The sequence below is a fragment of the Pseudomonas sp. SK3(2021) genome, from assembly GCF_016772375.1.
GTDB classification, from domain to species: domain Bacteria; phylum Pseudomonadota; class Gammaproteobacteria; order Pseudomonadales; family Pseudomonadaceae; genus Aquipseudomonas; species Aquipseudomonas chlororaphis_I.
Genome location: NZ_CP061943.1, coordinates 4,669,504 through 4,726,603, shown reverse-complemented (window position 1 = coordinate 4,726,603; position 57,100 = coordinate 4,669,504). Strand labels below are relative to the sequence as shown.

Below are 57,100 nucleotides of genomic sequence, written 5' to 3'. Positions count from 1 at the left end.
CTGGCCATTGTCGAAGAACTGCCCGGCGGTCAGGCAGTACTGGTTGCTGGTGGCGTCGCGGTAGGTGTTGGACAGGGTCAGCCGCCGCTCGTCCCAGCCTTCGGCCAGCAGGTGGTAGAAGTACGGGCGCCACGACCAGTTGTGGCCGACGTAGCGGTGATCGGCCTGCCAGCGCTCGTGGCGCCATTCCAGGTTCGGCGTCAGCTGGGTGCCGTGGCGATCGCATTGATAGAAGCGCAGCAACCAGGGAAAGGCATCCACCTGCGGCAGTCGCTCGATCGGGGCCCGGGCCTGGGCCCAATCCTGCAACAGGGTCATCAGCTCCGTGAGTTGCTGGCGCATCTGCATCAGGCGTCCGCGCTCGGCCAGTTTCTGCTGCACATAGCGCTGGCGCGCCCGGGCAAAGGGCGCGACGAAAGCATCGCTGGCGAAGAACGCCTGCTCGGCCCGGGCAAACAGGAAGCCCTGGACATACCGCGAGCCGCATTCCAGGGCGAAATTGAGTTCGGTTTCGCTCTCGACCCCTTCGGCGATGATCCAGCAGCCGGTTTTCTCGGCCATCTGCGCCAGGGCCTTGACCACATCGCTGCTGGGCCCGCCACGGGCGGCAGCCTGGAACAGGCGCATGTCGAGCTTGAGAATGTCCGGTTGCAGGGCCAGCACCCGGTCGAGCTGGGAGTAGCCGGCGCCGAAGTCGTCGATGGCGATCCGCGCGCCGGCTTCGCGGTAGCGCGCCACCACTTCGCTCAGGCGCTGGCTGTTGCCGCTCAACTCGGTGATTTCGAAGACCACGCGCCGCGGATCGACGCCCTGTTGCTGCAATTGCCTGAGGCTCGGCAAGGGCTGGCCGGCGCGCAGGCGGCTGATCCAGCGGGGCGAGATATTGAGGCTCAGGAACCAGTCCGCGGGCGCTTCATGCAGGCGGCTCAGGGCGTCGGCACGAATCAGCCGGTCGAGCCGCCGCAGGGCGGTGGAGGAGGTCCGGGGATCGTTGAACAAGGGGCCGACCGACAGCAGCTGGCCGTTCGGTTGGCGCAGGCGGCCCAGGGCTTCGACACCGGCAATACGACCGGTGGCGGTGTCGATGAAGGGTTGAAAGCAGGCAAGCGGTTGCCCGTCGATCACGGGACCTCCTTGGTTGATCTTGTTGATCTTGGGACTGCGCCGAGGCAACAGGCAGGCAAGGCCCGGCCTCTCGTGAGAGAGGTCGGGGGCGCAGCTATTGCGGGAGTGATTGCAAGAATGCAGCCAGATGGCGGCTGCTCAATGCTTGCTCGAAGAACCTTGCATGACCAGCTTGATCAGCGGCAACAGGCCGGCGCTGAGCCGTACCAGCCGGGCGAAGTTCCTGACGCTGCCGCTCTTGGCGCCTTTGCCGGTGAGGAAGCCCAACAGGGTCACGGCGGCCACGCCCCACAACGGCGCGTGCTTGATGCCGAAGCCCTGTTGCCAGCTTTGGCCAAGGCCACGGACCCGCTGCAAGGGTTGCAGCAATTGATGGGATTCGTGGCGGATTTCCTGGCGATGCATTTCCATGCGCAGGCGGATCAGCGCCTTGCGCATTTCGCGCCGGGAATTGGTTTGCGGGATGTCCGGCAGGCTCATGGCAGCAGGCGCTCCCTGTCGTTGGCCAGCTCTTCAAGGGTGGCATGGAAGGGCGAGGACTCATCGAAAATCGCCGCCTTCAGGCGCAGGGCGCAGAACAGCGCAGCCAGCGTATAGAAGATGCACAGCCCGGTGATGGCGGTCAGGCGATAGGTGTCCCAGAACAGGATCAGCACCAGCGTCGACAGGCCGACCAACAGCAACAGGGCGAATACCAGGGTCAACCCGGCGAACAACAGCAGGCTGACGGTTCTGGCCTTCTGTTCCTGCAACTCGATGCCGAACAGTTCGACGTGGCTGTGCAACAAACCCAGGAAAGCAGCGCCCAGGCGCCGCGTTGAGGAGCCTTGGCCCGCGGTGGAGCCGGATTCATCGATAGCCATATCAGCGCCGGGTTGCCAGCAGGCCGATCAGGAAGCCCACGCCCGCCGCGATGCCCACTGCTTGCCAGGGGTTGCTCTGCACATAGTCTTCGGTGGCGGTGACCGCCGCCTGGCCGCGTTCGCGCAGCGATTGTTCGGTCAGTTGCAGGGTCTCGCGGGCGCGCAGCAGGCGGTCGTGAATCTGTGTGCGCAATTCGTCCGCCTGCTCGCCAGCCAGGGTGGCGGTGTGTTCCAGCAGACGTTCCGTGTCACTGACCAGTGCCTGAAAGTCCGCCATCAGTGTTTCTTGAGCTGTCTTGGTGGTTTTGCTGGCCATGGTTATCTCCGTAGTGGCGTTCTGAAGGGTTCGAGTATGAGCCTTGCGCGAAGGTTCAGTGCAATTGTCTGGTACAGCTTTTGCTTTGTCCTGGTGCGTAAACATGGGTGGTTGCGCCGAAAGCGCGCAGGATGCGGTGCCTGGCAGCTAAAACCTTACCCTAAAAAATCAACACTTATGGAAACACCCCCGAGCGATACACCCTTCTCGAAAAAGCGTCGCGCCAAAATGGGTCGTACTGCGTGGGTCGACAAGACCTTCGGTGCCAAGTTGGTGCAAAACGCTCGAGTGGCTCGCGGATAATTCCTGCTATCAGGTCTGCCCATTCCATGGAAAATCTGCAAAGCGCTGTGGACACTCTGGTCCATGGTTCCAACACCCTGTTCATCCTCATCGGTGCGGTCATGGTCCTGGCCATGCATGCCGGCTTCGCCTTTCTCGAGGTGGGCACGGTGCGCCAGAAAAACCAAGTCAACGCCTTGTCGAAGATCCTCAGCGACTTCGCGGTCTCGACCCTAGCCTATTTCTTTATAGGCTATTGGATCTCCTACGGCGTCAGCTTCCTGCAACCGGCGGCGGTGATCAGTGCCGATCACGGCTACGGGCTGGTGAAGTTCTTCTTCCTGCTGACGTTCGCCGCGGCCATTCCGGCGATCATTTCCGGCGGCATCGCCGAGCGTGCGCGGTTCGTCCCGCAGCTCTGCGCCACGGCGTTGATCGTGGCCTTTATCTATCCCTTCTTCGAAGGCCTGGTGTGGAGCGGCAACTACGGCCTGCAAGCCTGGCTGCAGGAGAACTTTGGCGCGGGCTTCCATGATTTTGCCGGCTCGGTGGTGGTGCATGCCATGGGCGGTTGGCTGGCGCTGGCCGCGGTGCTGCTGCTCGGGCCGCGCAACGGGCGCTACCGCGACGGCAAGCTGGTGGCGTTCGCGCCGTCGAGCATTCCGTTCCTGGCGTTGGGGTCGTGGATCCTGATTGTCGGCTGGTTCGGTTTCAACGTGATGAGCGCGCAGACCCTGCAGGCGGTCAGCGGGCTGGTGGCGGTGAATTCGCTGATGGCCATGGTGGGCGGCACGGTGGCGGCGCTGATCGTCGGGCGCAATGACCCGGGCTTTTTGCACAACGGCCCGCTGGCCGGGCTGGTGGCGATCTGCGCCGGCTCCGACCTGATGCATCCGGTGGGGGCGCTGATCACCGGGGCGATTGCTGGCGCGCTGTTCGTCTGGTGCTTTATCGCCACCCAGACGCGCTGGAAAATCGACGATGTGCTGGGTGTCTGGCCATTGCACGGTTTGTGCGGCGTGTGGGGCGGTATCGCCTGCGGCATCTTCGGCCAGAGCGCCCTGGGTGGCCTGGGCGGTGTCAGCCTGATCAGCCAGTTGATCGGTACCGGCCTGGGCGTGCTGGTGGCGCTGGTCGGCGGCTTCCTGGTGTATGGCACGATCAAGGCGCTCTGCGGCCTGCGCCTGACGCAGGAACAGGAGTACTACGGCGCCGACCTGTCGCTGCACAAGATCGGCGCGGTCAGCCAGGACTGAAGCCTGGCGGCCCAGGCTGGAGCTTCCAGCCTGGGCTGCTTGCCGCTGGTCATTGGCCGCCGAGCAGGCGCGCCTCCGACGCCTCGATGGCCGCCAGCGGGCCGGACATCAACACCGTATCGCCGGCTTGCAGCAGGGTGCTGGCGGCCAGCTCCAGGTCGTGGCCATCGCGCTGCACGCCTTGCACATCCACGCCCAACTGCTCCAGCGCCAGCTCGCCCAGGGCCAGGTCGCAGGCGTGGGCCGCGCTGCTTAGATTGACCGCATGCATCAGCACCCGCGGCTGGCCGCGATTGTCCAGCAGGTCGGTCTGCGCGCCATGGTAGAAGCCATGCAGCAGGCGATAGCGGTTGTGGCGGACCTCGTCGACCTTGACCTGTACCTGGTGTTCCGGCAGCCCGAGCATCACCAGCGCATGGGATGCCAGCATCAGGCTCGACTCCAGCAACTCCGGCACCACTTCGCTGGCGCCGGCGGCTTTCAGTTCGGCCAGTTGGCTGTCGTCCCGGGTGCGTATCAGGATCGGCACTTCGCTGTTGATCCGGCGCGCGCTTTTCAGCACGTTGAGGGCGATGTCGGTCTTGTCCACCGCAATCACCAGCAGCCGCGCACGCTCGAGGCCGACCGCCGCCAACAGCTCGGCGCGGCGCGAGTCGCCGTAATGCACGCAGCTTTCGCCGGCCGCGGCTTCCTGGACCCGCACCGGGTCGTCGTCCAGGGCAATGAAATGCTGCTGTTCGCGACGCAGGAAACGGCCGATCGACTGGCCCACTCGACCATATCCACAGATCACCACGTGTTCCTGCAAGCCGGCGTTGAGGGCGCTGATTTCTTCCAGGTGGGCCTCCTGGTTCGGCTTGCGGTGCAGGCGCGCGGCGATGCCCGGGGCGGCGCGCAGCAGCAAGGGGGTCAGCAGCATCGAACAGAAGGTCGTGGCCAGCAGCAGGCCGCTCAGCTCGGTCGGCATCAACTGGCTCTGCTGCATCTGTGCCATCAGGGCGAAACAGAACTCGCCCCCCTGGGCCAGGGCCAGGCCACTGCGCCAGGCGGTCTCGCCGTCGCTGCCGCGCAGCTTGAGCAACAACGCCACCACGGCGCCCTTGATCAGCATCAGGGCCAGGGTCAGGCCGAGGATCAACAGGGCATGGCTGGCGAACAGTTGCAGGTCGATCAGCATGCCGATGCTGACGAAAAACAGCCCCAGCAGAATGTCGCGGAACGGCCGGATATCGGCCTCGATCTGGTGCCGGTAACGGCTTTCCCCCAGCAGCATGCCGGCGAGGAACGCACCAAGGGCAGGGGACAGGCCGAGCAGGTGGGTCAGCCAGGCGGTCAGCAGGACGATGACCAGGGCCAGCAGCACGAACAGCTCGGCGGAACGGGAGGCGGCCACCTCGTGGAACAGCCGTGGCAGCAACCAGCGGCTGGCCAGCGCCAGGCCAATGAACAGCAGGGCGGTCTTGCCCAGCGTCAGGGGCAGGGCCCAGTACCAGGCCTGTTCGGTGTTGCCGGCGAATACCGGCACCAGGGTCAGCAACAGCACGGCGACCACGTCCTGGAACAGCAACACGCCGATTGCATTCTGCCCGTGGCTGCTGAAGATTTCCCCGAGGCTGCCCAGTTCCTTGCTGACGATGGCGGTGGAGGACAGCGCCAGGCCCGCGCCGAGCAGCAGCGCCGGGATTGGCGGGATGCCGGCGAGGATCAGCAGGCCGCCGAGGACGGCGCCGCTGCACAACACTTGCAGGCTGCCCAGGCCGAATACCACCTGGCGCAGGGCCAGCATCTTCGATACGGAAAACTCCAGCCCCAGGGAAAACAGCAGGAACACCACCCCCAGTTCCGCGAGGTCAGGCAGGTTTTCGTTGTCCTTGACCCAGCCGAAGGCGGTCGGCCCCACTAGCAGGCCCACGCACAGGTAGCCCAGCACAGGCGGCAGGCGCAGGCGGCGGAACAGGGCGATCACCACCAGGGATGAAGCGAGGATGATCAACAGATTGGCGAACACAGACATCTCCGGGCGGCGGGTTGTAATGACAGAGCGTAGAGGCAAAAAAAGCCGCGAGGGTCGCTCAGCCGGAAGTTGGCGGCGCTGACCTGCATCAGCTGTTTGGCAGAATGCTCGACGATGACCGCTGCTGGCCGCAGGGTGCTGCGTTCATCGGTCGACGGCTTTTTCCCGCGGGCCTAGAATAAGCGCCTGTCTCTTTTCGGTCTGTATGTCATGCCTCCTGAATGTCAGCTGTTCGGCACCCTGGGCTGCCACCTGTGCGAACTCGCCGAGGCGGAGTTGATGCCGCTGGTGGAGCACGGGCTGATGGTCGAGCTGGTGGATATCGCGGAAGACGAAACCCTGTTCGAGGCGTATGGCTTGCGGATCCCGGTCCTGCGCCGGGTGGACAACGGCGCCGAGCTGGGCTGGCCGTTCGATGCCGAGCAGGTGGTGGCCTTCCTGCGCTGAACCGTCTGTCGCTGGCACGCTCCTTTCCGTTTGTCGCCTTCGCTGCAATCCCTTGGCGGGATCCCGATTATTCGGTTACTGTATATGCGTACAGTTATCGGGATGGTTCGTCATGTCTCTCACAATTCTCGCCCGCGCCGAGCGTTTGCAACACCTGTCGCCCGAGCATGCGGAGCACGGCGGGTTTGCTGCCGGGCTCAAGTTCGAAGGCGGTTTTTCGCTGGATCGCACCGTGGGGCTGGGGGCGCCGCAGATCCGCGCGGTGCTGGTGAATGACGACAGCCTGCTGGGTTTTGGTATCTATCCCGGCGACCGGCTGATCGTCGATCGTTCGGCGGCCCCAGCGGTGGATCAGTACGTGGTAGCCCATCTCGATGGCGAAGACGCCTATGGCGTGCGCCTGCTGGCTCCCGACCCGAAGGGAGGGCTGCTGCTCAAGGCGGCGCGCCCTTCGATAGCATCGATCCCCCTGGACGATCGGGATTCGGCGCAGATCTGGGGCGTGGTGTTGTGGGTGGTCAGTTATGTCGGCCGTGGCTGATACCGATGTGCGGGGCGTGTGCTCAGTGGATGAAATGAGAGGGTAGAAGGACTGATGATGGTCAATGTCGAACAATTGAAGAGCAGTGTGAACCGCATGTCCGCCGATGTGGTGCGCGAAGCGGTACTCGAGTTGCGCCTGGACGGGCTGGTCACGGAAGGCAAGACGCCGTTCAACAAGCTGCATTTCAATACCTGCTTTGCCGAAATCGAAGCCCTGTTCCAGCGTGCGGGTTATCACCGGCAACTGGACGTGGTGGGGTATCAGGGGTTGTTGTATGCGTTGTATGACCCGGCCCGCTGGGAGGCGGTCGATGTGCTGCGCTGGCTGAAGGAGTTCACCGATGCCGCCGCGCAGGCCGGCGTGGCCCGCGCTTAGTCGCAGGCCCCGGATGGGGAAACTCTCCTAGGTTCCCCGGGACCCATGTTGGATAATGCCGCTCTGCATTGTCCGTTCGAGCTTTTGTATGTCCTGCATACCTTTTTCCGCCGCACAGCATCAGGCCAGCACCCTGTACCTGCCCCCGGGTTCATGGCCAACCGTACTGGACTGCCTGTGTGATCATTTCAGCACCATCAGCCGCGAACAGTGGCTGAGCCGGATCGCCCGTGGCCGGGTGCTCGATGGACAGGGTTTGCCGATCAGCATCGACCTGGCGTACCGCGAAGGCCTGCGCATTCATTATTTTCGCGAAGTGCCCGACGAAAAGGTCATCCCGGTGCAGGAGTCGATCCTGTACGTCGATGAGCATCTGGTGGTGGCGGACAAGCCGCATTTCCTGCCGGTCACCCCGGCGGGGGAATATGTCGAGCAAACCTTGCTGCGCCGCCTGATCCGCAGCCTGGACAATCCCCACCTGGTGCCTCTGCATCGCATCGACCGGCATACGGCGGGCCTGGTGTTGTTTTCGGCCAATCCACAAAGCCGCTCGGCCTATCAGTCGCTGTTTCCGACACGCAGGATCGACAAGCGCTACGAGGCTATCGCACCGGCCTTGCCCGATCTTGAGTTCCCGCGGGTGCATAAAAGCCGCCTGGTCGATGGCGAGCCCTTTTTCCGCATGCAGGAAGGGCCTGGTACGCCGAATACGGAAACGGCACTGGAGGTCCGGGAAAAGAACGGCGACCTCTGGCGTTATGGGCTGTATCCGGTGACTGGCAAAAAGCACCAGTTGCGGGTGCACATGAGTGCGCTGGGGGCGGCGATCTGCAACGACCCGTTCTATCCCGATGTGCTCAAGGATGTGGAGGACGATTACGCCAAGCCGCTCAAGCTGCTGGCCCAGGGGCTGCGTTTTACCGACCCGCTGACAGGGGTGGAGCACGAGTTCGAGAGTCGGATCACCTTGCAGTGGTAATCCAGGCAACTGCTTGCGGCTGCCAGAAACGATAAAGCCCGCGAAAGCGGGCTTTATCGTTCAAGGCTGTAACGCTATGGATTACAGCTCTTTTACCGTACGGACCTGATCTTTGTTGATACGGGTTTGTTTGCCGTCCAGTTGTTCGAACTCGTAGAAGCCGGAATCCTCATCGTATTTCGGCGTATCGACGGCCTGGATTTCGCGACCGTCATTCAGGGTGATCACAGTAGGCGATGCGCAACCGGCGAGAGTGGCAAGGCCCAGTGCGAGCATGAGAGTGGCGAGGGTCCGCTGAATCATTATGTGTCTCCGAGATGAATACTTTTAGTTGCTGTGCTTGAGACGTATGCAACGCCTGCAAGTTCCTTGAGTTAAGGGCATTCTGACACGCCGTGCTGCTGGCTTAACAGCGCTGGTGTATTCAGATTAGCCAATCGGGGATCGTTTGCCGGACATTGCAGGGCCTGAGCATCCAGCCTGCGCATGATACGTCCGGGGCTGCGTTCACCGTTCTGCCAGGCACCGTCGAAGGTGCCGAGCAGCGCGCGCGGGATGATACACAGCAAGGGTTCCCAGTGCTCGTCATGGCGTAGCATCAGTGGTTTGTCCGGATGCAGGGCGGCGCTTTGTCGCATGGCGTCGATCAGTTGCGCGTCGATGCGCGGTACGTCGCAGGGCAACACCAGCAATCGGGCATGCCGGGCGACCGCCAGTCCGGCACGAATACCTGCCAGCGGCCCCGGGAAGTCGTTGTTTTCGTCCTGCACCAGTTGATCGGCATAAGGCGCGTACTGCTGCCGATTGCGGTTGCAGGAAATGATCAGGTCATCGCTCAGGCTGCGGGTCAGTCGATGCAGGTGGGCGATCAATGGCCGGCCCTGCCATTCGATCAACCCCTTGTCCCTTCCGCCCATGCGTTGGCCGCGTCCACCGGCCAGGAGCAGAATGGAGCAGGGTGGCAAATCTGCGCGCTGGGTCATGGCACGTCTCCACAGGGGCGGTCAAAGAGAGCGCTGTGATATAACACCGGGCTGTTTCTCCTACAACTGGATCGAGCCTATGAAAGCCAAGGCTGATGTACCTTTTGCCCCTCTGAACATTGCGGTGCTGACTGTCAGTGATACCCGGACCCTGGAGACCGATACATCCGGCCAGGTCTTCGTCGATCGTCTGAGCGCTGCTGGCCATAACCTGGCCGCGCGCGTCCTGCTCAAGGACGACCTCTACAAGATTCGCGCACAAGTGGCGACCTGGATCGCCGACGATCTGGTCCAGGTGGTGCTGATCACCGGCGGTACCGGTTTTACCGGCCGCGACAGCACCCCTGAAGCGGTGTCTTGCCTGCTCGACAAACAGGTCGACGGATTTGGCGAGTTGTTCCGTCAGATCTCGGTGGCCGACATCGGCACTTCCACCGTGCAGTCCCGAGCCTTGGCAGGCCTGGCCAACGGCACGCTGGTGTGCTGCCTGCCGGGTTCGACCAATGCGGTGCGTACCGGTTGGGACGGCATCCTCGCCGAGCAGCTGGATTCGCGGCACCGGCCGTGTAATTTCGTCACCCACCTGAAACAGGCAGCACCTTGTGAATCCCGTGGGTAAGCCGGGCAAGACCGGTGCCTTGATGCCGGTCGAGGTCGCACTGGCCCGCTTGCTGGAGATGGCCGAGGCTACCCCCATTCTCGAACGCGAACGGCTGCCATTGGCGGCCGCTCAAGGCCGGGTATTGGCCGACGACTTGATTTCCACCCTGGATCTTCCGCCCTGGCCCAACAGCGCCATGGACGGTTACGCCTTGCGTGCCTCGGATTGGAATGGCGAGCCCTTGGTGGTCAGCCAACGGATCTTCGCCGGCCAGGCCCCCGAGCCTTTGGCTCCTGGCACCTGCGCCCGCATCTTCACCGGGGCACCGGTCCCGGCGGGAGCCGACTGCGTGGAAATGCAGGAGAACGCTCAGGTTCAGGCCGATGGGCGGGTGTCTTTTACCGAGCCTCTCGGTGCGGGGCAGAACATTCGTCCACAAGGCCAGGAAACCACGGTCGGCGAGTGCGTGCTGGTGGCCGGAACACAGTTGGGGCCGATCGAGTTGGGACTGGCCGCCTCCCTGGGGTGCGCGGAGCTGGATGTGGTGCGTCGAGCGCGGGTCGCCGTGCTCTCTACCGGTGACGAGCTGGTAGAGCCCGGGCAGCCGCTCGGTCCCGGGCAGATCTACAACAGCAATCGGGTCTTGCTTTGCGGTTGGTTGCAGCGTCTGGGCTGTGAGGTGGTCGATGGCGGAATCCTGCCGGACGACCTGCCCACGACCCGGCGGCGTCTTGCCGAGCTGGCCGATGTGGATCTGATACTGTCCACCGGCGGTGTATCGGTGGGCGAGGCGGACTTCCTGGGGATCGCATTGAGAGAAGAGGGCGAACTGGCCCTCTGGAAACTGGCGATCAAGCCGGGCAAGCCGTTGACCTTCGGGCATTTTCGCGGTGTGCCGGTGATCGGCCTGCCCGGTAACCCGGCCTCGACGCTGGTGACCTTCGCCTTGCTGGCCCGCCCCTATATTTTGCGGCGCCAGGGAGTGAAGGCGCTGCAGCCCTTGCAGTTCCAGGTTCCAGCCGGGTTTGCCTGGCCGAAACCGGGGAACCGACGAGAGTACCTGCGTGGGCGCATGGAGCAGGGCAGGGCAATCATCTACCGCAACCAGAGTTCCGGGGTCTTGCGCAGTGCCGCCTGGGCCGAGGGGCTGGTCGAGGTACTGGAAGAGCGAACGCTGGCTGAAGGCGACTTCGTCAACTTCATTCCATTGAGTGAAGTCCTGGGCTGACTCCAGGGGAGGAGGACCTGGTCGGCAGGGCCGGGTCCACCCTCCAGAGCCCTGCCTATCAACGCAGCAGTAAAAGGATCAGCAAGCCAAAACGGCTGTTCAGTCCCCAGGACAGCAGTGCCGACAGAAAGCCGGCATAGGCCAATACCCACCCGAGTTTCTTGAGCAAGACGTGAAGCTTGCTGTCGGGCTTATGCTCGAGGTCACGGGTATGTACTTGATGGACACTCAGTTTCGGGTGTTTACCTGTGCCGAGCAGGATGCTCCCTTCCAGCCGATTGAGCGTGGAGTTCGAGCGGTCAAAACATTTCTTGTCATCCATGTGTTTCGCTTCCCTGTGTGAGGCGTCGTTTGCCTGCCATGAACATTCTCCGATTGTCCGTTTCGGGTCAATTCAGGTGATTCTCAATCTGCGGTCAGAAAAGTTACCGGTCAGCCAGCTGACGGCCTGATGAGGACAAATTGATTACATCCGGTCGGACTTTTTCTCCTGGGCCGAGGGTCAACATCCTTCAATGGCCCTTGAATGACAGGAGTGATGAGCGATGAGCGAACGCAAGGCGATGCTGATATTGCACGGCAAGCAGGCCCTCAACGAAGAGGTCCGCGAGGCTGTCGCGCGCAAGCGCGAAGAGGGCTGGGAGCTGGCGGTCCGCCTGACCTGGGAAGCGGGCGATGCCCAGCGCCTGGTGGGTGAAGCCCTTGCGCTCGGTTATACGCGCCTGATCGCGGGAGGCGGTGATGGCACCTTGCGTGATATCGCCGAGGCCATGGCGGCGCAGGCCAACGATGCCAGTCTGGTGTTGCTGCCGCTGGGGACGGCCAATGATTTCGCGCGGGCGGCCGGCGTGTCGTTGCTGCCCCATGAGGCACTGAACCTGCTCGACGTGCCGGCACGGACGATCGACCTCGGCGAAGTCGGAGGGCAGGTATTTCTCAACATGGCCACGGGTGGTTTCGGCAGCCAGGTGACGGCCAATACCTCCGAGGATCTGAAAAAGATCCTGGGGGGCGCCGCCTATCTGTTCACTGGTTTGTCTCGTTTCAATGAACTGCATGCGGCCTACGGTGAACTGCAGGGGCCGGATTTCCATTGGTGCGGCGAGCTGCTGGCCCTGGGGATCGGCAACGGGCGCCAGGCCGGTGGTGGTCATCTGCTGTGCCCCGAGGCGCTGGCCGATGACGGGTTGCTGGATCTCAGTATCCTGCCGGCCCCCCAGGAGCTGGTGGGCACCTTGAAGGATCTGCTGGCCGGCGGTTGGGGGATCGACAATCTGTTTGTGCGTACGCGCCTGCCCTGGGTGGAAATCAAGGTGTCCGAGGGGCTGGATATCAATCTCGACGGTGAGCCCCTGCAAGGCGAAAACCTGCGTTTTCGCGCGCTTCCAGGGGCATTGCGGGTGCATTTGCCGGAAGACTCCCCACTGTTGGGGGCTTCGGCGCCTTAATCGTCGAGGCTGATGATCTGTTCGCGGACGGCAAACAGGACCAGGCCGGCCACGTCATAGATCTGCAGGCGTTTCATGATCTGCGAGCGGTGGGTTTCCACGGTCTTGATGCTCAGGCCCAGCCCGTGAGCGATTTCGCGGGTCGATTTGCCGCGAACGATCAGGCGCAGGATCTCCAGCTGGCGTGCGGTCAGGTTATGGGTTTCAACGGGTTCCGGGTGGGGCTTTTGCACGCGGATCAGCGCCTGGTTGATCACGGTGTGGGCAATGGCCGGGCTGAGATAACGCTCGTTGTTGCGCAAGGCGTCGAGCGCGTGCTCGAGTTCGTTGGCGGTGGTGTCCTTGAGCAGATAGCCATGAGCCCCGGATTCCAGGGCCTGCATGATCAGCGCCGGATCGGTATGCATCGAGAGAATCAGTACCTTGCTCTGCGGATGTGCCACCTTGAGTTTCTTCAAGGCCTCAAGGCCGCCGATATCCTTCATGGAAATATCCAGCAGGATAATGTCTGGCGACAGCCTTTCGACCATTTCCAGTACTTGTGCGCCATCGTTGGCTTCGCCGATCACGGCATAGCCAGGAATGTCCATGACCAGGGCACGCACGCCAGCCCTGATGAGCGAGTGGTCATCCACCAGAAGTAAATTGCAGGTCAATGTAAAACCTTATTCGTACTGGCCCGTTCGAGTGCGCGAGGCGCCCAGGGGAAGAGTGCTTCGATTTGTGTGCCTTGGTCGGGTTGGCTGGAAACCTTCAGGGTGCCACCCAGTTGCGCGATTCTTTCCGCCATGCCCGCCATGCCGCGTTGTCCTTGTGCGCCAGGATTGGCCGCCGGGGAAAAGCCACGGCCATCGTCGCTGATAAACAGCGAAAGCCCCTCGGGCAGGCGTTGCAGGCGTACCAGCAGGTTATCCGCCTGGGCGTGACGCAGCATGTTGGTGACGGCTTCCTGGGTGATGCGAAAGGCGGCCACCGCCATCTCCTCGGGGATGCCTGCCAGGCGTTGCTTGCATTCCAGGCTCCAGTGCACGGAGGTGTTTTCCAGGGTCTTCAGCAAGTGGGCCCGCAGGCTGGCTTCCAGGCCCAGGCTGGCCAATTGCCGGGGATTAAGAATGGCCGACACATCGCGCACCTTGGCCAGGGTTTCTTCCAATGTGCTTTGAAGCGTCGTGCAATGCTGTTGCAGGTCTTCGGGCAGGCGGCGCTTGAGCCATTCGCTTTGCAGCTTGGCGGCAGTCAGCAACTGACCAATATCATCATGTAGTTCACGACTGAGACGATGGCGTTCGTTTTCCTGGACTTCCAGCAAGCGATCCGCCAGTTCCTGAGGCTGGAACTTGATCGAGTTGCGCGAATCACCGTAATAGGCCCAGACACTGGCCAGGGCTGCGAGATTCAGGATCAGCAGGCTGAGGGGAAAGGTAGTCGACAGGCAATACACGGCCAGACTTCCAAGTGCCGAGCATGAGCACAGCAACAGGTTGAGCCAGCGCAGGTTTATTCGAGAAAGAAGTCTGGTGGCGGTTGACTTGAGGCTGGCGTACATAGCGGATGGAGCCAATGAATGTTCGCTGCGGGGAGACCGGTCAAGTCGGCTGACGGGCCCCGGTTTGGAAAACGGTATTGTTTGAGTATGCGGCTTCAATTAACGCGGTCTATTCGTTGGGAGCAAGCCTTGCACTGATCAGGTGTGTAACAAGATCAATCTGAAATCATAGTGCCATTAAGGATATCGTTTAGTGGTTGGCATAGTACCAGCTTAGCTACCGTTGGTCGCGTCTCCATATATGTCCAGCAGGTCAGGAATATTGTCTCTTGGGACGTATGTTCCGATTCGCTTGTTTTAACTGGCTGCCCTGAAACAGTGACTGTATCTGGCCTTGCACGAACGGACAGGCGAAATTCAGGTCGCTTGAAGTCTTGGGATTGGTTTTATTTAGTTGGGCTAGTTGGTTCTGTCGTTAACAGGCATGAAATATTGAATAACGACATGATGCTGGTCAATATCACAACATATCTAACGCCTGAAGTTAGGGACTAACGACAGGTTTATGCGTTTCTCTTGGCGATCGAAAAAACTTTAAACGAATTTTGGTGGCGGGACAGGGGCGCGGGCAGCGGGTCGATTTGCACGGCGAGGGATTCGATGAGCGTGGCCTGTTCGTTGCCATCGAGGTTCAACTGCCCAGTGACCGGATCGACGAGTTCAAGCTGCCAGGCCATCAGGCTGAAGCACTCCCCGAGGGTATCGAGGATCTGCTCGTTCATGTCCGGATAAGGATGGGAGTGATCCAGCAACGCATGAACCTGGCGCGAGAAATCGGCGGTGCTGCGCAGCGCCAGCGCGTCGGTCTTCTCGGCAAGTTTGAGCAGAGTGGACAACATGCAATCGATGGCGTCCTGGTCGTTCTTGATCAGGTTGAGATGGTTCAGGCATTCAACAGACTTGGCCAATAGTGCTTCTGCCTCAAGCAGAAAGTCGGTTGACTGGTGCCACTCTTTATCGTCGATCAGCATGCTTGTCTCCACGACGCCACGTCAGATGATGGAATGGTCCGTTTTGTGAGCGACTGTAAGGTATTACGTCGGTTATGCCGTGGGATATAAGACGAATCTGATTGGTTCTCAATGGACGAAGACGCGGTGCTGGGGTTTAGTCGGCAGGCGACAGGCTGCCGAGCACGGTGTGCTGGCCACGCTTGGACAGCGGAGGCGGGGGGGCTCGAAGGGGCACCAGCCCATCTTCCTGCGATCACAAACAAAAGCCTGACTCCATTCATGCAATGAGAATGGCGTCACATTAATGGCTATTGGATATCGCGAATATCAGGTTGGTCCTGATTGCCGATAGGGGATTCCCTTACAGAGGGGAACCAAGTGCTGAAATCGAGGTCGCGGCGGGAGCTTGTGCGGATGAAATCGCGAAGCCAGTAAAGCATGATGTTAATGTGACATCAATGCCTTTGCATGGCATTTTGTATGCGGGTCAAGATTCGGTGAATTGCGCCGATAACCCGCGTTAGTGAATTCATCAGAACAAGCCCAGGAGTCATTACATGGCCGGCATTCTCGACACGGTAGATCAACGCACGCAACTGGTGGGTGAGAATCGCCTGGAAATCCTCATGTTCCGTCTGGCCGGGCGACAGTTGTTCGCGATCAATGTGTTCAAGGTGCAGGAAGTCCTGCAATTGCCGAAGCTGACGCTGATGCCCCAGCGCCATCCGTTCGTCTGTGGCGTGGTCAACCTGCGGGGGCAGACGCTGCCGGTCATCGACCTGTCCCAGGCGATCGGCATGCGGCCGCTGGTGCCGGGTCCCAACAGCACCATCATCGTCACCGAGTACAACCGCTCGGTGCAGGCCTTCCTGGTGGGAGGCGTCGACCGCATCGTCAACATGAACTGGGAAGCCATCCTGCCACCGCCAACCAGTGCCGGCCGCCAGCATTACCTGACGGCGATCAGCAAGGTCGACGATCAACTGGTCGAGATCATCGACGTGGAAAAGGTCCTGGCCGAAATCGTCCCGTACAACGCCAAGGTGTCGCGCGACAAGCTCGACGACCCGGTGCTCGAGCGTGCCCGCGGCCGTGAAGTGCTGCTGGTGGACGACTCCAACGTGGCGCTGTCGCAATTGCGCGACACCCTGGGCCAGTTGGGGGTGAAGATGCACATTGCCAGCGACGGCCTGAAGGCCCTGAAGATGCTCAAGGCCTGGGCCGATACCGGGGTCGACATGACCGACAAGCTGCTGATGGTGTTCACCGACGCCGAAATGCCGGAAATGGACGGCTATCGCCTGACCACCGAAATCCGCAACGATCCGCGTCTGCGCGGTCTTTATGTGGTGCTGCATACCTCGCTGTCCGGCAGCTTCAACGAGTCGATGGTGAAGAAGGTCGGTTGCGACAACTTCCTGTCCAAGTTCCAGCCGGACAAACTGGTCGACGTGGTGCGCCAGCGCCTGATGCTGGACGAAGTTCCCGCCTGACGGGAGCAGTGGCCGGAGCGATGCCTGCGCCGCAGGTGCTTCTTTGATTCGCCGGCCGGCTCGTATAAGGTTGCTTTTTTTGCCACCCGGGAGTTGGCCATGCGTCTCAGCGCGCTTTATCGATACCCCTTGAAGTCCGGCAAGGGCGAGTCCCTGCAACAGGTCGCGCTGGACAGGCTGGGGCTGGAGGGAGATCGACGCTGGATGCTGGTCGATGAACCCAGCGGACGCTTCCTGACCCAGCGCGCGGTCCCGCACATGAGCCAGCTTTCGGCACTCTGGAACGCCGAGGGGGGGCTGACCCTCAGTGCTCCCGGCTATCCCTCCATCGATGTGCCACTGCCTGGTGCGGATGCCCCGTTGCGTGGCGTGACCATCTGGCGCGACACCCTGCGCGTGCCGGATGCCGGCGACGAGGCCCATGCCTGGCTGAGCGAGTTCATCGGCAAGCCGACCCGCCTGGTACAGGTGCCCCTGGACCGCGCGCGCACCACTCAGGCCGGTTACGGCAAGGATGACGATCAGGTGGCCTTTGCCGACGGTTTTCCGCTGTTGCTGATCGGCGAGTCTTCCCGGGAAGACCTGTCCAGTCGTGTCGGCCGTCCCCTGGAGATGCTGCGCTTTCGTCCCAACCTGGTGATTGAAGGCTTCCCGGCATTCGCCGAAGATGGCTGGAAGCGCATCCGCATTGGCGATATCGAGTTTCGGGTGGTCAAGCCTTGTGCGCGCTGCATCCTCACCACCATCGATCCGCAGACTGGCGAGCGCAGTGCCGACCGTGAGCCGCTGGCCACGCTGCAGCAGTACCGGGCGCAAGAAGGTGGGGCGATGTTCGGGCAGAACCTGGTGAACGATGGCATCGGCCGGCTGGAAGTGGGCATGCCGGTCACCGTGCTGGAATAAAGGGGCGGCAGCGCTGAAATGAAAAATGCCCGTATCGCCAGATACGGGCATTTTTATCGCCGAGGATCAGCTCCCGGAGGGATCAGCCGCGGTATTCGCACAGGTAGGCGGTGTCGACGGCGACCTTCAGCTGGAACTTGCTGTTGGCCGGTACGTTGAACTGGCTGCCGGCGGCAAAGGTTTCCCAGTCGTTGCTGTCAGGCAGCTTGACGGTCAGGGCGCCGGAAACCACGTGCATGATTTCCCGTTGAGCGGTGCCGAACTCGTATTCGCCCGGAGCCATGACGCCGATGGTGGCGGGACCTTCGGCCGTGCCGAAGGCAATCGACTTGACGGTGCCGTCGAAGTACTCGTTGACTTTAAACATGGGCGATTCCTCAAAAAAGGGGTGAAAAAGGCCGGCCAGTATGCACAAGGCCTTCAGATGCGTCACCTGTTGCGCAGACGGATCAGCCGGGAAGAATCAGAGGCAATAAACGCGCCGTATTGCGCGCATCTTCCAGGGCGCGATGCTGCTGGCCGGCGAACTGCAGCCCGGCGAGCTGCAGCGCGCCGTTCAGGCCCAGCGGTCGTTCGAGGCGCCGGGCCTTGGCGAAGCGTTGCTTGAGGTTCATGTGCGGCAGTTGGGCGAGGGCGCTGTGCAGTTGCGAGCGTTGCCACTCCTGCAGCAGCTGCTTGCGATCGTAGTCGCCCCAGCTGGCCCAGCCTTCCAGGCGCGCATGGTGCTGGCCCAGCCAGCGTTCGAACAGCGGCCAGACCTCGCTCAACGGCTGGGCGCCGTCGATCTGGGCCTGGGTGATGCGGGTCAGTTTACGGCAGAACGGCGTCAGCATCGGCCGCCGCAGCGGGCGTACGAAGCGCTGGAAATGGTCCAGTTCACGCCCTTCGCGATTCACCAGGGTGGCGCCGATCTCGATGATTTCCATATCGGTCACCGGCCAGCCTCCCTCGTCCGTGGTGGCTTCCAGATCAATTACCAACCAGTGGGGCATCACAGGCTCCAGCTTCAACATCCCGATGAGGCTTGAGCGTAGCCAAACCCGACGTCTGCGCCTAGCGGCTTATTCCACCTCCAGCAGAACCTGGCGGTTTTTCACCTGATCGCCAAGGTTGACTTGCAGCCGCTTGATCACGCCATCAATCCCAGCCTTCAGCGGGTGCTCCATCTTCATGGCCTCCAGCACCAGCAGCAGCTGGCCCTTGCTGACGGTCGTCCCCTCGCTGACCAGTACGTCGACGATGGCGCCGTCCATGGGCGCCTTGAGCATGCCGCTGTGGACGCCGGCCTGGCTGGCGACCGGCGCGTGGCTCAGGTCTTGAAGATGCAGGCTGCCGGGGCGGGTAAACAGCCAGAGCTGCCCGGCTTCCAGGGTGTAGGCGTAGCGGCGGCGGATACCGTCGATGGTCGCGCAGGCCCAGCGGCCATCCGCTTCCAGCAACTGCACCTCGAAGCTTTCGTCGGCGTGTTGAATCTGCAGCGTCCCGGCTTGCTGGTCATTCAGTTCAAGGCTCCACACGGCTTCACCCGAGCCCAGGCGATAGTGCAGCGGCACACTGGCGTTGTTGCGCCAGCCGGTCAGCGCCGCGCCATGGCGTTGGGCCGCGTGCTGATACAGCAGCGCCACGGCCAGGGCCAGTTCGGCGTCGCTTGGCGGCTGGGGATGCAGGCTTGGATCGTCGGCGAAGTGTTCGGCGATAAAGGCAGTGCTGAATTCGCCGCTGGCAAAGCCAGGGTGGCGAAGCAGGTTCGCCAAGAGTTTCTGGTTGCTTGCCACGCCCGTCAGCACCGTGTCCTCGACCGCGCGCAGCAGTTTGCGGCGCGCCTCTTCGCGGGTGGCGCCATGGGCGATGAGCTTGCCCAGCATCGGGTCATAGAACGGGCTGACGCTCTGGCCCTCCAGCAAACCGTGGTCGGTACGCACATCGGCGCCCAGCGCCGGTTCCCAGCGCCGTACCTGCCCGGTTTGCGGCAGGAAGTCCTGCGCCGGGTCCTCGGCATACAGCCGCACTTCGATGGCATGGCCCTTGAGTTCGACCTGTTCCTGACGCAGCGGCAGCGGTTGTCCGGCCGCCACCTGCAGCTGCAGGGCCACCAGGTCCAGGCCGGTGATCATTTCGGTGACCGGGTGTTCGACCTGCAGGCGGGTGTTCATTTCCAGAAAGTAGAACCGGCCCCGCGCATCGAGGAGAAACTCCACGGTGCCGGCGCCGACATAATTCACCGCCCGGCCCGCCTTGAGGGCTGCCTCGCCCATGGCCTGGCGCAGTTCGGCGGTCATCACCGGGCAGGGCGCTTCCTCGACGACTTTCTGATGACGGCGCTGGATCGAGCAGTCGCGTTCGCCAAGGTAGATCAACTGGCCGTGGCGGTCGCCGAACACCTGGATCTCCACATGCCGCGGTTCGATCAGCGCCTGTTCCAGAATCAACTCGTCGCTGGCGAAGGCGTGCAGCGCCTCCGAACGAGCGGTGCGTACCTGCGCCAGCAGTTCATCGGCCCGCTGCACCAGGCGCATGCCGCGTCCGCCGCCACCGGCGCTGGCCTTGATCATCAGCGGATAGCCGATGCGTTCGGCTTCCCGCTGCAGGGTCGTATCGTCCTGTTCCGCGCCCTGGTAACCGGTGATGCAGGGCACGCCCGCCGCGAGCATCGCCTGCTTGGACAGGCGCTTGCTGCCCATCAGTTCGATGGCTTCGGCGCTGGGGCCGATAAAGGTGATGCCGGCCACCTCGCAGGCGCGGGCGAATTCGGCGTTCTCCGACAGAAAGCCGTAGCCGGGATGCAACGCATCGGCGCCCGTGCGCCGGGCCGCGTCGAGGATTGCCTGGCTGTTCAGGTAGGACTGCTGCACCGCCGCCGGGCCGATGCGCACCGCCTCGTCGGCCATCCGCACATGCAGCGCATCGGCGTCGGCGTCGCTGAACACCGCCACGGTGCGATAACCCAGGGCTTGCGCGGTGCGCTGGATGCGGCAGGCGATTTCACCGCGGTTGGCGATCAGGATTTTGCTGAAGGCGGGCATGGGGCGGGTTCCTGAGGTCGGTGGTGTCTGATGGTTTTTTCGCGAGCACGCTCGCTCCTACAGGGAAGTGAGTGGCTTCATGACGCCCACGCCGGCTTGCGTTTCTGCACAAAGGCCAGGGTCCCCTCGATGCCTTCGGCGCCAGTGACGGCGGTGCTGAACTGCTCCGCCGCGCGATCGAGCAGGGGCGCCAGCGGTTCTTCATCGCTGGCCAGCAACAGGGCCTTGGTCGCTGCGTTGGCCCCGGGCGCGCAGCACAGCACATGGGCCAGCACTTCATCGAGGCGCTCGGCCAGGGCCTGCGGGCTGTCTTCGACAAAATGCACCAGGCCCAACCGCGCGGCTTCGTTGCCATCAAAGCGCGCGGCGGTCAGCGCCAGGCGGCGGGCCTGGGTCAGGCCGATGCGCTTGACCACAAACGGAGCGATTTGCGCCGGCAGCAGGCCGAGGCTGGTTTCCGGCATGCCGAACTGCGCCTGATGATCGGCGATGGCGATATCGCTGACACAGGCCAGGCCGAAGCCGCCGCCCAGCACCGCGCCTTGCAGCAGCACGATCAGCACCTGCGGGCTGTGCTGGGCTTCTTCGAGCAGCGTGCCGAATGCCCGGTTCAGTTCCTGATAGGCGCTGGCGCCCTGGGCGCGGGCAGCGGCCATGTCTTTCAGGTCGCCGCCGGCGCAGAAGTGCCCGCCGGCGCCTCTCAGCACCAGGGCGCGAATGTCGCGGTCATCGCGTACCGCCGCCAGCACCGCGCGCAGTTCGGCGACCATTTGCAGGCTCATGGCGTTGCGGCTGTCCGGGCGATCGAGGGTGATGTGCAGGACGCCGCCGCGGGGCGCCAGCAGCAGGGTTTCGCAGGCGGGCAGGCGGCTCATTTTCTTTTCCCCGGCAGGATGCCCATGAGTTTGCAGATGATGCCCAGCATGATTTCGTCGGCGCCGCCGCCGATCGAGACCAGGCGCACGTCGCGGTAGGCGCGGGCTACCGGGTTGTCCCACATGAAGCCCATGCCGCCCCAGTATTGCAGGCAGCTGTCGCTGACTTCGCGGCCCAGGCGCCCGGCCTTGAGCTTGGCCATGGACGCCAGGCGGGTGACATCCTGGCCCCGCACGTACTGCTCGGTGGCCTGGTACACCAGGGCCCGCAGGCATTCGATTTCGGTGGACAGCTCGGCCATGCGGAAGTGGATCACCTGGTTGTCGATCAGCGCGCTGCCGAAGGTCTGGCGTTCCTTGCAGTACTCGATGGTGCTGTCGACGCAGTACTCCAGGCCCTTGATCATGTTGGCCGCGCCGAACAGCCGCTCTTCCTGGAATTGCAGCATCTGCATCATGAAGCCGGCGCCTTCGTGGCCGATGCGATAACGCTGGGGCACGCGCACATTGTCGAAAAACACCTGGGCGGTTTCCGAACTGCGCATGCCGAGCTTGTCCAGGTGCGGGCTGAGGCTGATGCCGGGGCTGTTCATCGGCACCATGATCAGCGACTTGTTGACGTGGGGCTTGTCGTCCGAGGTGTTGGCCAGCAGGCAGATGAAGTCGGCGCTGGGGGAGTTGGTGATCCACATCTTGCTGCCGTTGATCACATAGTCGTCGCCGTCCTTGCGCGCGGTGGTCTTGAGCCCGGCCACGTCGGAGCCGGCACCGACTTCGGAGACACCGATGCAGCCGACCATTTCCCCGCTGATGGCCGGGCGCAGGAACTCCTCGCGCAGCTCGTCGGAGCCGAAGCGCGCCAGGGCCGGGGTGCACATGTCGGTCTGCACGCCGATGGCCATCGGGATGCCGCCGCAATGGATGGTGCCGAACTCTTCGGCGGCGACTATCGAATAGCTGTAGTCCAGGCCCATGCCGCCGAACTGCTCCGGCTTGGAGATGCCCAGCAGGCCCAGCTCGCCGGCCTTGCGGAAAATCTCGTGGATCGGAAAGCGCCCGGCCTTTTCCCATTTATCGACGTACGGGTTGATCTCGCGCTCGACAAAGTTGCGCACCGTGCGCCGCAGTTCTTCATGTTCCTGGGTGAAGATCATTTTTATTGTTCTCCTCAAGTTGAGTGACGCAATCCCTGAACCTTGTGACTCCTGTAACCGCTGCCGTTGCGGAACTGCTCGCTGTCCCTGTAGCCGCTGCCGCAGGCTGCGATAAGGGCCGAAGGGCCTTCGAGGGCTTCAAGAGCACGTCCCCTTCGGGGCCGATCGCAGCCTGCGGCAGCGGCTACATCAGAACCTCGCGACGCCGAAGCTATTGGGTTGTAGCTGACGCACTTCGGCCTCGTGGCAGATATCCAGCAGATAACCCAGCAGGGTGCGGGTATCCCGTGGGTCGATCAGTCCGTCGTCCCACAGGTTGGCGCTGCCATACAAGGCGGTGGACTGGCTGTCGAGTTTCTGCGCGGTGACTTGTTCCAGCGTATCGAGCATCTGCGGATCGGCCGCCTGGCCCTGCTTGGCGTGCTTGGCCTCGGTGACGATGCGCAGCACCTTGCCGGCCTGGGCGCCGCCCATCACCGCGGTGCGGCTGTTGGGCCAGGCGAAGATGAAACGCGGGTCCAGGCCGCGGCCGCACATGGCGTAGTTGCCGGCGCCGTAGGAGCCGCCGACCACCATCGTCAGCTTCGGCACCCGGGCGTTGGCCACGGCCTGGATCAGCTTGGAACCGTGCTTGATCACGCCTTGCTGTTCCGACTCGGTGCCGACCATGAAGCCGGTGGTGTTGTGGAAAAACAGCAACGGGGTGCCGCTCTGGTCGCACAACTGAATGAACTGTGCGGCCTTGCTCGCGCCTTTCGGAGTGATCGGCCCGTTATTGCCGATAAAACCGCAAGGGCGCCCCTGGATCTGCAAATGGCCGCAAAGGGTCTGCTGGTCGAACTCGCCCTTGAATTCGAGGAAGTTCGAACCGTCGGCGATACGCGCGACGATTTCCCGGGCGTCGTAAGGTTTTTTCGGGTCGTCGGGAATCAGCCCCAGCAGTTCGTCGATCGGGTACAGCGGTTCCGCATAGGCGCGCGGCGGCTGCAGCGGCAACCGGGCATTCCACGGCAGGGCGCCGAGAATCTCTCGCACGATGCGCACGCCGTCGCCGTCGTTTTCCGCCAGGTATTCGGCGGTGCCGGCCACCTGCGCATGCATCTCGGCGCCGCCCAGTTCTTCATCGGTGGCCACCTCGCCAGTGGCGGCCTTGAGCAGCGGCGGGCCAGCGAGAAACAGCTTGGCCTTGCCGCGCACTACCACCACGTAATCCGACAGCCCCGGCTGGTAGGCACCGCCGGCGGTGGCCGAGCCGTGCACCACGGTGACCTGTGGCAGGCCCATGGCCGACATGCGCGCCTGGTTGGCGAAACTGCGCGCACCTTCGACGAAGATCTCCGCCGCGTAATTGAGGTTGGCGCCGCCGCTCTCGGCCAGGGTCACCACCGGCAGTTTGTTCTCCATGGCGATCTGTTGCAGGCGCAGGGATTTTTTCAGGCCGCTGGGGGAGATGGTGCCGCCCTTGATCGCACTGTTGTTGGCCACCACCAGCACCCGCACGCCGCTGACGTAGCCGATGCCGGCGATCAGCCCGCCACCGGCCTGGCTGCCGTCCTTGTCGTCGTGCAGCTTGTAGCCGGCCAGGCTCGCCAGTTCGAGAAAGGGCGCGCCGGGGTCCAGCAGCAGGTTGAGGCGTTCGCGGGGCAGCAGTTGCCCGCGCTTTTCGAATTTCGCCTTGGCCTCGGCGGCCTTGGCCAGCAGGTTCTGTTCCAGTTGGCGAATCTGCGCCAGGCCGGCCAGCATCGCTTCGCGGTTCCGCAGGAACGGCGGGCTGTGAGGATCGAGTTGGGACTGGATGACCGGCATGGCTTACTCCCCGTCCTTGAGTGGCTTGTCCTTGAGCACGTCGGGCAGATAAGCGCGGTGGAAGCCGTTGTAGGACTCGCTATGGGACGCCTTGTGCAGCGGCCAGGCACGGCTGCCGAGGCTGGCGGCGCCGTCGATGCGCAAGGTGCTGCCGCTGATGAAGGCCGCCGCCGGGCTGAGCAGGAAGACGATGGCGGCGCTGACTTCCGACTCGGTACCGATACGTTTGAGCGGCACATGTTCACGCAGGGTCGGGATCACCGCCTTGAATGCGCCTTCGTAGGTGTCCATGCCGCTGGAAGCGATCCAGCCCGGCGCAACGGCATTGACCCGCACTCCGGCATGGCCCCATTCGAACGCGGCGGTCTTGGTGAAGTTGTCCATCCCCGAACGCGCGGCGCCGGAATGGCCCATGCCGGGCATGCCGCCCCACATGTCGGCGAGCATGTTGACGATGCTGCCGCCGTGCTTGCCCATGGACTGGTTGAAGACTTCCCGGGCCATGAGAAAACCGCCTACCAGGTTGGTGCGCAGCACGGTTTCAAAACCTTTCTGGTTGATCGAGGCCAGGGGCGAGGGGTACTGCCCGCCGGCATTGTTGACCAGGCCATGCAGCGGCCCGTGGTCACGGATCAGTTCACTGACCAGGGCCTTGACTGCTGCCTCGTCGCGGATATCGCAGGCATGCCCGCTGGCCTGGCCGCCGTCTTCGGCAATCTCCGCGGCCACCTGGTGCAGCTTGTCCGCCTTGCGCCCCACCAGCAGCACGCGGGCGCCAAGGGCCGCCAGTTCGTGGGCGGTGCAGCGCCCGATGCCACTGCCACCGCCGGTGACGACTATGGTCTGGCCGGCGAACAGGTCGGGTTTGAAAATCGAGTCGTAAGTCACGACAGTCATCCTCCAAGTCCTATACGAAAGCTGCCTGCGCAGCGATCATGCTGCGTTAAAAACAGGTTCGGAATGCTCATTTAGGCCCCTAAAGTCGCCCGCGACCCCGGCCGTTACTCACCTGTTTTGGCCTTGCCTGATCGCTGCTCGGCGAGCGCTCGTACAGGGCCGAGTCGACGGCGTCAGCGATGCTCTGCGGCACCGGGATCTGGATTTCCAGCAGTTGCTGGGCGAAGGCCTTGCCTTGCGGGTCGATGCGCAGGCTGGCGACACCGCCGCCACCGAGGGCGTTCTCCAGCAGGAAATTCAGGCTGTGGCTGCCCGGCAGGTACCAGCGCTGGACCCGGCCATGGATCGGGTCCAGCACATGGCTCATCCAATCCACCACGACGGCGGGGGTCAAGGCTTCGGCGATCCACGGCAGGTATTCGGGCGCGCGGGCCATGACCCCGATATTGCTGTGGTTGCCCTTGTCTCCGGAACGCGCCACGGCCAGCTTGACCAGCGCCACGCTGGCATCGGCGCGGCCCACGGGGCTGGCCACGGCATGGGGGGAGGGCAGGGCGCTGGAGTCGAGGCTGTCGAGCTCGGGCAACTCGACCCGGTGGCGCTGGCCGGCCATCTCGACCTCCAGGGTGCAGGCGTGCTTGTCGATCAGGAACGAGAACAGGCGGATCAGCGGATAGACCGTGGGCCGGCCGCCGACGATGCCGGTCAGGCCCGGGGCCATGCCCGTGGCGGCCTGGGCGATCTCCCGGGAAAACAGCAGCAGCGCACGTTTGTCCGGGTGGCGCACGGCGAGCTTGATCACCACTTCGCGGCTGTCCTGGCGCTGGCCGTGGGGGCCATAGGTGGCTTCGCTGCCGAGCAGTTCGATATTGACTTCGCTGTAGGGGCCCCAGCCGCGCTGGTCGAACATTTCCGTGGTCTTGTCGATGATCGCCTGGCTGACCCGGCGTGCCTTGGCCACCGCGTCGATGCCGGCGATCAGGCAACTGGCGGTGCAGCGGAAACCGTCCGGGTAGGTGGCGCTGACCTTGTATTGGCCGGTCGGCGGCAGGCCCTTGGCGCCGTGCACGCTGACCGCATTCTTGCCTTGTTGGCGCAGCTTGACCCGGGTGAAGTCGCAGACCACGTCCGGCAGCAGGTAGGCCCGCGGGTCGCCGATCTCATATAGCAGTTGTTCGCCGACGGTCAGCGGCGTGACCAGCCCGCCGGAGCCTTCGGGCTTGCTGACCACGAACTGGCCGTCGGCGCCGACCTCGACGATGGGAAAACCGATGTGTTCGTAGTCCGGCACGTCGCGCCAGTCGGTGAAGTTGCCGCCGGTGCATTGCGCGCCGCATTCGATGATGTGCCCGGCGAGGGCGGCCTGGGCCAGTTTGTCGTAGTCGTGCCAGGACCAGCCGAACTCATGCACCAGCGCGGCGCTGACCACCGCGCTGTCGACCACGCGGCCGGTGATGACGATGTCGGCGCCGAGCTTCAGGGCTTCGACTATCCCGGGCGCGCCGAGGTAAGCGTTGGTGGACACGCACATGGGCGGCAGCGGCGCGCCGCTGAACATTTCATGAATGCCGCTGCCGCTCAGTTGCTTGAAGCGGGGTTGCAGGTCGTCGCCCAGCAGCACGGCGATTTTCAGGGCGACGCCAGCCTGGTCGCAGGCCGCTTGCAGGGCCGCGGCGCAGGCCTGTGGGTTGATTCCGCCGGCGTTGCTGATGACCCGGATCTGCTGCCGGGCGATTTCGCCCAGCAGCGGGCTCAAGACCTCGACAAAGTCCGTGGCGTATCCGGCAGTGGGATCCTTCATCCGGGCTGCGGCCATGATCGACAGAGTGATCTCGGCCAGGTAGTCGAACACCAGGTAATCCAGGCGGCCGCCCTGCACCAGTTGCGCGGCGGCGCTCGAGGTGTCGCCCCAGAAGGCACTGGCGCAACCGATGCGGAGGGTCTTGGTCATGGCAGGGGGCTCTCGGTAAAAGGCGCGATGACAGAACTGGATCGAGACTACCAAGCAAGCGCTTGGTTTGTAAACGTCGGAAATATCTTATTCCCAAGCGCTTGCTTGGTCGTCCCCGCAGGCTTAAATTGCGCGCGCAAGCTCCCTGTTTCAGCGGGCTGCGCCGCATAACGATCGAGCAAATGTAGGAGAGAGGCCGTGGACGAGCAAAAAGCCTTGCTGGTGATGCGCCAGCTGGTCGCCAACGGGCAACTGACCGATCCGGACAGCGCCCGCGGCAAGCTGCTGCAAACCGCGGCTCACCTGTTTCGCAACAAAGGCTACGAACGCACCACGGTGCGCGACCTGGCCAGCGCGGTGGGCATCCAGTCCGGCAGCATCTTTCATCACTTCAAGAGCAAGGACGACATCCTGCGCGCGGTGATGGAGGAAACCATCCACTACAACACCGCCCTGATGCGCGCCGAACTGGCCGAAGCCGGCAGTGTGCGCGAGCGGGTGCTGGCACTGATCCGCTGCGAGCTGCAATCGATCATGGGCGGCAGCGGCGAGGCCATGGCGGTGCTGGTCTACGAATGGCGCTCGTTGTCGGCCCAGGGCCAGGCCGATGTCCTGGCGTTGCGCGACATTTATGAACAGATCTGGCTGCAGGTGCTGGGCGAGGCCAAGGAGGCCGGCTTTATCAAGGGCGATGTGTTCATTACCCGGCGTTTTCTCACCGGGGCGCTGTCCTGGACCACCACCTGGTTTCGCGCCGAGGGCAGCCTGACCCTCGAACAACTGGCCGAGGAAGCGCTGACCCTGGTGCTCAGGGAGCCCTGAGCGCAAGTCATTAACGACCCGGTGGAAAGTTGTCGAAGCAAGGGAAACCGCCTAGCTTTAATGGCAATGTCCTGTCTCTTTTCTTGAGGTGAGTTGCCTTGATGTCTTCGCCAATGCGGACGGCTTTACGAGTGCTGGTGTGGGTTCTGGCCACCCTGACGGTTTTTCCGGCCTGCGCTGCGCAGTTGGTGCGAGTGGGCGCGGCGCATTTTCCTCCTTATACGGTGCGTCCCGAGCAGGGCGCCGACACCGGGTTGCTGCCGCAACTGGTGGACGCCTTGAACGCGCTGCAGAGCGATTACCAATTCGTACTGGTGCCGACCTCGATTCCCCGGCGTTTTCGCGATTTCGAGCAAGGCCGCGTCGACATGGCGATTTTCGAGAACCCGGCCTGGGGGTGGCAGAACATTCCCCACACCAGCGTCGACATGGGCCTGGAAGATGCCGAGATCTTCACTGCCCAGCGCGAGCCCGGCCGCGGCCAGGAATATTTCGCCGACCTCAAGGGCAAGCGCCTGGCCCTGTTCAGTGGTTACCACTATGCATTTGCCAACTTCAATGCCGACCCCAAGTACCTGGCCGACACCTACAACGCGACCCTGACCTACTCCCACGACAGCAACCTGCTGATGGTGCTGCGCGGTCGTGCCGACATTGCGCTGGTGACCCGTTCCTACCTCAGTGATTTTCTTTTGCACAATGCCGACACGGCGCAGCAGTTGTTCGCCTCCGAGCGGATCGATCAGGTCTACCACCACTACGCGCTGATTCGCCCCATGGCGCCGATCAGCGGCGAAGACTTCGCCAAGTTGCTGGGGCGCCTGCGCGACAGCGGTGAATTGCTGAAGATCTTCGATCCCTACCGCATCGTGGTCATGCCCCCGGCCAAGTGAAGCCGGCCTGCCTAAATTTCTCCGTGCGGCTCACGTCACTTGGTTGAACACCGATGACGCTGAGCCCGTGCCATGTCCTGTCTCGATACGCCGCCTGCTGTGGCCGTTGCCGATTGCCGTTGCGCCGCCGATGCCGCTGGCCCGCAACCGCTGCGGCTCGCCGGCATTGAAACGAGCGGTGCCTGCCGCAAGCCTGGCGCGCCACGGCCAGCGGCGGGCAGCGAGGTGCTGCAAGCCTTGCGTGGGCAAGAAGGATGGCGTGACGAGTGGATGGCCGGCTGGTTGTCGACCCTGGTGCATTCGTTATGCCTCGACCACGAGCCGGGCGAGCGGCTGGCCGAGGACGCTGGCCAAAGGCCCGGGCAGCAGGAGCGCTGCCTGCATTGTGGAAGGGCTTTCGATTTTTCGCACAAGCGCGCCGCCCTGCTGATCCTGGCGCAGGGGCGTGGTGTCGAACGGCATCGGGTGGTCGAGAAGGTCGGGCGGGAGCGTTCCTGTTCGCGGTAGCGCCGTGGCTGACGGTGGCTATCGCGATCAGGTGCGGGAGTCGCGGGCAGCGCGGATCAGTGACGGGCGTAGGTGTCGGCGCGGCTGCCCGAGACTTTGCGGCAATGCACCAGCGCATCGCGAATCATGAAGTTCACCAGCGTCGGCGAGACCCCGAGTTCCTTGGCGATGTCCTTTTGCGGCACGCCATGCAGGCGATACATCTCGAACGCATAGCGGGTGCGGCTCGGCAGTTGCGTCAGCGCATCGGCAATGTGTTCCAGGGTCGAGAAATTGATGTGTGAGGTTTCCGGCGATGCGCCCTGCACGACCACATTCAAGCCCTCTTCTTCAGTGCCCGAATACTTCTGCTCCAGCGCCTGCTTGCGATAGTGGTCGATCGCCAGGTTGCGCACGATCTGGAACAGGTAGCTCAACTGCGCCTTGAACGACGAGGTGATCTGCGGCGCCGATTGCAGTCGGAAAAAAGCGTCCTGCACCACGTCTTCGGCGCGGGAGCGGCAGCCGGTAATGCGCGCCGCGATTTTGACCAGGATCAGGCGGTTGTCGACAAAGGCCTGGAGTAGCGGTGAATCGCACCTGCTTGTGGATACTTGTTCCGTCATGGAAATCACCTTGCTGCAAAAGGGTTAGTAGGACGACAGAAATTTCAGACTCGTCTTACACATAGAGCGACAAATTATGTTGAATGATAATGATTGTCAATTGAGAAAGAGAATTAATGAACCTCTTTGGTGCGCAGTGAGAACTGCGGCTCGTTGTCGCACTTCGTGAAGGCGTTCGAGGGGAACGGGGGCTAATTATTTCAGGACGTCATCCGTTCTCATTGGAGAAAGGTTGCGGGTGGAACATCCCGCCACAGCAGTCTCCAGATGCCCTGCCCCGAGGGCAGGGGCCTTTATTTTCAAAGGTTTATGTAACGGTCGCGGCCTCGGCCCGCGGCTCTACGTGCAAGCACAATCCGCGCAGGAAACCCCATGATGGACGCGTTCGAACTCCCCAGCACTCTGGCTCAAGCCCTTCAACGCCGGGCGGCTCAGACCCCCGATCAAGTGGCCTTGCGCTTTCTTGCCGAAGAGCAGGATCAGAGCGTGGTCCTCAGTTATCGCGACCTGGATCTGCGTGCCCGGACCATCGCCGCGGCGCTGCAGGCCAATGCCGCTCTGGGCGATCGCGCGGTGCTGCTGTTCCCCAGCGGCCCCGATTATGTCGCGGCGTTTTTCGCCTGCCTGTATGCCGGGGTCATCGCGGTGCCGGCCTATCCGCCGGAGTCGAGCCGACGCCATCACCAGGAGCGGCTGATCTCGATCATCGCCGACGCCGAGCCGCGGCTGCTGCTGACCAGCAGCGGGCTGCGCGATGGCCTGGCGCAGATGGACGAGCTGCAAGGCGCCGACGCGCCGCAGCTGCTCTGCGTGGATACCCTGGCGGCGAACCTGGCCGAAGGCTGGACGGCCACTGAACTGCGCGGCGAAGACATTGCCTTCCTGCAATACACCTCGGGTTCCACCGCCTTGCCCAAGGGCGTGCAAGTCAGCCACGGCAACCTGGTGGCCAACGAGTTGCTGATCCGCCGCGGCTTCGGCATCGACCTCAACCCCGACGACGTGATCGTCAGCTGGCTGCCGCTGTACCACGACATGGGCCTGATTGGCGGCCTGTTGCAACCGATCTTCAGCGGCGTGCCCTGTGTATTGATGTCGCCGGCCTACTTCCTCGGCCGGCCGTTGCGCTGGCTGGAGGCGATCAGCGAATACGGCGGCACCATCAGCGGCGGCCCGGACTTCGCCTACCGCCTGTGCAGCGAGCGGGTCAGTGAGTCGGCCCTGGAGCGCCTGGACCTCAGTCGCTGGCGCGTGGCCTATTCCGGGTCCGAGCCGATCCGCCTGGACACCCTGGAGCGCTTCGCCGAGAAGTTCGCCGCCTGCGGTTTCACCCCGAACAACTTCTTTGCTTCTTATGGCCTGGCCGAAGCCACCCTGTTTGTCGCCGGCGGCACCCGTGGCCAGGGCATCCCGGCCCTGCGCCTGGACGAGCAGGCCCTGGCGCAGAACCGCGCCGAGCCGGGCACCGGCAACGCCATGATGAGCTGCGGCACCAGCCAGCCCGAGCACGGGGTATTGATCGTCGAGCCGAACACCCTGGCCGAGCTGGAAGACAACCAGGTCGGCGAGGTCTGGGCCGCCGGCCCGAGCATTGCCCATGGTTACTGGCGCAACCCCGAGGCCTCGGCCAAGACCTTCGTTCGGCACGCCGGCCAGACCTGGCTGCGCACCGGCGATTTGGGGTTCATGCGCGGTGGCGAGCTGTTCATTACCGGCCGCTTGAAAGACATGCTGATCGTGCGTGGGCACAACCTTTATCCACAGGACATCGAGCAGGCCATCGAGCGTGAGGTCGAGGTGGTGCGCAAGGGCCGGGTCGCGGCGTTCGCCGTCACCGGGCAGGGCGAGGAAGGCATCGGCATCGCCGCGGAAATCAGCCGTAGCGTGCAGAAGATCCTCACGCCGGATGCGCTGATCAAGCTGATTCGCCAGGCCGTGGCCGAGGCCTATCAGCAAGCGCCGAGCGTGGTGGTCCTGCTCAACCCCGGCGCCTTGCCCAAGACCTCCAGCGGCAAGCTGCAACGTTCGGCCTGCCGCAACCGCCTGGCCGATGGCAGCCTCGACAGCTATGCCGTCTTCCCCGATCGCCAGGCCGCGACCAGCGAGGCCAGCGGCGAAGCGACCAGCGAACTGCAAGAACTGATCGGCCGTATCTGGCGCGAGCAGCTGCACGTCGAGCAAGTGGCGAGCGACGACCACTTCTTCCTGCTGGGCGGCAACTCCATCGTCGCGACCCAGGTCGTCGCGCGGCTGCGTGAAGAGCTCGGCCTGGAGCTGAACCTGCGCCTGCTGTTCGAGGCGCCGACCCTTGGCGCCTTCGCCGCGCAGGTCGCGCAGCGGCAACAGGACGGCGGCCTGGCCCAGGGCGCGATCAGTGCCTTGTCGCGTGCCGAGGCGCTGCCCCAGTCCCTGGCGCAGAACCGCCTGTGGATCACCTGGCAGCTCGACCCGCAGAGCAGCGCCTACAACATTCCCGGCGGCCTGCGCCTGCGCGGCGAGCTGGACGAAGATGCCCTGCGCGCCAGCTTCCAGCAACTGATCGAACGCCACGAATCCCTGCGCACGCGCTTTTTCGAACGCGACGGCCAGGCGCTGCAACAGGTCGAAGCCGCCGGCGAATTCAACCTGCAAGTGATCGACCTCGGCGACCTGCCGCTGGCCGAGCGCGAGGCGCGGGCGCAGCAGATCCGTGAGCAGGAGGCCCGTACCCAGTTCGACCTGGAACAAGGCCCGTTGCTCTGGGTGACCCTGGTGCGCCTCGACGACGAGGAACACCAGTTGCTGGTGACCCTGCACCACATCATCGCCGACGGCTGGTCGCTGAATGTGCTGATCGACGAGTTCTCGCGCCTGTATGCTGCCGCCGTACAAGGCCAGGCGGCGAGCCTGGCGCCGTTGCCGCTGCAATACGCCGACTACGGCAGCTGGCAGCGCCAATGGCTGGCCCAGGGTGAAGGCGAGCGGCAACTGGCCTACTGGAAACAACAGTTGGGCGACGAGCACCCGAGCCTGGGCCTGGCCACCGATCACCCGCGTTCGGCGCAGCGGCAACACAGCGCCGCGCGTCACAGCCTGCGCCTGGGGGCGAGCCTGAGCGAAGCCATTCGCCAGACCGCCCAGGCCCATGAATCGACGCCGTTCATGCTGTTGCTCACGGCCTTCCAGAGCCTGCTGCATCGCTACAGCGGCCAGCGCGACATTCGCATCGGCGTGCCCAACGCCAACCGTCCGCGCCTGGAAACCCAGGGCCTGATCGGCTTCTTCATCAACACCCTGGTGCTGCGCGCCGAGGTGGATGGCCGCCTGCCATTTAGCGCGCTGCTGGCGCAGACCCGCCAGGCCGCGCTGCAAGCCCAGGCCCATCAGGACCTGCCGTTCGAGCAACTGCTCGAAGCCTTCCCCCAGGCCCGCGAACAGGGGCTGTTCCAGGTCATGTTCAACCACCAGCAGCGTGACCTCGGTGCCCTGCGCCGGCTGCCCGGGCTGCTGGCCGAAGAGCTGCCGTGGCACAGCCGCGAGGCCAAGTTCGACCTGCAACTGCACAGTGAAGAAGACCGTAACGGCCGCCTGAGCCTGTCCTTCGACTACGCCGCCGAGCTGTTCGAGGCCGCGACCGTCGAGCGCCTGGCCGAGCATTTCGTCAGCCTGCTGCGCGCAGCCTGCGAGCGTCCGCAGACCGCCATCGCCGACCTGCCATTGCTCAACCCCTGCGAACAGGCACAGCAGCAACAGTGGAGCGAAGCCCCTTGCGCGGCGGCCAGCCAATGGCTGCCCGAGCTGCTCGACGCACAACTGCAACAGACTCCGGAACGCACCGCGCTGGTGTGGCAGGGCGGCGAGCTGAGCTTCGCCGAGCTGCATGCCCAGGCCAACCGCCTGGCCCATTACCTGCGCGACAAAGGGGTCGGCCCGGATGTCTGCGTGGCCATCGCCGCCGAGCGTTCGCCGCAGCTGTTGATCGGCCTGCTGGCGATCGTCAAGGCCGGCGGCGCCTATGTGCCGCTGGACCCGGACTACCCGGCCGAACGCCTGGCCTACATGCTGGCCGACAGTGGCGTCGAGCTGCTGCTGACCCAGACCCGGTTGCTCGAACGCCTGCCCCAGGCCACAGGCGTCAGCGCCATCGCCATGGACAGCCTCAAGCTCGACAGCTGGCCGAGCCATGCGCCGGGCCTGCACCTGCACGGCGACAACCTGGCCTATGTGATCTACACCTCCGGTTCCACCGGCCAGCCCAAGGGCGTGGGCAACACCCACGCGGCCCTGAGCGAACGCTTGCAGTGGATGCAGAATACCTACCGCCTGGACGTCAGCGATGTGCTGATGCAAAAGGCGCCGATCAGCTTCGACGTGTCGGTGTGGGAGTGCTTCTGGCCGCTGATCACCGGCTGCCGCCTGCTGCTGGCCGCGCCGGGCGAACACCGCGACCCGCATCGCATCGCCCAGTGGGTGCAGCACTACGGCGTGACCACGCTGCACTTCGTGCCGCCGCTGTTGCAGCTGTTCGTCGATGAGCCGCTGAGCGCCGAGTGCGGCAGCCTGCGCCGGCTGTTCTCCGGTGGCGAAGCCTTGCCGGCCGAATTGCGCGACCGGGTGCTGGAGCAACTGCCTAACGTCCAGCTGCACAACCGTTATGGCCCGACCGAAACCGCGATCAACGTCACCCACTGGCAGTGCCGCAGCAGCGATGGCGAGCGTTCGCCCATCGGCCGGCCGCTGGGCAATGTGATCTGCCGGGTGCTGGACGCCGACCTCAACCCGGTGCCGGCCGGCGTGCCGGGCGAGCTGTGCATTGCCGGGATCGGCCTGGCCCGGGGTTACCTCGGGCGGCCGGGGCTGAGCGCCGAACGTTTTGTCGTCGACCCGCTGGGCACCGAGGGCGCGCGCCTGTACCGCACTGGCGACCGTGTGCGCTGGGCGGCCGATGGCGCGCTGGAATACCTCGGGCGTCTCGATCAGCAGGTCAAGCTGCGCGGCTTCCGTGTCGAGCCCCAGGAAATCGAAGCGCGCCTGCTGGCCCAGGAGGGCGTGGCCCAGGCTGCGGTGCTGGTGCGCGAGACCGCGGCCGGTGCGCAGCTGATCGGTTATTACACCGCCACCGCGGATGTAGAAGATGAAGACGCGCAGACCACGCGCCTGAAAACCGCCCTGGCCAGCGAGTTGCCGGAGTACATGGTACCGGCGCAACTGCTACTGCTTTCGGCCATGCCCCTGAGCCCGAGCGGCAAGCTCGACCGCCGTGCCTTGCCGGAACCGCAATGGCAAGTGCGTGAACACGTCGAGCCGGTCACCGACCTGCAACGGCAGATCGCGGCGATCTGGCGCGAGGTGCTGGGGCAGCAGCGCATTGGCTTGCGCGATGATTTCTTTGCCCTGGGCGGCCACTCGCTGCTGGCCACGCAGATCATTTCCCGGACCCGCCAGGCCTGCGACGTCGAGTTGCCGCTGCGGGCCTTGTTCGAAGCCAGCGAACTGGGCGACTTCGCCGAGCAGGTGCGGCTGATCCAGGCATCCGGCACGCGCAACCGGCAGCCGCCGATCGCCAAGGTCGACCGCAGCGCGCCTGTGCCGTTGTCTTATTCCCAGCAGCGCATGTGGTTCCTCTGGCAGATGGAACCGGACAGCCCGGCCTACAACGTCGGCGGCATGGCGCGCTTCAAGGGTGTGCTGGATGTCGGGCGTTTCGAGGCGGCGCTGCAAGCGCTGGTCCTGCGTCATGAAACCCTGCGCACCACGTTTCCTAGCGTCGACGGTGTGGCCCAGCAACGGGTGCACGGGGAAACCGGCGTGCGCATGGCCTGGAAGGACTTCTCCAGCCTGGATGCAGCGGCCCGTGAGCAGCGCCTGCAACAGCTGGCCGACAGCGAAGCGCACCAGCCGTTCGACCTGGAAACCGGTCCGCTGCTGCGCGCCTGCCTGGTCAAGGCGGCGGAGCAGGAGCACTATTTCGTGCTGACCCTGCACCACATCGTCACCGAAGGCTGGGCGATGGACATCTTCGCCCGGGAGCTGAGCGCGTTGTACGAAGCCTTTATCGACGACCGCGACTCGCCGCTGGAACCGCTGCCGGTGCAGTACCTGGACTACAGCGTCTGGCAGCGCCAGTGGCTGGAGTCCGGCGAGCGTCAGCGCCAGCTGGATTACTGGACCGCGCAACTGGGCAACGAACACCCGCTGCTGGAACTGCCAAGCGACCGCCCACGGCCGCCGGTGCAAAGCCATCAGGGCGAGCTGTACCGCTTCGACCTCGGCGATGAGCTGGCCGCGCGGGTGCGCCGTTTCAACGCGGAACATGGCCTGACCCTGTTCATGACCATGACCGCGACCCTGGCGGTGTTGCTCTATCGCTACAGTGGCCAGACCGACCTGCGCATCGGCGCGCCGGTAGCCAACCGCATCCGCCCGGAAAGCGAAGGGCTGATCGGTGCCTTCCTCAACACCCAGGTGTTGCGTTGCCAGCTCGACGGGCAGATGAGCGTCGGCGAGCTGTTCGAGCAGGTGCGGCATACCGTGATCGAAGGCCAGTCCCATCAGGACCTGCCGTTCGACCACCTGGTGGAAGCCCTGCAACCGCCGCGCAGCGCTGCCTACAACCCGCTGTTCCAGGTGATGTGCAACGTCCAGCGCTGGGAGTTCCAGCAGAGCCGGACCCTGGCCGGCATGACCGTGGAATACCTGGCCAATGATGCGCGGGCCACCAAGTTCGACCTCAACCTGGAAGTCACTGACCTCGACCATCGCCTGGGTTGCTGCCTGACCTACAGCACCGACCTGTTCGACGAACCGCGCATCGCACGCATGGCGGCGCACTGGCGCAACCTGCTGGAGGCCTTGATCGAGAGCCCCGAGCAACGCCTGAGCGAATTGCCGCTGCTCGGCCGCGCCGAGCAACAGCAGCTGCTGGACAGCCTGGGCGTCGAGCCCGGCGAACACCGCCTGGACCAGTGCATCCACCAGCTGTTCAGCGAACAGGCGCTGCTGCGCCCGGACGCGCCGGCCCTGACGTTCGCCGGGCAGACCCTGAGTTACGCCGAGCTCGACAGCCGCGCCAACCGCCTGGCCTGGATGCTCCGTGAGCGTGGCGTCGGCCCGCAGGTGCGGGTCGGCCTGGCCCTGGAGCGCTCGCTGGAAATGGTCGTCGGCCTGCTGGCGATCCTCAAGGCCGGCGGCGCCTACGTGCCGCTGGACCCGGAATACCCGCTGGACCGCCTGCACTACATGATCGAAGACAGTGGCATCGGCCTGCTGCTCAGCGACGCGGCGATGTTCCAGGCCCTGGGCCAGCTGCCGCCGAGCGTGGCGCGCTGGTGCCTGGAAGAGGACGGCGCGCAACTGGCCAACTACCCAGCCAGCGAGCTGCCCTTTATCAGCCTGCCGCAGCACCAGGCGTACCTGATCTACACCTCGGGTTCCACCGGCAAGCCCAAAGGCGTGGTGGTGTCCCACGGCGAGATCGCCATGCACTGCCGCGCAGTGATCGAACGCTTCGGCATGCGCCCGGACGACTGCGAGCTGCACTTCTATTCCATCAACTTCGACGCCGCCACCGAGCGCCTGCTGGTGCCGCTGCTCAGCGGTGCCCAGGTGGTGCTGCGGGCGCAAGGGCAGTGGGGCACCGAAGAGATCTGCCAACTGATCCGCCAGCACCGCATCAACATCCTCGGCTTCACCCCGAGCTACGGCAGCCAGCTGGCGCAGTGGCTGGCGACCCAGGGCGAAACCCTGCCGGTGCGCATGTGCATCACCGGCGGCGAAGCGCTGACCGGCGAGCACCTGAGCCGCATCCGCGCGGCGTTCAAGCCGAGCCTGTTCTTCAACGCCTACGGCCCCACCGAAACCGTGGTCATGCCCCTGGCCAGCCTGGCGCCGGAGCAACTGGAAGAGGGCGCCGGCAGCGTGCCGATCGGTACGCTGGTGGGGGAGCGCGTGGCCTACATCCTCGACGCCGATCTGGCCCTGCTGCCCCAAGGCGCCATCGGCGAGCTGTATGTCGGCGGGGCTGGCCTGGCCCAGGGTTACCACCAGCGTCCGGGCATGAGCGCCGAGCGTTTCGTCGCCGACCCGTTCAGCAGCAATGGCGGGCGCCTGTATCGCACCGGCGACCTGGTGCGCCAGTGCGCCGATGGCCAGGTGGAATACATCGGCCGGGTCGACCATCAGGTGAAGATTCGTGGCTTCCGTATCGAGCTGGGGGAAATCGAAAACCGCCTGCTGGAACATGAGTCGGTGCGTGAAGCGGTGGTGCTGGCCCTGGACATGCCGGGCGGCAAACAGCTGGCGGGCTATCTGGTGACCGATGTCGCCGAGCAGAGTGACGAGCAGCAAGCTGCCTTGCGCGAGGCGATCAAGGCCCAGCTGAAAATCCATCTGCCGGATTACATGGTGCCCACCCATTTGGTCCTGTTGGCGAGCATGCCGCTGACCGCCAACGGCAAGCTCGACCGCCGTGCCTTGCCGGCGCCGGACCTGGAACTCAACCGCCAGCAGTACGTGGCGCCGAGCAACGAGCTGGAGCAGACCCTGGCCCAGGTCTGGGGCGACGTGTTGAACCTGCGGCAGGTCGGCCTGCACGACAACTTCTTCGAACTGGGCGGCGACTCGATCCTGTCGATCCAGGTGGTCAGCCGCGCCCGCCAGCTGGGCATTCATTTCAGCCCGCGCGACCTGTTCCAGCATCAGACCGTGCAGACCCTGGCCGCGGTGGCCGGCCGCAGCGAGCGGATCGTTGCCGAGCAAGGCTTGCTCAGCGGCGAGTCGGGCCTGACGCCGATCCAGCACTGGTTCTTCGACAGCGAGATCCCCGAGCGTCAGCACTGGAACCAGGCGCTGCTGCTGGCGCCGACTCAACTGCTTGATGGGCAGTTGCTGGAACAGGCGCTGCAAGCGCTGCTGGCCCAGCATGACGCCCTGCGCCTGCGCTTTACCCAGGTCGCCGGCCAATGGCAGGCGATGCATCAAGCGTTGTCCGAAGCGCCGCTGCTGGTGCAGATGCATGTGGCGTCTATGGACCAATGTGCTGCGCTGTTCGCCGAGGCCCAGCGCAGCCTCGACCTGAGCAACGGACCGCTGTTGCGCGCGCTGCTGGTGGACGGTCCGCAGGAGCAGCAACGCCTGTTCATCGCCATCCACCACCTGGTGGTCGATGGCGTGTCCTGGCGGGTGCTGCTGGAGGATCTGCAAAACCTCTACCGCCAGCTTGAAGCTCAGCAGACGCCGCGCCTGCCGGCGAAAACCAGCGCCTTGCGCGATTGGGCGTCCCGCCTGCAGGCCTATGCCGGCAGCGAGTCGCTGCGCGAAGAGTTGAGCTGGTGGCAGGACCAACTGGCTGGCCCGGCGACGACGCTGCCGGTGCAGCACCCCCAGGGCGGGCGGCAGCACAAGCATGCGCGGACCGTCAGCGTGACACTGGATGCCGAGCGCACCCGGCAACTGCTGCAACAGGCGCCGAGCGCCTACCGCACCCAGGTCAACGACCTGCTACTGACCGCCCTGGTCCGCGTGCTGTGCCGCTGGACCGGCGAGGCCTCGGCGCTGATCCAGCTCGAAGGCCACGGCCGCGAAACCCTGTTCGACGAGATCGACCTGACCCGTACGGTCGGCTGGTTCACCAGCGCTTACCCGCTGCGCCTGACCCCGCAGGCCATCGAAGCGGCGGCCGGGCAGGGCGCCTCGATCAAGGCGATCAAGGAACAGCTGCGCGCCGTACCGCACAAAGGCCTGGGGTATGGCGTGCTGCGCTACCTGGCTGACGCGGCGATCCAGCAGGGCATGGCGGCCTTGCCGCAGGCGCCGGTCACCTTCAACTACCTGGGGCAGTTCGACCAGAGCTTTGCCAGCGATGCGCTGTTCCGTCCGCTGGACGAACCGCTGGGCGCCGCCCATTCACCACAGGCGCCACTGCCCAACGAGCTGAGCGTCGACAGCCAGGTCTACGCCGGTGAGCTGGTGTTGCGCTGGACCTTCAGCGGCGAGCGTTTCGACCCGCAGACCATCGACGCGCTGGCCCAGGCCTACCTCGGCGAACTGCACAGCCTGATCGCCCATTGCCTGGAGGACGATGCCGGTGGCCTGACGCCGTCGGACTTCCCCCTGGCGCGCCTGACCCAGGCGCAACTGGACGCGCTGCCGGTAGCGGCCAGCGCCATCGAGGACGTCTACCCGCTGACCCCGATGCAAGAGGGCATGCTGCTGCATACCCTGCTGGAACCGGGCACCGGCCTGTACTACATGCAGGACCGCTACCGCATCAACAGCGAGCTGGACCCGGCGCGTTTCGCCCAGGCCTGGCAGGCGGTGGTGGCCCGTCACGAAGCCCTGCGCGCGTCCTTCTGCTGGAACGTCGGCGAAGACATGCTGCAGGTGATCCACAAGCCGGGCAGTACGCCGATCGAGTTCCTGGACTGGAGTGCCGTCGCCGAAGCCGAGCAGGAACCGAAGCTGCAGGCGCTGCTGAAAAGCGAGCGCGAGGCCGGTTTCGATCTGCTCGAACAGGCACCGTTCCACCTGCGACTGATTCGCGTGGGCGCCGCGCGCTACTGGTTCATGATGAGCAACCACCACATCCTGATCGATGCCTGGTGCCGTTCGCTGTTGATGAACGACTTCTTCGAGATCTACACCGCCCTGGGCGAAGGTCGCGAAGCCCGGCTCGGCGTGCCGCCGCGCTACCGCGACTACATCGGCTGGCTGCAACGCCAGAGCCTGGCCGAGGCGCGCCAGTGGTGGAAAACCAACCTGCAAGGCTTCGAGCGCACCACGCCGATTCCGAGCGACCGGCCGTTCCTGCGCGAACACGCCGGCGACAGCGGCGGCATGATTGTCGGTGACTGCTACACCCGTCTCGAGGCCCGCGACGGTGCGCAACTGCGCGAGTTGGCGCAGCAGCATCAACTGACCGTCAACACCTTTGCCCAGGCGGCCTGGGCCCTGGTCCTGCGGCGCCTGAGCGGAGAGCGTGACGTGCTGTTCGGCGTCACCGTGGCCGGGCGCCCGGTGGAAATGCCGGAGATGCAGCGCACCGTCGGCCTGTTCATCAACAGCATCGCGCTGCGGGTGCAACTGCCGGAAGACGGCCAGCGCCTGAGCGTGCGCCAGTGGCTCGGCAGCCTGCTGGAACGCAACATGGAACTGCGCGAATACGAGTACCTGCCGCTGGTGGCGATCCAGGAAAACAGCGAGCTGCCCAAGGGCCAGCCGCTGTTCGACAGCCTGTTCGTGTTCGAGAACGCGCCGGTGGAAGTCTCGGTGCTGGACCGCGCGCAAAGCCTGAACGCCACCTCGGATTCCGGCCGCACCCACACCAACTTCCCGCTGACCGCGGTGTGCTACCCGGGGGATGACCTGGGGCTGCACTTGTCCTACGACCAGCGTTATTTCGAGCGCTCGACCATCGAGCGCATGCTCGGCGAGTTCAAGCGCCTGCTGCTGGCGTTGGTGCAGGGCTTCCATGGCGACATGGCCGAGCTGCCGCTGCTGGGCGCAGAAGAGCAGGACTTCCTGCTCGCCGGCTGCAACCAGAGCGAACATGAGTACCCGCTGGAGCGCAGCTACGTCGAGCTGTTCGAGGCCCAGGTGGCGACGCACCCGCAACGCATCGCCGCCAGTTGCCAGGACCTGCGATACAGCTACGCCGAACTGAACCAGCGCAGCAACCGCCTGGGCCACGCCCTGATCGCCAACGGCGTCGGCCTGGACCAGCCGGTGGCCTTGCTGGCCGAGCGCAGCCTGGACCTGCTGGGCATGATCATCGGCAGTTTCAAGGCCGGCGCCGGCTACCTGCCGCTGGACCCAGGCCTGCCGGGCCAGCGCCTGGGGCGGATCATCGAGCTGAGCCGCACGCCGTTGCTGGTCTGCACCGCGGCCTGCCAGGCACAGGCGCACGCCTTGCTCGACGAATTCGCCTGCGCCAACCGACCCCGTTTGTTGGTCTGGGAAGAGGTGCAAGCGGCCGATCATTCGTTGGACAACCCAGGCATTTACAGCGGCCCGGACAACCTGGCCTATGTGATCTACACCTCGGGCTCCACCGGCCTGCCCAAGGGCGTGATGGTCGAGCAGCGCGGCATGCTCAATAACCAGTTGAGCAAGGTGCCGTACCTGCAATTGAGCGAAGCCGATGTGATCGCCCAGACCGCGTCGCAGAGCTTCGACATTTCGGTCTGGCAGTTCCTCGCCGCGCCGCTGTTCGGTGCGCGGGTGGACATCGTGCCGAACGCCATCGCCCATGATCCGCAAGCTTTGCTGGCCCACGTGCAGGCGCAGGGCATCAGCGTGCTGGAAAGCGTGCCGTCGCTGATCCAGGGCATGCTCGCCCAGGAGTCGATCAACCTCGACGGCCTGCGCTGGATGCTGCCGACTGGCGAAGCGATGCCGCCGGAGCTGGCGCAGCAATGGTTGCTGCGTTACCCGCAGATCGGCCTGGTCAACGCCTACGGTCCGGCCGAATGCTCGGATGACGTGGCCTTCTACCGCATCGACCTGGCCTCGACCCGTGGCAGCTACCTGCCGATCGGTATGCCCACCGACAACAACCGCCTGTACCTGATGGATAGCGCGCTGGACCTGGTGCCGCTGGGCGCGGTGGGCGAGCTGTGCGTCGCCGGTACCGGGGTCGGCCGTGGTTACGTCAGCGATCCGCTGCGCACCGCCCAGGTGTTCGTGCCTCATCCGTTCGGTGCCCCGGGCGAACGCCTGTACCGCACCGGCGACCTGGCCCGGCGTCGCGTCGATGGCGTGCTGGAGTACGTCGGGCGCATCGACCACCAGGTGAAGATCCGTGGCTACCGCATCGAGCTGGGGGAAATCGAAGCCCGCCTGCACGAACAACCGGAAGTCCGCGACGCGGCGGTCGGCGTGCAGGAAGGGGTCAATGGCAAGTATCTGGTGGGGTATTTGGTAAAGAGCCTGGTGGCCAGCGACTCGGCGCTGAACCCGACGGAACGCCTGGAGCGCATCAAGCAACGCCTGCGCGCCGAGCTGCCGGAATACATGGTGCCGCTGCACTGGCTGTGGCTGGAGCGCCTGCCGCTCAACGCCAACGGCAAGCTCGACCGCAAGGCCCTGCCGGCCCTGGAGATCGGCCAGCTGCACAGCCAGGACTACCTGGCGCCGCGCAGCGCGCTGGAGCAGACCCTGGCCGCTATCTGGGCCGAGGTGCTCAAGGTCGAGCGGGTCGGGGTCCGGGACAACTTCTTCGAACTGGGCGGGCATTCGCTGCTGGCCACGCAGATCGCCTCGCGGGTGCAGAAAACCCTGCAACGCAACGTGCCGCTGCGGGCGATGTTCGAGTGCAGCACGGTGGAGGAACTGGCGCACTACATCGACAGCCTGGCGGGCAGTGAAATCAACGAGGAGAAGGTCGATCGCCTGAGCGATCTGATGGCGGAGCTGGAGGGGCTTTAACGCCGCCTCTTTAACCCTTTGGCAAACAGTCCCGCGTCTACTCTGTAGGCGCGGGCCTGTTCGTAATGGGTCGTCAGGCTTGTACGGCACTTGAGACTAGTCCGATTGACGGCAACCTTTCAACGGCACAGTCTACCGGGGCATTTTTCGCAGCCCACCTGACAGGAGACAGTTGATGCCTTTCGCGACTATTGATGGACAAACCCTTCACTACCTGGACCAGGGCAGCGGCCCCGCGGTGCTGCTGGCCGGCAGTTACCTGTGGGACCTGAACATGTGGGCGCCGCAGATCGAGGCGCTGTCCAAACAGTACCGGGTGATCGCCCTGGACCTGTGGGGCCACGGCCAATCCGGCGCGCTGCCGCAAGGCACCGCTTCACTGGACGATATCGCCCGGCAGGTGCTGGCGCTGCTGGACCTTCTTGAGATCGAGCGCATCACCCTGGTCGGCTTGTCCGTGGGCGGCATGTGGGGCGCGCGCCTGGCCCTGGCGGCGCCGCAGCGCATCAATGGCCTGGTGCTGATGGACACCTACCTTGGGGCCGAGCCGGAGCCGACCCGCCAGTATTATTTCTCGTTGTTCAAGCAGATCGAAGAGGTGGGGACCATCCCGCCACCGCTGCTGGACATCGTGGTGCCGATTTTCTTCCGTCCGGGCATCGACCCGCAGTCGGCGCTGTACCAGGACTTCCGCGCCGTGCTCGCGGCACTGCCCAGCGAACGCCTGCGCGAAAGCGTGGTGCCCATGGGCCGCATCACCTTCAGCCGGGCGGATGTGCTGGCCAGCCTGAACCAACTGGACCCCGCCAGCACCTTGTTGCTGTGCGGCGACCAGGACAAACCGCGCCCGCCCTCTGAGACCCGGGAAATGGCCGAGCTGATCGGCTGCCCTTATCAACTGGTGCCCGAGGCGGGGCATATCTCCAACCTGGAGAACCCGGAATTTGTCACCGAGGCGCTGCTGAAGTTTTTGGCCGAGCGGCAAGCCTGCTGATGCCACGGCGGCGCTTGGGCTGACGTCATCGCGAGCAAGCTCGCTCCTACGGGGGGCGATGCAGCTTTTGTAGGAGCAGCCGGTCGACGCTCGATTGCTCGCGATGCGATTTTCCAGAATACCCACGACCGGCATCACCCCACGGACTCTGTAGCCGCTGCCGCAGGCTGCGAACGGGCTGGGCGGCATTCCGACGAAGCGGCCGCAAACCAGACGCCAGTGTTTCGCCTGACACACCGTGTTGGCAGGTTTGGCGCCTGCTGCGCAGTCGATCGCAGCCTCGCGGAGCTCGGCAGCGGCTACAGGGGCTGTTTCGCTTTCTTTTGTAAGGCTTTTCCGAGAAACTCCCACGCGCTTGAGTGCGCCTGTATGCGGGGCTAGGCTGCCTGGGTCATCGCCAAATCGATGACTCGGATGTGCAAGTCCGATGCTTTCAGGTTCATAAACGCTCAGTCATGCTTGAGCGTTTTCATGTCCGCTGTTTTATGGCGGCCGTGCGCGGGAGGTCTTCGGACCTGCCGGGTGTCCTGAGAGCCGGTCTTGCACACCCGCGTACGGCTGCCACCTTATTCGTGTGCAAGCGAACGGTGTCGGCTCCTTTATTTCTCAGGAGTTGAACCATGAAAAAGCTAGTCCCCGATCCACCCATTGATTCCCCCAGCACTTACCGCTACCCCGAACTGAAACTCGCCAACCAGGCCCTGCGCCAGTCCTTGGCCGAGCAGCCTGTCGAAACGGTGCCATTCACGTCCTTGGCCACCACTTCGTCGGTACGCGTCACCCCGGATTCCTTGTTCCACGTACGCGAAGGCATCAGCGCCGAGGAGGCCCTGGTGCATGTTTCTCTGTTGCTCAAATGCGCTGAAGAAGTCAGCGATGAAATCACCGAACGCGGCAGTGGCCTGGAGCGTGGGTTGATCTGGTCGATGGTCCATTCCGTGGAAATGGCCAGGGCGGTGGTGGATGCGTTGCTGGATGGGCGTCAGGATCGTTGATTTGCGTTGTTTTTGAGGGCCCTATCGCGAGCAAGCTCGCTACAGGGGTCGATGCAGCCTTTGTAGGAGCGAGCTTGCTCGCGATGGCGGCGTGTTGAACGCCGCCGATTTGCGCCTTACCTAGGCCCGAGAATCTTCACCAGTTTGCCCGGCGCCGGGGCACCTTGTTGCTGTTGCAGTTCGCCCTGGTCGTCCAGGTAGAAGATCGCCGGGGTGGCGGACAGCTCCAGTTCGTCCATCAGCGCCATGTTGGCGTCGAGCTTGGCCTGGACTTCGGCGGGGATCTTGTCCAGGGGCTTGAGGCTGCTGCCCTTGCCGGCTTTTTCGTGGTCTTGCAGGGCTTTCTGCGGGTCTTTGGCGGCCAGCAGGGCGGCGGATTTGCCCGGGCTGTCTTCGCGGATGATGCCGACCATGATGTGCCGCAGCTGGACCTTGCCGGCGTTCACCCAGGGCCGCGCCTGTTCCCAGAACAGGTTGCAGTAGGGGCAGTTGGGGTCGCTGAACAGGTAGACCACGCGCGGCGCGTCGGCCTTGCCGTCGGCGATCCAGTGGCTCTTTTCCATCTTGGCCCAGACTTCCTTGGCCATCGGCGCATACACCAGTTTCTGCAGCGGCTCGGCGCTCAGGTCCTTGCCGTCGGCGTCGTACAGGTTGCCCAGCAGCACATGCTTGCCATCCGGGGTCAGGTACAGGGCCATGCCGCGGTTCTGGTACTGCGCGGCATAACCCTTGAGGCCGTCCGGGGCGTCGAAGCGGCCGACGATCTTGGCGCCTTTGGCTTCGATGTTCTTGATCGCCTGGGGCAGTTCTTCGGCGTGCAGCAGCGGTGCCTGGAGCAGCGCCGCACCCAGGGACAGGCTCAGCAGGTGGCGGATGAAGGGCATGGCGGTTTCCTTGAAGGGGCGGCTTGCGTGGCCGTGGTCGAATGCGGTCGGTCGAAATGTTCCAGGGCGCGGGCCAGGCTGGCCTCGGACAGCTCGCCCAGGTGGCTGCCGAGCATGCGCCCGTCAGCGCTGTAGAACAGCGTAGTCGGTAGCGCCATGGAGCCCACGGCCTGGCCCAGGCGGCCGCTGCCGTCGAACAGCACATTGTTCAGGTTCAGCTCCTGGGTGGCCAGGAAGGTGCTGACGCTTTGCATGCTTTCGGCCTGGTTGACGAACAGGAAGGTCAGGTCCGGGCGCTGCTGCTGGGCTCTTTCCAGCACCGGCATTTCCCGCCGGCAGGGCGGGCACCAGGTGGCCCAGAGGTTGATCACCAGGGGCTTGCCCTGGTAGCTGGTCAGTTGCACGGTGCCGCCGTCGGCGTTGCGCAGGGCGATCTCCGGCAACCGCGTGCCTTGTTCGAAGATGCCCAGGGACAGGCTGGCGAGCAGCCAGAAGGCCAGGCCGCAGCCGACCCCGGCGCCCAGCGGCTTGCGCAGGGCCGGGCGGCGCCAGCCCCAGGCGAGGGCGGCCAGCAGCAGGACGATGACCCCCGGCCAAGGGAGAAAACCACCGTCGCGCAGGTCGATGATCTGCCACAGGTCGTCGCGGTAATGCTTCCAGTAGGCGACCACGAAGCCGATGCGCGCGGCCAGCATGCCCAGCAGGAACAGGCCGAACAGCACCGATTCCGGGTTTTCGCCACCGCGCTTGGCGACTCGCCAGCCGACCAAGGTGGCCAGCGCCAGGGCACTGATCAGCAGCAGGTGGTTGAGCGCGATGGCAAAGGTGCCGATGGTAAAGGTCAGCATCAACGGGCTTCTCGGTTAGCGATCCAGCGTTGCAGGAAGCCAGCGGCATCTACCTCGCCGGTAATCCGCTGGCCACGTCGTTCTTCGCCGTCCGGGCCGATCCACAGCAGGCTCGGCGGCCCCGGCACTTTATACCGCTTGAGCAGTTCGCGGCTGGCGGCGTTGTCGGCCGTCACGTCCAGGCGCAGCAGGCGCACGTCGTTCAGGGCCTCGAGGACCTGGGGCTGGCCGAACACCTGTTTCTCCATGATCTTGCAGGACACGCACCAGTCCGCGTAGTAGTCCAGCAGCACCCACTGGCCCTGGGCCCTGGCGGCGTCGAGAGCGCCTTGCAGGTCGGCTGGCGCCTTGACGGTGGTGAAGGCGTCGTGGGCGCTGACCGCCGCCACGCCATTGCCGCCGCTGTAGACCTTCAGCGGTCGCCACAGGTCGTCGCTGCCACCGGCTGCGCCCACCAGCAGCAGGCTGCCCCACAGGCCGAACACCACTGAACCGGCGCCGAACAGGTGCCCGGCGCGCCCGGCGGCACGCATCTGGTACCAGGCGGTGTAAGCCAAGACCAGCGCCAGCGCGCCCCACAAGCCGATCCACAGCGACTCGTCGAGCACCGGGCGCAGCAGCACGATGGCGGTGCCGAGGAACAGGAAGCCGAACACGCCCTTGAGCAGGTTCATCCACGGGCCGGGCTTGGGCAGGAAGCGGTTGCCCACGGTCACCAGCAGCAACAGCGGCAGGCCGATGCCCAGGCCCATGACGAACAGGATCAGCCCGCCGTGCAGGGCATTGCCGCTCTGGGCGATGTACAGCAGGGCGCCGGCCAGCGGCGCGGTCATGCACGGGCCCACCAGCAGCCCGGACAGGGCGCCGAGCACCCCGGCGCCGACCAGGCTGCCGCCACGGCGCGAACGGCTGGCGTTTTCCAGGCGATCGCGCAGGGCCGCCGGCAGTTGCAGCTCGAAGAAGCCGAACATCGGCAGCGCCAGGATCACGAACACCGCGGCAAAGCTGCCCAGCAGCCAGGGCTGTTGCAGCAGGGCTTGCAGGTTGGCGCCGAGCAGCGCGGCGAGCACGCCCATGGCGGCATAGACCAACGCCATGCACACCACGTAGCTGCCGGCCAGGGCGAAGCCGCGACGCGGGCTGGCGCCGCTGCCCACCACCAGGCCGGCGAGGATCGGCAGCATGGGCAGCGAGCAGGGAGCGAAGGCCAGCAACAGGCCCAGGCCGAAGAACACCAGCAGGCTCCAGCCCAGGGCCCGCTGTTGCAGGCCGCTGGCCAGGGCCTGGTCGCTGGCCTCGGTACTGGCCCCGGTGGCGGCGGCCGGGCTGCCGCCCAGGTCCACTTCCAAAGATTGCGGCGGGTAGCACAGGCCGGCGTCGGCGCAGCCTTGCCAGCCGAGCGTGACCTTGCCGCTGGCGCCAGCGGGGATTTTCAGTTCCAGGCCCTGGCGATACACCTGTTGCGCGCCGAAGAATTCGTCGCTGTGCGCCTCGCCCTCGGGCAGGGCCGGTTTTTGCGCGTCCGCCAGGCCGTCGAATCGCAGCCGTTGCTGATACAGGTAATAGCCGTCGGCGATCTGCCAGAACAGCTGGGTTTCCCCCGAGGCCAGGCGTTCGGAGGTGAAGACGAAGGCCTTGCCGACCGGGAGAAAGTCGGGCTTGACCTCGAACGGGTTGTTACCCGCCTGGGCCAGGCCCGACAGCAGCATGAACAACAGGATGAACAGACGACGCATGGAAAAGCCTTAAACCGGTGCAAGTGACCGCACAATGGCCGATAGCGATTAACCGATGATTAACCCTGCACGCCTTGTGACACTGGCGGTGCGGGCATAATGTCGGCTTAATCGGCGATAGTTTTAATGCACCCCTTTTTAACGGGTTCCACCATGCACGTACTTGTCTGTGAAGATGATGAGCTGATTGCCAGCGGAATCGTGGCCGGCCTCACGGCCCAGGGCCTGACGGTCGAGCACGTGGCCACGGCCTCGGCGGCGCGGGCCATGCTCGGCGTGGCCCAGTTCGACGTGATGGTGCTCGACCTCGGCCTGCCCGACGAAGACGGCCTGAAGCTGCTCAAGCAACTGCGCCACAACGGCCTGGAAATCCCGGTGCTGGTCCTCACCGCGCGGGATTCGGTCAGCGACCGGGTCGACGGCCTGCAGGCCGGCGCCGACGATTACCTGCTCAAACCCTTCGACCTGCGGGAACTGGCGGCGCGCCTGCACACCCTGTTGCGCCGGGTGGCGGGGCGCAGCGTCAACCTGATCGAACACGGCCGCCTGACCTACGACCCGAGCACCCGCGAAACCCTGCTCGGCGGCCAGCCGGTGGACCTGTCGCGGCGCGAGCAGGCGCTGCTCCAGGCGCTGCTGCACAACCGCGGCCGGGTGCTGTCCAGCGAGCAGCTCAAGGACAGCGTCTACGGCTTCAACGACGAACTGGAAAGCAATGCCCTCAACGTGCATATCCACCACCTGCGGCGCAAACTCGGCAACGGCATCGTCGAGACCGTGCGTGGCCTGGGCTATCGCCTGGGGCCGGCGGATGGCGGGAAGGAGTTGTAATTGATGAGCCTGCGTTTGCGCCTGAGCCTGACCATCGGCGCGGCCTTCGTGCTGATCTGGGCGCTGGCCGCGGCCTGGATGTTCAGCGACTTGCGCAACCAGATGATGTTTTCCCTCGACCAGCGCCTGGTGGCTTCGGCGCGTATGGTCGCTGGCCTGCTGGAGCAATTGCCGCCCTTGTCGAGCAAGGGCGAAGGCACCCATTTCAGTGCCGAACAGCTGAACATTCCCGGGGGCATGGCCTGCCAGGTCAGCTCCCTGCGCGGCGAGATCCTCGCCCGCAGCCATAACCACCCCGACGAAAAGCTCGAAGCCGAACGCATGGGCTTTCACGACCAGATGATCGATGGCGTGCGCTGGCGCAGTTTCACCCTGGCCCGGGGCGACCTGCGCATCACCACCGCCGACCGACAGGTCGAGCGCGAGGCGCTGAACATGTCGGTGCTGCTGGCCGCCTCGGTGCCGGTCGGCGTGGCGTTGCTGGGTTGCCTGTGGTTGCTGTGGCTGGGGATCGGCCAGGGCCTGGCGCCGCTGAACCGCATGCGCGATGCCTTGATGCGCCGCAGCGCCGACTCCCTGGAGCCGTTGCAGATCCAGCCGCTGCCCAGCGAGTTGCGGCCCTTGCTGGAAACCCAGAACCAGTTGTTCCAGCGCATCGGCAAGACCCTCGAGCGCGAGCGTCGCCTGACCGGCGACGCCGCCCACGAGTTGCGCAGCCCGCTAACGGCGATCAAGACCCACCTGCAAGTGGCGCGCATGACCGACGGCGCGGCCCGCGATCAATCCCTGGCGCGCGCCGAAGAAGGCGCCGACCGTCTGCACCGGACCCTGGAGCAGTTGCTGTTGCTGGCGCGGGTCGAGGGCAGCCTGTCGTTCGAGGACGGTGTGCAGTGCAGCGCCGAACAGGTGGCGAAGACCGCGATCCAGGACGCCGCCAGCGGCGCCCGGCAGCGGATCAGGCTGCATATCGACGAGCGGGTGTCGGCGGCGCCGCTGGAAATGCCCTCGGTGCTGGCCATCGCCGCGCTGCGCAACCTGCTGGACAACGCCCTGCGTCATACCCCGAGCGATGCGCCGGTGGAACTGAACCTGGAAGCCCTCGGCAACCGTGTGCGCTTCCAGGTGCGCGACCATGGCAACGGTATTCCCGAGGATGACTTGCAGCACTTGACCCAACGCTTCTGGCGCAATGGCCAGAGCACCGGTTGTGGCCTGGGCCTGGCCATTGTCCAAGCGATCGTCCAGCGTTGCGGCTGCGTGCTGCATTTCGACAGCCGGCCCGATGGCTTGCGCGTTGAACTGACCATGCCGCTGCAATCGGCCTGACGGCCTTTCCTACAGAAGAGCGCATTCTTCTGTAGGAGATTCTATGTCTACCCAACCGTATCAACCGCCGGTCGATACGGTTGTTGGGTCTTCATCAGGGCGAAAGCGATACGGGCCAACTTGCGGGCGAGGATGACCAGCGCTTCTGTTCGTTTCAGGCCGCGTTGCAGGTATTGCTGGTAACGCTGTTGCCAGGCGGCGGTCCTGCTTGCCGCCATGGCGGCGTTGTGGAGCAGGCGACGGATCTCCGAGTCGCCTTGCTTGCTCAGTTTGCGCCGACCGCTGTAGCGCCCGGATTCCTTGACCCGCACATCCAGGCCCAGGAAGGCGATGAACGCATCGCTGTTGCGGAAAGATCCTCGCAGGAACGCCAGGTTGAGGGCCGCAGCGGTGAGCGGGCCGATGCCTTCGATCGCCTGGCAACGCTTGGCCTGCTCAGCCAGGCCCGCCTCCTGCAACGCCTTGTGCACTTGCTCGTTAAGCCGCCGTTCCAGGCGTTTGATGCGCTCCAGTACCGGTTTCAGCTCCCGGGCCATCTGCCGGTCTTGAGCAAAACTCAGGCGCAAGGCGGTGGCGCTGCGGACCAGCGTGGCGCGCCGGCGCAGCAGCAGTTGCAGGCGCCGATAAGCCTTGCAGGCGGGGTTCCAGGGATGCAACTGGTTCTGCTCATGGGCCAGGTAACGCGCCAGCAAGCGGGCATCGCTCTGGTCGGTTTTGGCGCGGCCACCGATCCCCTTGCGGTAGTTGCTCAGGCGGTAGCCATCGATGACATAGATCCTGTGCCCACATTGGTAAGCCAGATCCGCCAGCAGGACGTGGTAAGTGCTGGTGGCCTCGATGGCCACGGCACAGTCTGCGGGCAATGTTTTCAACCAGGTCACGATCGCGCGTCGATCGTTGGCCAACGTAGCGCTTTGCTGCGTATCGAGGCGATACAGGCTCAGGTTTTCCTTGGCGACATCGATGCCGATGATGGGGGTTTGTATTGTCATGAGACGCTCCTGCAGACAAGATAAAACGACCTGTCGGGGACTCACGTTTGGCGCAGGCTTGTAGATATGGTCGGTCTTGAGGTGGTGCTCAAGCCGATGGATTCCTTATCGGCGCTTGTGGTGAACGCGAGAGTGGGGGAAATCTCCTACCGTCTGGCTTGCAGAAGCGAGTTAAGTCCCTCCACCCCGACAGGCCTACCTTAGGACATACAAGCGAGCTTGCTCGCGATAGCGTTCTCATGTCCGCCACAGCCTTTATGGTTGATACGCAATAAACCCTCTCCCGGGTGTAAATCCTCCCGCCGCTGATGCGTTTCCAGAACAGGAAAACCTGCGAGTGCGCGCTGAACCGGCTGCGTACCTGTGTGGTGTGCGGTTTCGCTCAACTCATCAGCGTGAGGATTCGAGAGATGTCAGTTGCTACCAGCCTTGTCGACGATCAGCCTGGGCGGACCAGTCCCGCGCCGGCCGAAACGCTTTACCAGTTCACCGAATCGCCGTTGCTGGCCCGCCAGAACCAGCAGGAATCCAATGCCCGCAGTTACCCGCGACGGATCCCGCTGGCGCTCAAGCGCGCGCGCGGGATTCATGTCGAGGACGTCGAAGGCCGGCGTTTCATCGACTGCCTGGCCGGTGCCGGCACCCTGGCCCTGGGCCACAACCACCCAGTGGTGATCGAGGCGATCCAGCAGGTGCTGGCCGATGAGTTGCCGCTGCTGACCCTGGACCTGACCACTCCGGTCAAGGACCAGTTCGTCCAGGACCTGTTCGGCCTGTTGCCGCCGGCCCTGGCCGCCGAGGCGAAAATCCAGTTCTGCGGCCCCACCGGCACCGATGCCGTGGAAGCGGCGTTGAAGCTGACCCGTACCGCCACCGGCCGCAGCACCGTGCTGTCGTTCCAGGGCGCCTACCACGGCATGAGCCAGGGCGCCCTGAGCCTGATGGGCAGCCTGGGGCCGAAGCGGCCGTTGGGTGCGCTGCTGACCAATGGTGTGCAGATCCTGCCGTTCCCTTACGACTACCGCTGCCCGTTCGGCCTGGGTGGCGAGGCGGGGGTAAAAGCCAACCTGAGCTACCTGGAAAACCTGCTGAGCGACCCGGAAGCCGGCGTGCAACTGCCGGCGGCGATCATCGTCGAGGCGGTGCAGGGCGAGGGCGGGGTGATTCCCGCCGACCTCGACTGGCTGCGCGGTGTGCGGCGGATCACCGAAAAGGCCGGCGTGGCCTTGATCGTCGACGAAATCCAGAGCGGTTTCGGCCGTACCGGCAAGATGTTCGCCTTCGAACACGCCGGGATCATCCCGGATGTGGTGGTGATGTCCAAGGCTATCGGCGGCAGTCTGCCGATGGCGGTGGTGGTCTACCGCGACTGGCTCGACACCTGGCTGCCGGGCGCCCATGCCGGCACCTTCCGTGGCAATCAGATGGCCATGGCCACCGGTTCCGCGGTGATGCGCTACCTCAAGGAGCACCAGGTGGCCGAGCATGCCACGGCCATGGGCGAGCGTTTGTGCGAGCACCTGCGGATCCTGCAGCGCGACTTCCCGCAGATGGGCGACATTCGCGGGCGGGGCCTGATGCTGGGCATCGAACTGGTGGACCCGGCCGGCGAGAAAGACGCCCTGGGCCATCCACCGCAGTTCAGCCGCTTGGCGCCGCTGGTGCAGCGTGAATGCCTCAAGCGCGGGTTGATCCTGGAAATGGGCGGGCGCCATGGCAGCGTGGTGCGTTTCCTGCCGCCGCTGGTGATCACCGCCGCCCAAATCGACCAGGTGGCGGATATTTTCAGCCGGGCCTTGGCGGCAGCGGTCGCCAGCCTCTAATTTTCCACGGATCTCGAACGTTCCTTATTCACAACCGCTGCGCGTCCAGCGCAGCGAGCCTTACAGCGATGGAGACACGTAATGACTTCAGTATTTGACCGCGAGGACATCCTCTTTCAGGTAGTGGTCAACCATGAGGAGCAGTATTCGATCTGGCCGGACTACAAGGCCGTGCCACAAGGCTGGCGCACCGTGGGCAAGAGCGGCCTGAAAAAGGAATGCCTGGCCTACATCGAAGAGGTATGGACCGACATGCGCCCGCTGAGCCTGCGGCAGAAGATGGACGCCCAGGCGGCCAACTGACTGCCCCGCCCCTGTAGCCGCTGCCGAGCCCTGGCGAGGCAGCGAACGGCCGCGCAGCGGACGCGACGGGGGCAATGCGATTATCCTGATCTAACGCATGCTCAGGTTTTGCGCCTGCTGCGCAGTCGATCGCAGCCTCGCAGGCTCGGCAGCGGCTACAGGGATGTAGGTGATGTAAAAAGCCCGCTGAACGTTTCAGGTTCAGCGGGCTTTTTTGTGGGCGTCAGATCGGGCGTTTGACCGCTTGCAAGGTGTAGCTCAATGGCAGGCGCCAGGGTGCTTCCTTGAGGTGCCATTCGCCTCGTTCGTCACAACGCATCTGCCCGGGCAGGGCTTCCCAGGGGATGCTCTGGTGTTCCACCAGGCCGCTGATTTGCAGGCCGTGCTTGAGCAGGGCGCTGACGATTTCCCCCAGGCCGTGGTTCCACGAGTGGGTCACCGTGGCCTTGAGTGGTCGGTCGGTGCTGACGTAGGTGCTGTCGTCGTCCCACACCAGCGGTTCGCTGTGCTCGAAGTAGGGCAGCTCCACCAGCAGTGCATCCTCGCGTCTTTCGTCCAGGGCCCAGAGCATCGGGTGGCCTTCGCGGATGAATAGCCGGCCGCCGGGCTTGAGCAGTTCGCTGACATTGCGCGCCCAGGTGTCGACGCTGGGCAGCCAGCACAGGGCGCCGATACCGGTGTAGACCAGGTCGAAGGCTCCCTTGGGCAGCACCTCGCTGGCCTTGTAGACGTCGGACTCGACGAACTCGATAGGCGCACCCGTGCGCGCCGCCAGGCTGCGGGCTTCGGCCAGGGAGGCGGGGGAGAAATCCAGCCCGGTCATCCGCGCGCCAAGGCGCGCCAGCGACAGGGTGTCGGTGCCGATATGGCATTGCAGATGCACGCCGCGCAGGCCGCTGATGTCTCCCAATAGCGGCAGGTCGAAACGCACCACCTCGGACAGATGCCGCGGGTCGTCGACAAACAACTGCACCTGATAGTCCGGCGAGGCCGCGTGCAGCGGTGCGCGTTCGTCCCAGTTGGCTTGGTTGAGCTTGAGGTAGTCACTCATGAGGGGCTTCCTGTCCGTTCAAGGGGAGCAGCAGGCTAGCACCGGCGAGGCGGGCGATTCTTGGGGGAATTTGTAAGCGCAGGCAGGCGCCTACTGCGGTGGGTAGCCGCTGCCGAGCGCCAGCGAGGCTGCGATCGGCAACGCAGTTGCCGCATGGCCCATTCAGGACTTGGCGTTCAGCGCCGTGGTGATTTGCTGGATGTTGCTCTCCAACTCCGCCAGCGGGTCGGCGCTGTCGGTTTGCAACACCAGCAGCCGGCTGCCGGCGGCGTCGATGGCGGCCTTGATCGTCTCGGATGGCTGGCGGTGGTGCGGGACCAGCGCCACCTCGTTAGCCCCACCGCGGCGTCCGGTCTACGGGGCTGCGCCCCGATCGCAGCCTGCGGCAGCGGCTACAGGGATTGTGGTGGGTAGCCGCTGTCGAGCGCCAGCGAGGCTGCGATCGGCAACGCAGTTGCCGCATGGCCCATTCAGGACTTGGCGTTCAGCGCCGTGGTGATGTGCTGGATGTTGCTCTCCAGCTCCGCCAGCGGGTCGGCGCTGTCGGTTTGCAACACCAGCAACTGGCTGCCGGCGGCGCTGATGGCGGCCTTGATCGCGTCGGACGGCTGGCGGTGATGCAGGACCAGCGCCACCTCGTTGTCCTTGAGCCGGGCTTGCAGCTGCTGCAGGGCTTCGGCTGTCCACTCGTTGTCGGCGCGGGCGTCGACCTCCAGCAGTTCCAGGTTGAGCCCACTGGCCAGATAGCCGAAGCGGTCGCTGAGGCTGAGCACGCTGAGGTTGTCGGCGTTGGCCAGTTGCCCCTCGGTATCGGCGCTGAGCTTGAGCAGGCGTTGCTTGAGGCTGGCCAGGTTGGTGTCGATCTTCGGCTTGGCGGCCGGGGCCAGGCGCACCAGGTCGGCGGCCAGCACATCGGCCATGCGCCCCAGGTTGTGGCTCGACAGCCACGGCTGGCTGTTCAGGCCATCGCTCTTGCCGGGTTGCAGGGCCACACCGGGCAGGGCGCCGTCCACCGGGCGCGCGGCATCGACTTCGACGATGCGGATGTTGCTGCGTCGCGCGTTGGGGTACAGCGGGTCGTCCGGCCAGATCGAACGCAGGCCGATCACCGCGTCGGCGTCGAGGGCCAGCTTGTGCAGCGCCGGGGCGCCACGCCCGGTGAAGTAGGCGGTCTGGCGCGAGCCTGGCAGGTTGTCGGGGGCGGCACGCTCGAGCTGCACGTCGGTGCCTTGCAGCAGCAATTGGGCGAGGCCGAAGGTCACCGGCAGCGAGGCCAGCACGGTGAGTGGTTTGTGTGAACGGCTGCTGTGCAGCGCCGTGTTGCCCAGGCTCTGGTTGGCGGTGACGCGCATGGGTTCGAATCGGTCCGGCTGGGCCAGGGCCGGAGCGCTGCCCAGCCCGGCGAGGGCCAGGGCCAAAGTCAGGGGGCGTCTCAGGTGACGTAATGAACGGTGCATTTATCCGATATTCCCTTTGAGGCTGGGGACAATGCCGCGGGCAATGGCGGCCAGGGCGAAGGCGACACCGGCCACCAGGATGATCGCGGCGCCGGAGGGGACGGGCAGGTCGAAGAGGATCGGCAGCAGGATGCCGCACAGGGTGCTGACCGTGGCGATCAGCACCGAGATCCAGAAAAAGCCCTTGAGCGACTGGCTCAACAGGCGCGCGGCCGCCGCCGGGATCACCAGCAGCGCGCCCACCAGGATCGCGCCTATGACTTTCACCGCGGCCACGGTGATCAGGGTCACCAGGATCACGAACAGGTAGTCCAGGGTCTTCACCGCGACGCCGCGCACCGCCGCCAGTTGCGGGTTGAAGCTGGCCAGCATGATGCGGTTGTACAGCGGCAGGCTCAGGCCCATCACCAGGGCGCCGACGATCAGCAGTACCAGCAGGTCGTTGCCGTTGACCGTGAGCACCGAGCCGAACAGCACGTTTTCCAGGATGTGCACATTGATCTTGCCGGCGAGGATCAGCAGCAGGCTGGCGCCCAGGGCCAGGGATACCGAGAGGAACACGCCGATCAG

General features: G+C 64.6%; 46 protein-coding genes and 2 pseudogenes (2 of these 48 running past the window's edge). 20 read left to right on the top strand and 28 right to left on the bottom strand.

Annotation, left to right across the window (positions count from 1 at the left end):
• From IF690_RS20560 to IF690_RS20545, 4 genes are all read right to left on the bottom strand, one after another.
• On the bottom strand, positions 1-1,125 hold the 5' portion of the coding sequence (locus tag IF690_RS20560) for an EAL domain-containing protein (protein ID WP_202697165.1). The gene continues 39 nt to the left of window position 1, outside the view; only the first 1,125 of its 1,164 coding nucleotides appear in the window; its start codon is at positions 1,123-1,125; its stop codon lies off the left edge, out of view.
• Between the two features lie 138 nt (positions 1,126-1,263).
• Entirely contained in the window at positions 1,264-1,605 is a 342-nt protein-coding gene (locus IF690_RS20555; RefSeq protein WP_009050101.1) for a hypothetical protein, read from the bottom strand.
• Entirely contained in the window at positions 1,602-1,988 is a 387-nt protein-coding gene (locus IF690_RS20550; protein WP_202697164.1) for a phage holin family protein, read from the bottom strand. Before IF690_RS20550 ends, IF690_RS20555 begins: the two co-directional genes overlap by 4 nt.
• A gap of 1 nt (position 1,989) precedes the next feature.
• A complete protein-coding gene (locus tag IF690_RS20545) occupies positions 1,990-2,304 on the bottom strand; it encodes an ElaB/YgaM/YqjD family protein (protein WP_202697163.1) in 315 nt (104 codons plus the stop codon).
• 329 nt (positions 2,305-2,633) lie between these two features.
• Between IF690_RS20545 and IF690_RS20540 the strand changes: the two genes are divergently transcribed.
• On the top strand, positions 2,634-3,842 hold the full coding sequence (locus tag IF690_RS20540) for an ammonium transporter (RefSeq protein WP_202697162.1): 1,209 nt from the start codon (positions 2,634-2,636) through the stop codon (positions 3,840-3,842).
• A gap of 49 nt (positions 3,843-3,891) precedes the next feature.
• On the opposite strand, the gene IF690_RS20535 is transcribed toward IF690_RS20540, so the two are convergent.
• Complete coding sequence (locus IF690_RS20535; protein WP_202697161.1) at positions 3,892-5,850, bottom strand: monovalent cation:proton antiporter family protein; 1,959 nt, start codon at positions 5,848-5,850, stop codon at positions 3,892-3,894.
• Positions 5,851-6,066: 216 nt separating this feature from the next.
• On the opposite strand from IF690_RS20535, the gene IF690_RS20530 reads away from it, so the two are divergent.
• From IF690_RS20530 to IF690_RS20515, 4 genes are all read left to right on the top strand, one after another.
• The gene (locus IF690_RS20530; RefSeq protein ID WP_053262141.1) at positions 6,067-6,303 is read left to right on the top strand and encodes a glutaredoxin family protein; all 237 of its coding nucleotides are present in this window, start codon (positions 6,067-6,069) and stop codon (positions 6,301-6,303) included.
• Between the two features lie 112 nt (positions 6,304-6,415).
• A complete protein-coding gene (locus IF690_RS20525; protein WP_202697160.1) occupies positions 6,416-6,844 on the top strand; it encodes a S24 family peptidase in 429 nt (142 codons plus the stop codon).
• Positions 6,845-6,901: 57 nt separating this feature from the next.
• Complete coding sequence (locus tag IF690_RS20520) at positions 6,902-7,222, top strand: hypothetical protein (RefSeq protein ID WP_007923266.1); 321 nt, start codon at positions 6,902-6,904, stop codon at positions 7,220-7,222.
• An 88-nt stretch (positions 7,223-7,310) separates the two neighbouring features.
• Entirely contained in the window at positions 7,311-8,201 is an 891-nt protein-coding gene (locus tag IF690_RS20515) for a pseudouridine synthase (RefSeq protein WP_202697159.1), read from the top strand.
• 81 nt (positions 8,202-8,282) lie between these two features.
• Here IF690_RS20515 and IF690_RS20510 read toward each other — a convergent pair whose 3' ends face one another.
• A complete protein-coding gene (locus IF690_RS20510; RefSeq protein ID WP_007923269.1) occupies positions 8,283-8,504 on the bottom strand; it encodes a YgdI/YgdR family lipoprotein in 222 nt (73 codons plus the stop codon).
• Positions 8,505-8,575: 71 nt separating this feature from the next.
• The gene (mobA, locus tag IF690_RS20505; RefSeq protein WP_202697158.1) at positions 8,576-9,184 is read right to left on the bottom strand and encodes a molybdenum cofactor guanylyltransferase MobA; all 609 of its coding nucleotides are present in this window, start codon (positions 9,182-9,184) and stop codon (positions 8,576-8,578) included.
• Between the two features lie 79 nt (positions 9,185-9,263).
• Between mobA and moaB the strand changes: the two genes are divergently transcribed.
• Both moaB and IF690_RS20495 read left to right on the top strand, forming a co-directional pair.
• Positions 9,264-9,803 carry a molybdenum cofactor biosynthesis protein B gene (moaB, locus tag IF690_RS20500; RefSeq protein ID WP_007923271.1) on the top strand — a complete coding sequence of 180 codons (540 nt, stop codon included), beginning with the start codon at positions 9,264-9,266 and terminating at the stop codon, positions 9,801-9,803.
• Entirely contained in the window at positions 9,787-11,013 is a 1,227-nt protein-coding gene (locus IF690_RS20495; protein WP_202697157.1) for a molybdopterin molybdotransferase MoeA, read from the top strand. The genes moaB and IF690_RS20495 overlap by 17 nt, the downstream gene beginning before the upstream one ends.
• Before the next feature lie 58 nt (positions 11,014-11,071).
• On the opposite strand, the gene IF690_RS20490 is transcribed toward IF690_RS20495, so the two are convergent.
• Positions 11,072-11,335 carry a hypothetical protein gene (locus IF690_RS20490; protein WP_202697156.1) on the bottom strand — a complete coding sequence of 88 codons (264 nt, stop codon included), beginning with the start codon at positions 11,333-11,335 and terminating at the stop codon, positions 11,072-11,074.
• 223 nt (positions 11,336-11,558) lie between these two features.
• On the opposite strand from IF690_RS20490, the gene yegS reads away from it, so the two are divergent.
• Positions 11,559-12,461 (top strand): lipid kinase YegS, encoded by a 903-nt coding sequence (yegS, locus tag IF690_RS20485; RefSeq protein WP_202697155.1) that lies wholly within the window; start codon positions 11,559-11,561, stop codon positions 12,459-12,461.
• On the opposite strand, the gene IF690_RS20480 is transcribed toward yegS, so the two are convergent.
• The 3 genes from IF690_RS20480 to IF690_RS20470 all read right to left on the bottom strand — a co-directional run bounded on the left by IF690_RS20480 (position 12,458) and on the right by IF690_RS20470 (position 14,978).
• Entirely contained in the window at positions 12,458-13,117 is a 660-nt protein-coding gene (locus IF690_RS20480) for a response regulator (RefSeq protein ID WP_202697154.1), read from the bottom strand. The two genes, yegS and IF690_RS20480, sit on opposite strands and share 4 nt — an antisense overlap.
• Entirely contained in the window at positions 13,114-14,007 is an 894-nt protein-coding gene (locus IF690_RS20475; protein ID WP_202701654.1) for a sensor histidine kinase, read from the bottom strand. Before IF690_RS20475 ends, IF690_RS20480 begins: the two co-directional genes overlap by 4 nt.
• 503 nt (positions 14,008-14,510) lie before the next feature.
• A complete protein-coding gene (locus IF690_RS20470) occupies positions 14,511-14,978 on the bottom strand; it encodes a hypothetical protein (protein ID WP_202697153.1) in 468 nt (155 codons plus the stop codon).
• 539 nt (positions 14,979-15,517) lie between these two features.
• Between IF690_RS20470 and IF690_RS20465 the strand changes: the two genes are divergently transcribed.
• Together IF690_RS20465 and IF690_RS20460 are read left to right on the top strand one after the other, a co-directional pair.
• Complete coding sequence (locus IF690_RS20465; RefSeq protein WP_009044919.1) at positions 15,518-16,453, top strand: chemotaxis protein CheV; 936 nt, start codon at positions 15,518-15,520, stop codon at positions 16,451-16,453.
• A gap of 99 nt (positions 16,454-16,552) precedes the next feature.
• Positions 16,553-17,356: an MOSC domain-containing protein gene (locus IF690_RS20460; protein ID WP_202697152.1), complete on the top strand. Its 804-nt coding sequence runs from the start codon at positions 16,553-16,555 to the stop codon at positions 17,354-17,356.
• Between the two features lie 82 nt (positions 17,357-17,438).
• Here the strand turns inward: IF690_RS20460 and ppnP are convergent, their stop codons facing one another.
• The 8 genes and pseudogenes from ppnP to IF690_RS20420 all read right to left on the bottom strand — a co-directional run.
• Positions 17,439-17,723, bottom strand: coding sequence for a pyrimidine/purine nucleoside phosphorylase (ppnP, locus tag IF690_RS20455; RefSeq protein WP_007930001.1), 285 nt, complete (start codon positions 17,721-17,723; stop codon positions 17,439-17,441).
• Between the two features lie 82 nt (positions 17,724-17,805).
• Positions 17,806-18,348: a 3'-5' exonuclease gene (locus tag IF690_RS20450; protein ID WP_202697151.1), complete on the bottom strand. Its 543-nt coding sequence runs from the start codon at positions 18,346-18,348 to the stop codon at positions 17,806-17,808.
• Positions 18,349-18,417: 69 nt separating this feature from the next.
• Positions 18,418-20,379, bottom strand: a complete 1,962-nt coding sequence (locus tag IF690_RS20445) for an acetyl/propionyl/methylcrotonyl-CoA carboxylase subunit alpha (protein WP_202697150.1) — start codon at positions 20,377-20,379, stop codon at positions 18,418-18,420.
• Positions 20,380-20,456: 77 nt separating this feature from the next.
• Complete coding sequence (locus tag IF690_RS20440) at positions 20,457-21,254, bottom strand: enoyl-CoA hydratase/isomerase family protein (RefSeq protein ID WP_202697149.1); 798 nt, start codon at positions 21,252-21,254, stop codon at positions 20,457-20,459.
• Complete coding sequence (gene atuD, locus IF690_RS20435) at positions 21,251-22,408, bottom strand: citronellyl-CoA dehydrogenase (RefSeq protein WP_202697148.1); 1,158 nt, start codon at positions 22,406-22,408, stop codon at positions 21,251-21,253. Before atuD ends, IF690_RS20440 begins: the two co-directional genes overlap by 4 nt.
• Before the next feature lie 189 nt (positions 22,409-22,597).
• Positions 22,598-24,214 (bottom strand): geranyl-CoA carboxylase subunit beta, encoded by a 1,617-nt coding sequence (atuC, locus tag IF690_RS20430; protein WP_202697147.1) that lies wholly within the window; start codon positions 24,212-24,214, stop codon positions 22,598-22,600.
• Positions 24,215-24,217: 3 nt separating this feature from the next.
• Positions 24,218-25,102, bottom strand: coding sequence for an SDR family oxidoreductase (locus tag IF690_RS20425; protein ID WP_202701652.1), 885 nt, complete (start codon positions 25,100-25,102; stop codon positions 24,218-24,220).
• Between the two features lie 169 nt (positions 25,103-25,271).
• A pseudogene (locus tag IF690_RS20420) lies at positions 25,272-27,062 on the bottom strand (acyclic terpene utilization AtuA family protein); the annotation flags it as partial.
• Positions 27,063-27,260: 198 nt separating this feature from the next.
• Between IF690_RS20420 and IF690_RS20415 the strand changes: the two are divergent.
• The 3 genes from IF690_RS20415 to IF690_RS20405 all read left to right on the top strand — a co-directional run bounded on the left by IF690_RS20415 (position 27,261) and on the right by IF690_RS20405 (position 29,284).
• Entirely contained in the window at positions 27,261-27,884 is a 624-nt protein-coding gene (locus IF690_RS20415) for a TetR/AcrR family transcriptional regulator (RefSeq protein WP_202697146.1), read from the top strand.
• A 101-nt stretch (positions 27,885-27,985) separates the two neighbouring features.
• Positions 27,986-28,777, top strand: a complete 792-nt coding sequence (locus IF690_RS20410) for a substrate-binding periplasmic protein (protein WP_202697145.1) — start codon at positions 27,986-27,988, stop codon at positions 28,775-28,777.
• Positions 28,778-28,849: 72 nt separating this feature from the next.
• On the top strand, positions 28,850-29,284 hold the full coding sequence (locus tag IF690_RS20405; protein ID WP_202697144.1) for a pyoverdine biosynthesis protein: 435 nt from the start codon (positions 28,850-28,852) through the stop codon (positions 29,282-29,284).
• Between the two features lie 56 nt (positions 29,285-29,340).
• Here the strand turns inward: IF690_RS20405 and IF690_RS20400 are convergent, their stop codons facing one another.
• A complete protein-coding gene (locus tag IF690_RS20400; RefSeq protein WP_202697143.1) occupies positions 29,341-29,889 on the bottom strand; it encodes an RNA polymerase factor sigma-70 in 549 nt (182 codons plus the stop codon).
• A 372-nt stretch (positions 29,890-30,261) separates the two neighbouring features.
• On the opposite strand from IF690_RS20400, the gene IF690_RS20395 reads away from it, so the two are divergent.
• The 3 genes from IF690_RS20395 (at position 30,262) to IF690_RS20385 (ending at position 45,279) form a co-directional block, all read left to right on the top strand.
• On the top strand, positions 30,262-43,290 hold the full coding sequence (locus IF690_RS20395; protein ID WP_202697142.1) for a non-ribosomal peptide synthetase: 13,029 nt from the start codon (positions 30,262-30,264) through the stop codon (positions 43,288-43,290).
• 175 nt (positions 43,291-43,465) lie between these two features.
• Positions 43,466-44,284 carry an alpha/beta fold hydrolase gene (locus IF690_RS20390; protein WP_202697141.1) on the top strand — a complete coding sequence of 273 codons (819 nt, stop codon included), beginning with the start codon at positions 43,466-43,468 and terminating at the stop codon, positions 44,282-44,284.
• A 620-nt stretch (positions 44,285-44,904) separates the two neighbouring features.
• On the top strand, positions 44,905-45,279 hold the full coding sequence (locus IF690_RS20385; RefSeq protein ID WP_202697140.1) for a DUF6124 family protein: 375 nt from the start codon (positions 44,905-44,907) through the stop codon (positions 45,277-45,279).
• A gap of 116 nt (positions 45,280-45,395) precedes the next feature.
• Here IF690_RS20385 and dsbG read toward each other — a convergent pair whose 3' ends face one another.
• From dsbG to dsbD, 3 genes are read right to left on the bottom strand one after another with little or no spacing between them, the layout of a single operon-like run.
• Complete coding sequence (dsbG, locus tag IF690_RS20380) at positions 45,396-46,163, bottom strand: thiol:disulfide interchange protein DsbG (RefSeq protein WP_202697139.1); 768 nt, start codon at positions 46,161-46,163, stop codon at positions 45,396-45,398.
• Positions 46,139-47,011, bottom strand: coding sequence for a TlpA disulfide reductase family protein (locus IF690_RS20375; protein ID WP_202697138.1), 873 nt, complete (start codon positions 47,009-47,011; stop codon positions 46,139-46,141). Before IF690_RS20375 ends, dsbG begins: the two co-directional genes overlap by 25 nt.
• On the bottom strand, positions 47,011-48,747 hold the full coding sequence (gene dsbD, locus IF690_RS20370; RefSeq protein WP_202697137.1) for a protein-disulfide reductase DsbD: 1,737 nt from the start codon (positions 48,745-48,747) through the stop codon (positions 47,011-47,013). The genes IF690_RS20375 and dsbD overlap by 1 nt, the downstream gene beginning before the upstream one ends.
• Positions 48,748-48,900: 153 nt before the next feature.
• Between dsbD and IF690_RS20365 the strand changes: the two genes are divergently transcribed.
• Both IF690_RS20365 and IF690_RS20360 read left to right on the top strand, forming a co-directional pair.
• Positions 48,901-49,578 (top strand): response regulator, encoded by a 678-nt coding sequence (locus IF690_RS20365; RefSeq protein WP_202697136.1) that lies wholly within the window; start codon positions 48,901-48,903, stop codon positions 49,576-49,578.
• Between the two features lie 3 nt (positions 49,579-49,581).
• Complete coding sequence (locus tag IF690_RS20360; RefSeq protein WP_202697135.1) at positions 49,582-50,904, top strand: ATP-binding protein; 1,323 nt, start codon at positions 49,582-49,584, stop codon at positions 50,902-50,904.
• A 47-nt stretch (positions 50,905-50,951) separates the two neighbouring features.
• Here IF690_RS20360 and IF690_RS20355 read toward each other — a convergent pair whose 3' ends face one another.
• Positions 50,952-51,896, bottom strand: a complete 945-nt coding sequence (locus tag IF690_RS20355; RefSeq protein ID WP_202697134.1) for an IS110 family transposase — start codon at positions 51,894-51,896, stop codon at positions 50,952-50,954.
• Between the two features lie 410 nt (positions 51,897-52,306).
• On the opposite strand from IF690_RS20355, the gene IF690_RS20350 reads away from it, so the two are divergent.
• A complete protein-coding gene (locus IF690_RS20350; protein WP_202697133.1) occupies positions 52,307-53,719 on the top strand; it encodes an aspartate aminotransferase family protein in 1,413 nt (470 codons plus the stop codon).
• A gap of 81 nt (positions 53,720-53,800) precedes the next feature.
• Complete coding sequence (locus IF690_RS20345) at positions 53,801-54,022, top strand: MbtH family protein (protein ID WP_202697132.1); 222 nt, start codon at positions 53,801-53,803, stop codon at positions 54,020-54,022.
• A 223-nt stretch (positions 54,023-54,245) separates the two neighbouring features.
• Here the strand turns inward: IF690_RS20345 and IF690_RS20340 are convergent, their stop codons facing one another.
• The 4 genes and pseudogenes from IF690_RS20340 to IF690_RS20325 form a co-directional block, all read right to left on the bottom strand.
• Entirely contained in the window at positions 54,246-55,073 is an 828-nt protein-coding gene (locus tag IF690_RS20340; RefSeq protein WP_202697131.1) for a class I SAM-dependent methyltransferase, read from the bottom strand.
• Between the two features lie 162 nt (positions 55,074-55,235).
• Positions 55,236-55,406: pseudogene (locus IF690_RS20335) on the bottom strand (metal ABC transporter substrate-binding protein); the annotation flags it as partial.
• A gap of 137 nt (positions 55,407-55,543) precedes the next feature.
• Positions 55,544-56,530: a metal ABC transporter solute-binding protein, Zn/Mn family gene (locus IF690_RS20330; protein ID WP_202697130.1), complete on the bottom strand. Its 987-nt coding sequence runs from the start codon at positions 56,528-56,530 to the stop codon at positions 55,544-55,546.
• On the bottom strand, positions 56,531-57,100 hold the 3' portion of the coding sequence (locus tag IF690_RS20325) for a metal ABC transporter permease (RefSeq protein WP_009044895.1). It continues 330 nt past the right edge of the window; only the last 570 of its 900 coding nucleotides appear in the window; the start codon falls outside the window, past its right edge; it ends in the stop codon at positions 56,531-56,533.

Bases quoted from the DNA above. Each gene is read 5' to 3' on its own strand.
- IF690_RS20555 (WP_009050101.1), bottom strand. From the start codon at position 1,605: ATGAGCCTGCCGGACATCCCGCAAACCAATTCCCGGCGCGAAATGCGC.
- IF690_RS20550 (WP_202697164.1), bottom strand. From the start codon at position 1,988: ATGGCTATCGATGAATCCGGCTCCACCGCGGGCCAAGGCTCCTCAACG.
- IF690_RS20545 (WP_202697163.1), bottom strand. From the start codon at position 2,304: ATGGCCAGCAAAACCACCAAGACAGCTCAAGAAACACTGATGGCGGAC.
- IF690_RS20540 (WP_202697162.1), top strand. From the start codon at position 2,634: ATGGAAAATCTGCAAAGCGCTGTGGACACTCTGGTCCATGGTTCCAAC.
- IF690_RS20530 (WP_053262141.1), top strand. From the start codon at position 6,067: ATGCCTCCTGAATGTCAGCTGTTCGGCACCCTGGGCTGCCACCTGTGC.
- IF690_RS20525 (WP_202697160.1), top strand. From the start codon at position 6,416: ATGTCTCTCACAATTCTCGCCCGCGCCGAGCGTTTGCAACACCTGTCG.
- IF690_RS20520 (WP_007923266.1), top strand. From the start codon at position 6,902: ATGGTCAATGTCGAACAATTGAAGAGCAGTGTGAACCGCATGTCCGCC.
- IF690_RS20515 (WP_202697159.1), top strand. From the start codon at position 7,311: ATGTCCTGCATACCTTTTTCCGCCGCACAGCATCAGGCCAGCACCCTG.
- IF690_RS20510 (WP_007923269.1), bottom strand. From the start codon at position 8,504: ATGATTCAGCGGACCCTCGCCACTCTCATGCTCGCACTGGGCCTTGCC.
- mobA (WP_202697158.1), bottom strand. From the start codon at position 9,184: ATGACCCAGCGCGCAGATTTGCCACCCTGCTCCATTCTGCTCCTGGCC.
- moaB (WP_007923271.1), top strand. From the start codon at position 9,264: ATGAAAGCCAAGGCTGATGTACCTTTTGCCCCTCTGAACATTGCGGTG.
- IF690_RS20490 (WP_202697156.1), bottom strand. From the start codon at position 11,335: ATGGATGACAAGAAATGTTTTGACCGCTCGAACTCCACGCTCAATCGG.
- yegS (WP_202697155.1), top strand. From the start codon at position 11,559: ATGAGCGAACGCAAGGCGATGCTGATATTGCACGGCAAGCAGGCCCTC.
- IF690_RS20475 (WP_202701654.1), bottom strand. From the start codon at position 14,007: ATGTACGCCAGCCTCAAGTCAACCGCCACCAGACTTCTTTCTCGAATA.
- IF690_RS20470 (WP_202697153.1), bottom strand. From the start codon at position 14,978: ATGCTGATCGACGATAAAGAGTGGCACCAGTCAACCGACTTTCTGCTT.
- IF690_RS20465 (WP_009044919.1), top strand. From the start codon at position 15,518: ATGGCCGGCATTCTCGACACGGTAGATCAACGCACGCAACTGGTGGGT.
- IF690_RS20460 (WP_202697152.1), top strand. From the start codon at position 16,553: ATGCGTCTCAGCGCGCTTTATCGATACCCCTTGAAGTCCGGCAAGGGC.
- ppnP (WP_007930001.1), bottom strand. From the start codon at position 17,723: ATGTTTAAAGTCAACGAGTACTTCGACGGCACCGTCAAGTCGATTGCC.
- IF690_RS20450 (WP_202697151.1), bottom strand. From the start codon at position 18,348: ATGCCCCACTGGTTGGTAATTGATCTGGAAGCCACCACGGACGAGGGA.
- IF690_RS20445 (WP_202697150.1), bottom strand. From the start codon at position 20,379: ATGCCCGCCTTCAGCAAAATCCTGATCGCCAACCGCGGTGAAATCGCC.
- IF690_RS20440 (WP_202697149.1), bottom strand. From the start codon at position 21,254: ATGAGCCGCCTGCCCGCCTGCGAAACCCTGCTGCTGGCGCCCCGCGGC.
- atuD (WP_202697148.1), bottom strand. From the start codon at position 22,408: ATGATCTTCACCCAGGAACATGAAGAACTGCGGCGCACGGTGCGCAAC.
- atuC (WP_202697147.1), bottom strand. From the start codon at position 24,214: ATGCCGGTCATCCAGTCCCAACTCGATCCTCACAGCCCGCCGTTCCTG.
- IF690_RS20410 (WP_202697145.1), top strand. From the start codon at position 27,986: ATGTCTTCGCCAATGCGGACGGCTTTACGAGTGCTGGTGTGGGTTCTG.
- IF690_RS20405 (WP_202697144.1), top strand. From the start codon at position 28,850: ATGTCCTGTCTCGATACGCCGCCTGCTGTGGCCGTTGCCGATTGCCGT.
- IF690_RS20400 (WP_202697143.1), bottom strand. From the start codon at position 29,889: ATGACGGAACAAGTATCCACAAGCAGGTGCGATTCACCGCTACTCCAG.
- IF690_RS20395 (WP_202697142.1), top strand. From the start codon at position 30,262: ATGATGGACGCGTTCGAACTCCCCAGCACTCTGGCTCAAGCCCTTCAA.
- IF690_RS20390 (WP_202697141.1), top strand. From the start codon at position 43,466: ATGCCTTTCGCGACTATTGATGGACAAACCCTTCACTACCTGGACCAG.
- IF690_RS20385 (WP_202697140.1), top strand. From the start codon at position 44,905: ATGAAAAAGCTAGTCCCCGATCCACCCATTGATTCCCCCAGCACTTAC.
- dsbG (WP_202697139.1), bottom strand. From the start codon at position 46,163: ATGCCCTTCATCCGCCACCTGCTGAGCCTGTCCCTGGGTGCGGCGCTG.
- IF690_RS20375 (WP_202697138.1), bottom strand. From the start codon at position 47,011: ATGCTGACCTTTACCATCGGCACCTTTGCCATCGCGCTCAACCACCTG.
- dsbD (WP_202697137.1), bottom strand. From the start codon at position 48,747: ATGCGTCGTCTGTTCATCCTGTTGTTCATGCTGCTGTCGGGCCTGGCC.
- IF690_RS20365 (WP_202697136.1), top strand. From the start codon at position 48,901: ATGCACGTACTTGTCTGTGAAGATGATGAGCTGATTGCCAGCGGAATC.
- IF690_RS20360 (WP_202697135.1), top strand. From the start codon at position 49,582: ATGAGCCTGCGTTTGCGCCTGAGCCTGACCATCGGCGCGGCCTTCGTG.
- IF690_RS20355 (WP_202697134.1), bottom strand. From the start codon at position 51,896: ATGACAATACAAACCCCCATCATCGGCATCGATGTCGCCAAGGAAAAC.
- IF690_RS20350 (WP_202697133.1), top strand. From the start codon at position 52,307: ATGTCAGTTGCTACCAGCCTTGTCGACGATCAGCCTGGGCGGACCAGT.
- IF690_RS20345 (WP_202697132.1), top strand. From the start codon at position 53,801: ATGACTTCAGTATTTGACCGCGAGGACATCCTCTTTCAGGTAGTGGTC.
- IF690_RS20340 (WP_202697131.1), bottom strand. From the start codon at position 55,073: ATGAGTGACTACCTCAAGCTCAACCAAGCCAACTGGGACGAACGCGCA.
- IF690_RS20330 (WP_202697130.1), bottom strand. From the start codon at position 56,530: ATGCACCGTTCATTACGTCACCTGAGACGCCCCCTGACTTTGGCCCTG.